43 protein-coding genes and 1 riboswitch are annotated in these 57,671 nt (G+C 47.5%); of the genes, 24 read left to right on the top strand and 19 right to left on the bottom strand.

Annotated features, from left to right (window positions below; all coding sequences use genetic code 11):
* Positions 1-210: 210 nt before the first annotated feature.
* Entirely contained in the window at positions 211-2,883 is a 2,673-nt protein-coding gene (gene acnA / locus BMZ28_RS06885) for an aconitate hydratase AcnA (RefSeq protein ID WP_074821810.1), read from the top strand.
* Between the two features lie 164 nt (positions 2,884-3,047).
* Here acnA and torS read toward each other — a convergent pair whose 3' ends face one another.
* Positions 3,048-5,789: a TMAO reductase system sensor histidine kinase/response regulator TorS gene (torS, locus tag BMZ28_RS06880; protein ID WP_074821806.1), complete on the bottom strand. Its 2,742-nt coding sequence runs from the start codon at positions 5,787-5,789 to the stop codon at positions 3,048-3,050.
* Between the two features lie 210 nt (positions 5,790-5,999).
* Here torS and torT point away from each other — a divergent pair, with 210 nt between their 5' ends.
* Positions 6,000-7,067, top strand: coding sequence for a TMAO reductase system periplasmic protein TorT (torT, locus tag BMZ28_RS06875; RefSeq protein ID WP_169052210.1), 1,068 nt, complete (start codon positions 6,000-6,002; stop codon positions 7,065-7,067).
* Here torT and torR read toward each other — a convergent pair.
* A complete protein-coding gene (gene torR / locus BMZ28_RS06870; protein WP_074821803.1) occupies positions 7,040-7,744 on the bottom strand; it encodes a two-component system response regulator TorR in 705 nt (234 codons plus the stop codon). The genes torT and torR overlap by 28 nt on opposite strands.
* 178 nt (positions 7,745-7,922) lie before the next feature.
* Between torR and torC the strand changes: the two genes are divergently transcribed.
* The 4 genes from torC to BMZ28_RS06850 all read left to right on the top strand — a co-directional run bounded on the left by torC (position 7,923) and on the right by BMZ28_RS06850 (position 13,528).
* The gene (gene torC / locus BMZ28_RS06865; RefSeq protein WP_074821801.1) at positions 7,923-9,086 is read left to right on the top strand and encodes a pentaheme c-type cytochrome TorC; all 1,164 of its coding nucleotides are present in this window, start codon (positions 7,923-7,925) and stop codon (positions 9,084-9,086) included.
* Positions 9,087-9,110: 24 nt separating this feature from the next.
* Positions 9,111-11,633, top strand: a complete 2,523-nt coding sequence (gene torA / locus BMZ28_RS06860; protein ID WP_074821798.1) for a trimethylamine-N-oxide reductase TorA — start codon at positions 9,111-9,113, stop codon at positions 11,631-11,633.
* Between the two features lie 85 nt (positions 11,634-11,718).
* Positions 11,719-12,393 carry a molecular chaperone TorD gene (gene torD, locus BMZ28_RS06855; RefSeq protein ID WP_074821792.1) on the top strand — a complete coding sequence of 225 codons (675 nt, stop codon included), beginning with the start codon at positions 11,719-11,721 and terminating at the stop codon, positions 12,391-12,393.
* Positions 12,394-12,718: 325 nt separating this feature from the next.
* Complete coding sequence (locus BMZ28_RS06850; protein WP_074821789.1) at positions 12,719-13,528, top strand: DUF4198 domain-containing protein; 810 nt, start codon at positions 12,719-12,721, stop codon at positions 13,526-13,528.
* Between the two features lie 483 nt (positions 13,529-14,011).
* Here the strand turns inward: BMZ28_RS06850 and BMZ28_RS06845 are convergent, their stop codons facing one another.
* The gene (locus BMZ28_RS06845) at positions 14,012-14,704 is read right to left on the bottom strand and encodes a helix-turn-helix transcriptional regulator (protein WP_074821785.1); all 693 of its coding nucleotides are present in this window, start codon (positions 14,702-14,704) and stop codon (positions 14,012-14,014) included.
* 528 nt (positions 14,705-15,232) lie between these two features.
* On the opposite strand from BMZ28_RS06845, the gene BMZ28_RS06840 reads away from it, so the two are divergent.
* The 6 genes from BMZ28_RS06840 (at position 15,233) to deoD (ending at position 21,708) form a co-directional block, all read left to right on the top strand.
* Positions 15,233-15,664 (top strand): DoxX family protein, encoded by a 432-nt coding sequence (locus tag BMZ28_RS06840; protein WP_074821782.1) that lies wholly within the window; start codon positions 15,233-15,235, stop codon positions 15,662-15,664.
* A 197-nt stretch (positions 15,665-15,861) separates the two neighbouring features.
* Positions 15,862-16,851 carry a secretion protein HlyD gene (gene hlyD / locus BMZ28_RS06835; RefSeq protein WP_074821779.1) on the top strand — a complete coding sequence of 330 codons (990 nt, stop codon included), beginning with the start codon at positions 15,862-15,864 and terminating at the stop codon, positions 16,849-16,851.
* 9 nt (positions 16,852-16,860) lie between these two features.
* Positions 16,861-18,615 carry an ATP-binding cassette domain-containing protein gene (locus BMZ28_RS06830; RefSeq protein WP_074821776.1) on the top strand — a complete coding sequence of 585 codons (1,755 nt, stop codon included), beginning with the start codon at positions 16,861-16,863 and terminating at the stop codon, positions 18,613-18,615.
* On the top strand, positions 18,608-19,762 hold the full coding sequence (locus BMZ28_RS06825) for an ABC transporter permease (protein WP_047781876.1): 1,155 nt from the start codon (positions 18,608-18,610) through the stop codon (positions 19,760-19,762). The genes BMZ28_RS06830 and BMZ28_RS06825 overlap by 8 nt, the downstream gene beginning before the upstream one ends.
* A 20-nt stretch (positions 19,763-19,782) precedes the next feature.
* Positions 19,783-20,889 (top strand): ABC transporter permease, encoded by a 1,107-nt coding sequence (locus tag BMZ28_RS06820; protein WP_047782757.1) that lies wholly within the window; start codon positions 19,783-19,785, stop codon positions 20,887-20,889.
* A 99-nt stretch (positions 20,890-20,988) separates the two neighbouring features.
* Positions 20,989-21,708, top strand: coding sequence for a purine-nucleoside phosphorylase (gene deoD / locus BMZ28_RS06815; RefSeq protein ID WP_047781877.1), 720 nt, complete (start codon positions 20,989-20,991; stop codon positions 21,706-21,708).
* A gap of 500 nt (positions 21,709-22,208) precedes the next feature.
* On the opposite strand, the gene pgtP is transcribed toward deoD, so the two are convergent.
* Entirely contained in the window at positions 22,209-23,597 is a 1,389-nt protein-coding gene (gene pgtP, locus BMZ28_RS06810) for a phosphoglycerate transporter PgtP (protein ID WP_074821773.1), read from the bottom strand.
* 559 nt (positions 23,598-24,156) lie between these two features.
* Here pgtP and BMZ28_RS06805 point away from each other — a divergent pair.
* The 3 genes from BMZ28_RS06805 to pgtA are packed head-to-tail and all read left to right on the top strand — an operon-like array spanning position 24,157 to position 28,605.
* The gene (locus tag BMZ28_RS06805; RefSeq protein WP_074821771.1) at positions 24,157-25,380 is read left to right on the top strand and encodes an ABC transporter substrate-binding protein; all 1,224 of its coding nucleotides are present in this window, start codon (positions 24,157-24,159) and stop codon (positions 25,378-25,380) included.
* A complete protein-coding gene (gene pgtB / locus BMZ28_RS06800) occupies positions 25,377-27,353 on the top strand; it encodes a two-component system sensor histidine kinase PgtB (RefSeq protein WP_074821768.1) in 1,977 nt (658 codons plus the stop codon). Before BMZ28_RS06805 ends, pgtB begins: the two co-directional genes overlap by 4 nt.
* Position 27,354: 1 nt before the next feature.
* Complete coding sequence (gene pgtA, locus BMZ28_RS06795; protein WP_074821765.1) at positions 27,355-28,605, top strand: two-component system response regulator PgtA; 1,251 nt, start codon at positions 27,355-27,357, stop codon at positions 28,603-28,605.
* A gap of 92 nt (positions 28,606-28,697) precedes the next feature.
* Here the strand turns inward: pgtA and ftsP are convergent, their stop codons facing one another.
* The 9 genes from ftsP to nudF form a co-directional block, all read right to left on the bottom strand.
* Entirely contained in the window at positions 28,698-30,143 is a 1,446-nt protein-coding gene (gene ftsP, locus BMZ28_RS06790) for a cell division protein FtsP (protein WP_074821760.1), read from the bottom strand.
* A gap of 194 nt (positions 30,144-30,337) precedes the next feature.
* Complete coding sequence (locus tag BMZ28_RS06785; RefSeq protein ID WP_047781883.1) at positions 30,338-31,078, bottom strand: 1-acylglycerol-3-phosphate O-acyltransferase; 741 nt, start codon at positions 31,076-31,078, stop codon at positions 30,338-30,340.
* 266 nt (positions 31,079-31,344) lie between these two features.
* On the bottom strand, positions 31,345-33,621 hold the full coding sequence (gene parC, locus BMZ28_RS06780; protein ID WP_074821757.1) for a DNA topoisomerase IV subunit A: 2,277 nt from the start codon (positions 33,619-33,621) through the stop codon (positions 31,345-31,347).
* A 71-nt stretch (positions 33,622-33,692) separates the two neighbouring features.
* A complete protein-coding gene (gene parE, locus BMZ28_RS06775; RefSeq protein ID WP_047781885.1) occupies positions 33,693-35,582 on the bottom strand; it encodes a DNA topoisomerase IV subunit B in 1,890 nt (629 codons plus the stop codon).
* Positions 35,583-35,686: 104 nt separating this feature from the next.
* Positions 35,687-36,268, bottom strand: a complete 582-nt coding sequence (gene yqiA, locus BMZ28_RS06770; RefSeq protein ID WP_047781886.1) for an esterase YqiA — start codon at positions 36,266-36,268, stop codon at positions 35,687-35,689.
* Positions 36,268-37,095: a 3',5'-cyclic-AMP phosphodiesterase gene (gene cpdA / locus BMZ28_RS06765; RefSeq protein ID WP_047781887.1), complete on the bottom strand. Its 828-nt coding sequence runs from the start codon at positions 37,093-37,095 to the stop codon at positions 36,268-36,270. The genes yqiA and cpdA overlap by 1 nt, the downstream gene beginning before the upstream one ends.
* A 50-nt stretch (positions 37,096-37,145) precedes the next feature.
* Complete coding sequence (locus BMZ28_RS06760) at positions 37,146-37,571, bottom strand: DUF1249 family protein (protein WP_047781888.1); 426 nt, start codon at positions 37,569-37,571, stop codon at positions 37,146-37,148.
* A 275-nt stretch (positions 37,572-37,846) separates the two neighbouring features.
* Complete coding sequence (locus BMZ28_RS06755; RefSeq protein WP_047781889.1) at positions 37,847-38,185, bottom strand: hypothetical protein; 339 nt, start codon at positions 38,183-38,185, stop codon at positions 37,847-37,849.
* 109 nt (positions 38,186-38,294) lie between these two features.
* Positions 38,295-38,930, bottom strand: coding sequence for an ADP-ribose diphosphatase (gene nudF / locus BMZ28_RS06750; RefSeq protein ID WP_047781890.1), 636 nt, complete (start codon positions 38,928-38,930; stop codon positions 38,295-38,297).
* Between the two features lie 236 nt (positions 38,931-39,166).
* Between nudF and tolC the strand changes: the two genes are divergently transcribed.
* From tolC to BMZ28_RS06735, 3 genes are all read left to right on the top strand, one after another.
* On the top strand, positions 39,167-40,516 hold the full coding sequence (gene tolC, locus BMZ28_RS06745; RefSeq protein WP_047781891.1) for an outer membrane channel protein TolC: 1,350 nt from the start codon (positions 39,167-39,169) through the stop codon (positions 40,514-40,516).
* A 370-nt stretch (positions 40,517-40,886) separates the two neighbouring features.
* Positions 40,887-41,564 carry a DUF1190 family protein gene (locus tag BMZ28_RS06740; RefSeq protein ID WP_047781892.1) on the top strand — a complete coding sequence of 226 codons (678 nt, stop codon included), beginning with the start codon at positions 40,887-40,889 and terminating at the stop codon, positions 41,562-41,564.
* Positions 41,565-41,576: 12 nt separating this feature from the next.
* Positions 41,577-42,737, top strand: a complete 1,161-nt coding sequence (locus tag BMZ28_RS06735) for a glutathionylspermidine synthase family protein (RefSeq protein ID WP_047781893.1) — start codon at positions 41,577-41,579, stop codon at positions 42,735-42,737.
* A 63-nt stretch (positions 42,738-42,800) separates the two neighbouring features.
* Here BMZ28_RS06735 and ygiD read toward each other — a convergent pair whose 3' ends face one another.
* Positions 42,801-43,583 (bottom strand): 4,5-DOPA-extradiol-dioxygenase, encoded by a 783-nt coding sequence (gene ygiD, locus BMZ28_RS06730; protein WP_074821754.1) that lies wholly within the window; start codon positions 43,581-43,583, stop codon positions 42,801-42,803.
* Between the two features lie 317 nt (positions 43,584-43,900).
* Between ygiD and zupT the strand changes: the two genes are divergently transcribed.
* The gene (zupT, locus tag BMZ28_RS06725) at positions 43,901-44,668 is read left to right on the top strand and encodes a zinc transporter ZupT (RefSeq protein WP_074821751.1); all 768 of its coding nucleotides are present in this window, start codon (positions 43,901-43,903) and stop codon (positions 44,666-44,668) included.
* A 275-nt stretch (positions 44,669-44,943) separates the two neighbouring features.
* Here zupT and ribB read toward each other — a convergent pair whose 3' ends face one another.
* On the bottom strand, positions 44,944-45,600 hold the full coding sequence (gene ribB / locus BMZ28_RS06720; RefSeq protein ID WP_047781896.1) for a 3,4-dihydroxy-2-butanone-4-phosphate synthase: 657 nt from the start codon (positions 45,598-45,600) through the stop codon (positions 44,944-44,946).
* Between the two features lie 110 nt (positions 45,601-45,710).
* Positions 45,711-45,877, bottom strand: a riboswitch (FMN riboswitch).
* A 188-nt stretch (positions 45,878-46,065) separates the two neighbouring features.
* Between ribB and ubiK the strand changes: the two genes are divergently transcribed.
* Positions 46,066-46,317 (top strand): ubiquinone biosynthesis accessory factor UbiK, encoded by a 252-nt coding sequence (ubiK, locus tag BMZ28_RS06715; protein ID WP_047781897.1) that lies wholly within the window; start codon positions 46,066-46,068, stop codon positions 46,315-46,317.
* A gap of 51 nt (positions 46,318-46,368) precedes the next feature.
* On the opposite strand, the gene yjeH is transcribed toward ubiK, so the two are convergent.
* Positions 46,369-47,625 (bottom strand): L-methionine/branched-chain amino acid transporter, encoded by a 1,257-nt coding sequence (gene yjeH / locus BMZ28_RS06710; RefSeq protein WP_074821748.1) that lies wholly within the window; start codon positions 47,623-47,625, stop codon positions 46,369-46,371.
* Between the two features lie 10 nt (positions 47,626-47,635).
* The gene (hldE, locus tag BMZ28_RS06705) at positions 47,636-49,063 is read right to left on the bottom strand and encodes a bifunctional D-glycero-beta-D-manno-heptose-7-phosphate kinase/D-glycero-beta-D-manno-heptose 1-phosphate adenylyltransferase HldE (RefSeq protein ID WP_074821746.1); all 1,428 of its coding nucleotides are present in this window, start codon (positions 49,061-49,063) and stop codon (positions 47,636-47,638) included.
* Between the two features lie 124 nt (positions 49,064-49,187).
* Between hldE and lpxL the strand changes: the two genes are divergently transcribed.
* Positions 49,188-50,120, top strand: a complete 933-nt coding sequence (lpxL, locus tag BMZ28_RS06700) for an LpxL/LpxP family Kdo(2)-lipid IV(A) lauroyl/palmitoleoyl acyltransferase (RefSeq protein ID WP_074821743.1) — start codon at positions 49,188-49,190, stop codon at positions 50,118-50,120.
* Positions 50,121-50,166: 46 nt separating this feature from the next.
* Here lpxL and glnE read toward each other — a convergent pair whose 3' ends face one another.
* Both glnE and BMZ28_RS06690 read right to left on the bottom strand, forming a co-directional pair.
* Positions 50,167-53,007: a bifunctional [glutamate--ammonia ligase]-adenylyl-L-tyrosine phosphorylase/[glutamate--ammonia-ligase] adenylyltransferase gene (gene glnE / locus BMZ28_RS06695; RefSeq protein ID WP_074821740.1), complete on the bottom strand. Its 2,841-nt coding sequence runs from the start codon at positions 53,005-53,007 to the stop codon at positions 50,167-50,169.
* A gap of 35 nt (positions 53,008-53,042) precedes the next feature.
* The gene (locus BMZ28_RS06690; protein ID WP_074821737.1) at positions 53,043-54,335 is read right to left on the bottom strand and encodes a CYTH domain-containing protein; all 1,293 of its coding nucleotides are present in this window, start codon (positions 54,333-54,335) and stop codon (positions 53,043-53,045) included.
* Between the two features lie 206 nt (positions 54,336-54,541).
* Here BMZ28_RS06690 and BMZ28_RS06685 point away from each other — a divergent pair, with 206 nt between their 5' ends.
* From BMZ28_RS06685 to BMZ28_RS06675, 3 genes are all read left to right on the top strand, one after another.
* The gene (locus BMZ28_RS06685) at positions 54,542-55,165 is read left to right on the top strand and encodes a TIGR04211 family SH3 domain-containing protein (protein ID WP_047781903.1); all 624 of its coding nucleotides are present in this window, start codon (positions 54,542-54,544) and stop codon (positions 55,163-55,165) included.
* A 110-nt stretch (positions 55,166-55,275) separates the two neighbouring features.
* Positions 55,276-56,508, top strand: coding sequence for a multifunctional CCA addition/repair protein (locus BMZ28_RS06680; RefSeq protein ID WP_074821734.1), 1,233 nt, complete (start codon positions 55,276-55,278; stop codon positions 56,506-56,508).
* A gap of 144 nt (positions 56,509-56,652) precedes the next feature.
* Positions 56,653-57,219: a hypothetical protein gene (locus BMZ28_RS06675; protein ID WP_074821731.1), complete on the top strand. Its 567-nt coding sequence runs from the start codon at positions 56,653-56,655 to the stop codon at positions 57,217-57,219.
* The last annotated feature ends 452 nt before the right edge of the window (positions 57,220-57,671 follow it).

The raw sequence follows: 57,671 nt of genomic DNA, 5'->3' as shown, positions 1-57,671 counted from the left end.
TCTGTGACGAATCGATATTCAGCGAAAATGATTATCCGCAACTCTTCTATTAAGCACAATTCACATCAAACCTATTCTATTAATCGCCATCAACGAATTTGTTAATCAAATGTTGTCAAATATTTGTGTTATCTTTAATACAGCAATGCAGCACTTCAAAAAAATTATTACCGGTAGATATCGGTAATATCGATAATCAATGGAGGAGCTATGTCATCTGACCTACGTCAACAAAGCCTTGAGAAGCTGACGGTCGACCGGCAGGATTACTATTATTATAGTCTGCCCAAAGCCGCGACTCGTTTAGGCGATATTCAACGCCTGCCGAAATCACTTAAAGTCCTGTTAGAAAACTTACTGCGTTTCATCGATGGTGATACGGTGCAGGAATCTGATCTGGCGGCGCTGGTGGACTGGCTGAAATCGGGCCATGCCGACCGGGAAATCGCCTACCGCCCTGCCCGCGTATTAATGCAGGACTTTACCGGCGTGCCGGCAATTGTCGATCTGGCGGCCATGCGTGAAGCCGTACAACGCCTCGGTGGCGATGCCAGCAAAGTGAATCCGCTATCGCCCGCCGATCTGGTGATTGACCACTCCGTCACCGTTGATGACTACGCTAACGCTGGCGCGTTTAGTGCCAACGTTAAGCTGGAAATGCAGCGTAACCATGAACGCTATGCCTTCCTGCGTTGGGGGCAAAAAGCCTTTAGTCGCTTTCGCGTCGTTCCTCCCGGTACCGGTATTTGTCATCAGGTTAACCTTGAGTATTTGGGGCAAACCGTATGGCAGGAAGAGCAGAACGGTAAGCTGATGGTTTATCCCGATACGCTGGTCGGTACCGACTCTCACACCACCATGATTAACGGTCTGGGTATTCTTGGCTGGGGCGTCGGCGGTATTGAAGCGGAAGCCGCCATGTTAGGACAGCCGGTATCAATGCTGATTCCTGATGTGGTTGGATTTAAAATGATCGGCCAACTACGGGAAGGGATCACCGCTACGGATCTGGTGTTAACCGTCACCCAAATGCTACGCCAACACGGCGTGGTCGGTAAGTTCGTTGAATTCTATGGCGATGGTCTGGCCCGTTTAACGCTGGCAGACCGAGCGACTATCGGCAATATGTCACCTGAATTTGGTGCCACCTGCGGCTTTTTCCCGGTGGACGAGGAAACGCTGCGCTATATGCGCCTGACCGGACGCAGTGAACAACAGATTGCGCTGGTTGAAGCCTATAGCAAAGCGCAGGGAATGTGGCGAAACCCCGGTGATGAACCGGTATTTACCAGCACCCTTTCACTGGATTTATCCACGGTAGAAGCCAGCCTTGCCGGACCTAAACGGCCGCAGGATAAGGTCCTGTTAACCAAGGTGAAACAGGCATTTGAAGCCTATACCGAGCTGGATACCACCGCCCGTACACCACGGGTTGAGGAGGTTGCCGTTACGCTTAACCAACAAACCTTCCCATTAAAACAGGGAGCGGTGGCCATTGCCGCGATTACTTCCTGTACCAATACCTCCAACCCCGGCGTGATGATGGCTGCCGGTCTACTGGCGAAAAAAGCGGTAGAGAAAGGTCTACAACGCCAGCCATGGGTGAAATCCTCACTGGCTCCGGGTTCCAAAGTGGTTACCGATTATCTAAACGGTGCGGGCTTAACCCCCTATCTGGAAAAGCTGGGATTTAATCTGGTGGGCTACGGCTGTACCACCTGTATTGGTAACTCCGGTCCATTATTAGCCCCCATTGAAGCGGCAATTAAACAAGGTGATATCACCGTCGGCGCCGTCCTATCCGGTAACCGAAACTTTGAAGGGCGTATCCATCCGCTGGTGAAAACCAACTGGCTGGCTTCACCGCCGCTGGTGGTAGCCTATGCGCTAGCCGGGAATATGAAAATCGACCTGACTCACGATCCGTTAGGTGTCGGTAAAGACGGCCAACCGGTTTATTTGAAGGATATTTGGCCTTCCAATCAGGAAATCGCTCTGGCAGTTGAGGGGGTCAACGCCAGCATGTTCCGCAAAGAGTATGCCGAAGTGTTTGATGGCGATGCCGAGTGGCAATCAATTAAGATTGAGCCATCCCAAACCTATCACTGGCAGGAGGATTCCACCTATATCCGCCATCCGCCTTTCTTTACCACCATGCAATCAGAGCCGGAGCCGGTACAGGATATTCACGGCGCGCGGATTCTGGCGCTACTCGGCGACTCCGTCACCACCGACCACATTTCACCGGCAGGTAATATCAAGGCCAACAGTCCGGCCGGACTTTATCTCAGTCAGCATGGTATTGAAGCGAAAGACTTTAACTCCTACGGCTCTCGTCGGGGTAACCACGAAGTAATGATGCGCGGTACGTTCGCCAATATCCGCATTCGCAATGAAATGGTTCCCGGTGTCGAAGGAGGATTCACCCGCTATATTCCTACTCAGGAAACCCTGCCGATTTATGATGCCGCCATGCGCTACCAGCAAGATAACGTTCCGCAGGCGGTGATTGTCGGTAAAGAATACGGCTCTGGCTCCAGCCGCGACTGGGCGGCCAAGGGGCCGATGCTGTTAGGCGTGCGGGTAGTTATTGCCGAGTCCTTTGAAAGAATTCACCGCTCTAACCTGATTGGGATGGGCATTCTGCCACTAGAATTTGCACCGGGCGTGACGCGTAAAACCTTAAAGTTAACCGGTGATGAAACCATTACCGTTACCGGATTAACCGACCTGAAGCCGGGGCAAACGGTTATCGTCACCATTACTCATCCTGACGGTCACCATGACATGATCAATACGCAGTGCCGTATTGATACCGGCAATGAATTAACCTACTACCAAAACGGCGGTATTCTGCACTATGTTATCCGTAGAATGTTGTAGTTCGATAGAAGAAAAATGTCTGTCTAATCGGGTAATTCCGTTCAATTAAGCATTTTTACTCGGTATGCAGTAACTCGAATCCCGTCATCCCGGTGCAAACCGGGATCTCGGGTTAACTGATAGATATGGAGGCTGATTATTTCTTTGATACTCCTGCGCTTCCTTTACTCAGCCAGCGCCTTTTCCAAAGCGCTTAAGCTATCCGCCACTAACCGCTCCAGATAATCAATATCGACCCATTTGCCCTGTTCAATATCCCCGAAGCATAACGATAGCGCACTCATCGCCAGTGACTGGCTGCTGCTTTTCAGTTGATGGGCTAATCGGCCTGATGCTTCAGTATCTTGGCTGGCAAGGTTGTCCTTCAATTGTTCAATCAACGGCAGATTTTGCTGTCGATAAAGCTGCAGCCATTGGGCAAGTTTATCTCGACCAAAACAGGCAATATCCTCACTGAACTGCTGTTTATCCAGCAGATTATTGTCCTCTGACTGAGGCGAGGTCATCACTGGCTGGTGATGGGATAAATAATCCGTCAAATCCCTTAAGCGTAAAGGTTTACTGATAAATCCGATAAACCCACTCTGGTGACAACGTTCGATGACTTCACTTTGAATATGGGCGCTAAATGCAGTTAAGGGTAAGTCAGGGCAACGCTGATGCAGAGCATTTGCCAGGGTAAAGCCGTCCATATCCGGCAGATCCAGATCGACCAGCGCCATATCAAACGTCAATGCAGATTGCGCCACCTTGGCCAGCGCTTCTGCGCCATTAATCGCTGGCGTTACGGAGCAACCAAGCTGGGACAGCAGTTCAGCGGTAATTTTCTGGTTCAATAAATTATCTTCGACTAATAAAACCTGCATTCCTGCATAGCTCACAACGCTCCCGGAATTCGCTGGGCTTAGCGCTAATGGCGCACTCACCTCAGTAACCGGAATACTCAGGGTAAAGCAACTCCCTTCCCCCGGTCGGCTCTCAAAGTAAAGCTGGGCTTGCATGGCTTCGGCCAGTCGTTGGCAAATCGTCAGGCCGAGACCGGTGCCACCGCGTCGGTGCGTCAATTGCGTAAAAGGCTGGAACAATGCTTTTTGACTCTCAGAAGGAATACCGATGCCAGTATCTTTAACCGAAATATTCCACCGTTCGGCATCGCCATAGCTCGACAGAGTAATCGTTCCCCTATCGGTAAATTTAATGGCATTACCCAGTAAATTACAGACGATTTGCCAGACCCGCTGCTGATCGGCCTTAACATACTCCGGTAAGCCCGCCGCCATCTCCAGACGCAAATCCAGCCCTTTCTTCTGCGCGGCACCGGACATCAACTGCCCCGCCTGTTGTATCAGTTGAGCAGGGGCAACGGGTGAAGGACAAATGGCAATATTTCCTGACTCAATCGAGGAGTAGTCCAAAATATCATTCAGGATAGATAACAGATTCTCACCGCTATCATGAATCGTATTAATGGCTGACGTATTCTCCGGCGACTGAGGTTTAAGCAGCAAAATTTGAGTGGTGCCAAGAATCGCGTTGAGCGGCGTACGGATTTCATGGCTCATCATCGCCAAAAAGGTCGATTTCGCCCGGTTAGCCACTTCCGCTTCTTTTCTGGCTAACGTATGTTGCTCCACCAGTTGGCTTAACTCTTGCGTTCGCTGATCCACCAGCGTTTCCAGATGACGCTGCTGATGGTGAAGAGAAACCGTATTGGTACGAAACTGTTCGACCAGATGACCAATGGTCTTTAATTCACTGGCGGAAATTGTCTGGGGCAATGGCGTTTGTAAATCCCCATTCAGAATACGCTTGAGCGCTTCCGTCTGAATCGTTAGCGGACGAGCCACCGAACGCCAAACGATATGCCACAAAATCAGTAGTAGCGTGATTAATGAGACAATACTCATCACGATTAATAAATTTTGGTTAGTCTCTCTGGCGGAGCTAACCTGCCGTAACGCCTGCTGATTTCGGCTACTCACCAGATGAACCAGCGCGTTTAACTGTCCGTTAAACTGCGAAAACAACAAGAGGTTATATTGATTGGAATTATCCAGCTGTTTCTTTAGCTCAAGACTGTGTCTTTTAAGTTGAAACAGCTCCTGATAAAGCGCCAAATCAGACGCCAGCAGCCGAAGATTGGAGCGACGATGAGGATCGGCCACAAACTGCAAGCGACGCTTAACAATATCAACCAACTGACGAAATCGGGGTTCAATATCCGCCAGCGTTTTCTCAGCGTTGGTATTAGCAATCTGCGAAAGTAAATAGGCCACGGTGAGCGACTGTTCATGAAGCTCGGTCATTCGGCTTTGACGATCTAAATCCACTTCCACCAACCGATCCAGCGCCTGCTCTACCCGGGTTTTATCCTGCCGCTCAAGATTGTCATACAGGGAAGCAATATTCGCACTCACCTCGGTTCTGGCATTATTCACCTGACTTTTCGTCAGCTCTGAAATTTGATTGGCCGCCGATGCAATACGTTCATTGATTTGACTAATTTGCCGTTCCCGCTCCAGTTTCTGCTGCACCAACGTCCCCTGAAGGCTTAAGTTGTCTGCCAGTTTCTGTTCTTGCCGTCCAATGTCGGTAGTATCAAAACCCAGTTGCTGTAAGCTTTCCAACAGTTGGCGAATGCGAATACTCTGAGTAGTTAGAATCTTGCCCTGCGCCTCCAGCTCCGTTTCCGAAGTGACTTCATTTAGCGCTTGGGCAGAAAACAGGATATGGGCTCCCGACTCACTCAACTGACGGGCAGCATCCATCGTCGGCAGTAAATTAATGGTGCTCTGTTGTTCAATCTGCTTAATATGACGAAAACCTGCCCAACCGATCAGCGCACTGGTTAATGACAATATTGCCATTAATACAAAGGCCAACCATAAACGATAGGTTAATGACATAGAGGATGATCTGCTTGGTGTGATATTAAGTTAATTTCCGGCAGTGTATCAGAGAATGATTTGCACATAATCCTTTAACAAGGATCTGTCACAACACTATTGATCCAAAATAACGCTGGCTGCTAAATGATATATCGATTATTTTAAAGCCAAATCAGCTTATTAATAAATAAGCTGGCTCTCTATTTATAATTTGTGGCGATCAACAGCATGATGCGTAATTTAATACGTCTTCTTGGCATTACTCTGCTTTTTACGGTTTGTTATGCCAATAGCTTCAGCAACCGTATTAACGTTTGGTCGCCGCCATTCTCCTATTCAACACCGCCGGAAGAGCAGTCTTATCGTTCGGTCACGGCTAAACAAGCCTGGCGGCTATGCGCGCTTTATCCCCACCTTAAGGATTCCTATTGGCTATCCGTCAACTATGGCATGGTGGAGCAGGCTCGCCTCTCAAACATTGAATTACAGGTGTTTGACGCTGGGGGTTATTACAGCTTAGCGACCCAACTTGAACAGATTCAACAGTGCCGCAATTGGGGAGCCGATGCCATTTTATTAGGTGCCATCTCGTTTGACAGAATCAATCCTCAGCTCACTGCATTGGCCGGTAACATTCCGGTCTTGGGATTGATCAATGAAACGATTCCACAGGGTATTTCCGCCAGAGTCGGGGTGCCGTGGCGTGAAATGGGCATCAACGTTGGGCAATTTCTTGCTCAACGATCACAACATCATCCGTTAAAGGTATTACTGTTACCCGGCCCGCAAAACCGAGGCGGCACCGATCTGGTTGAGCAGGGTTTCTATAAAGAAATTGCCGGTCACCCGATTGAGGTTGTCGATATCGCTTGGGGTGATAACGATCATGAGGCTCAGAGAAATTTGCTACAGCAAATGCTGGAACAACACCCGGATATTAATCTCATTGCTGGCAGCGCCGTGGCTATTGAGGCCGCTATTCCAGAACTACAATTGCACAAGCTGGCCGATAACGTGGATTTGGTATCATTTTATCTTTCCCATGAGGTCTACCGTGGGCTGAAACGCCATCGCGTATTAATGGCAAATAGCGATCAAATGGTACTTCAGGGCAGATTAAGCGTCGATCAGGCCATCAGGCTGCTGCAAAAAGAGCCCTTATTGCAGGATATCGGGCCAAAAATTTTAACCCTAACCCCAGAGAATCTGGCGGACTTTGATATTCACTCTTCACTGTCGCCGGGAGAATTTCGTCCTGAGTATGAAGTTCACTCTACATCAGCGACAAATAAGTAACCTTCACCATGGATAGCGGTAAACAAATCGGCATGCAGTTTATTACGTAGCCGCCGCACCAACACATCAATAGTGCGCTCATCCGGGCTATGATTACGATGTGTCATCATTGACAGCAAACGCTCGCGGTTAAGCACTTGCTGCGGGTAACGGGTAAATGCCAGCAGCAGTTCAAACTCCGAACGGGTTAACTTAACCTGTTGGTCATTATTCCATAGTTGGCGCTTAGGAATATCCAGAACATACTGTTCAAAGCGAACCACTTTATCGTTATCGGGAGTTAAACTATTGATTTCGGCCTGTTCCACCAAAGCCATGCGCCAAAGCAAGTTTTTAACCCTGACCGAAAGCTCCCGCAGTTCGATAGGCTTAGTGACATAATCATCTGCGCCCATTTCCAGGCCAACAATGCGATCGACGCTGTCGGTTCTGCCGGTCACCAAAATAATCCCAATATCAGAGCGTTCACGTAATTGTCGGGTTAACAGTAAACCATTTTCGTCAGGTAAATTAATATCCAATAAAATTAAATCAATCCGTTGCAACACCATTATCTCTTTTAGCTGCACCGCATTTTCCGCCGCCGAGACCTGATACCCTTCCTGCTTAAAATAGCTGGTTAATCTGTCACGCGTTATCGCGTCATCTTCAATTACCGCAATATGCCACTGTTTCATCGATTTGGTTGCCTCGGGAATACCCCAAAATTATTTTCATATTTTTTCATATATTATTTTTATTTTTTCATTTGTTATTTTTGTCTGTTCATTTATGGCTACAACCCTATTCATATATAACCGCTAGTATACCAAAGATAATAAAAATAACGCCTACTGAGGAAAATAAGGAATATTCATGAAGCGTCTTTGGTTAGCTCTTAAAAAGCCGAGTAAGAAATGGTCCGTTCTAAGTTTATTACTCATCGGTACCATTATCGGCATCGCCCTGATTATGGTTCCTCACGCTGGTTTAGAAATCACCGGTTCAACAAAATTCTGTATCAGCTGTCATGAAATGGAAAGCACCGTCTATAAGGAATATCAGCAAACGACCCACTTTAGCAATGCTTCTGGCGTCCGTGCTGAATGTAAAGATTGCCACATCCCGCCGGGTACTTTCTCCGCGATAGGTCGGAAAATTGAAGCCAGTAACGATCTCTATCAGAAATTTATCACTGGCTCGATTGATACACCGGAAAAATTTGAAGCGAAGCGAGCAGAGCTGGCGGCGCGGGAATGGGAGAGAATGAAAGCCAACAACTCTGCAACCTGTCGCACCTGCCACAACTATGATGCGATGGATCACGCTAAACAACATCCTGAAGCGGCCAAACAGATGAAAATCGCCGCTAAAGATAACCAAAGCTGTATCGACTGCCACAAAGGTATCGCCCACAAAATGCCCGATATGAGCAGCGGGCTGAAAAAGGACTTTGAAGCACTGATTCAAATGGCCGAAAAACAGTCTGACGGCGAAACGCTATATACCCTCAATCAGAAACCAATATTTGCCAGCAAAGGTGATAAAGAGCCTGAAGGTTCCCTGCTGCCAGCCTCCGAAATCAAAGTATTAAAGCGTGATGGTGATTGGCTGGAAGTCTCTATCACTGGCTGGACTGAAACCGAAGGCCGCCGCCGCGTACTGTCTCTGCTACCGGGTAAACGTATATTCGTCTCAACCTTGAGAGGTGAGCTACAAACCCGAGCCAAGGCAGAAGAAGAGGTTGTCGTACCGGAAACCGGCACCAAATGGAGCAAGTTAACCACCACCGCTTGGATCCAAAAAGGTGAGCTGATTAATCAAGTCGAGCCTATCTGGACCTATGCCGGAACGTTATATAACAACACATGTAACCAATGCCACGGTGCACCGGACATTAAGCACTACGACGCTAATGCCTGGATCGGCACCCTGAAAGGTATGCTTGGATTTACCAGCCTGAATACCCAGGAAGAACGTATCTTACTGAAATATTTACAGGTTAATGCATCAGATATGCCAACTGAAAAACAACAATAAACGCATACGATTCAGGAGAAAAAAATGAAGCTTAATCACGATACGATCACCTTATCCCGACGCCGTTTCCTGTCAGGACTGGGCGCCTGTACCGCGCTGGGTATGCTGAGTCCTTCCCTGCTGGTACCCAATACCGCCAGAGCCAACGCACAGGATGCGCGCCTGGTATTAACCGGCTCTCACTGGGGAGCCATCCGGGCTAAAGTCGTTGATGGTCGTTTTACCGAAGCACTACCGTTCGAGCTGGATAAGCATCCAACCAAAATGATTGCAGGTCTGGCGGATCACGTTTACGCCACTTCCCGCATTCGTTATCCCATGGTTCGCGTGGACTGGCTCCGCAAGCGTCATTTGAGCGATACTTCTCAGCGCGGCGACAATCGCTTTGTGCGCGTAAGCTGGGATGAAGCCCTTGATTTGTTTTATCAGGAGTTGGAGCGAGTCCAGAAGGAATATGGTCCATCCGCCCTGCTCACCAGCAGCGGCTGGCAATCTACCGGGATGTTACATAACCCCGGCGCGATGCTAAGCCGGGCTATCGGCCTACACGGTACTTCGGTAGGAACCGGCGGCGATTACTCCACCGGGGCGGCTCAGGTCATTCTACCGCGGGTTGTTGGCGCGATGGAGGTTTATGAACAACAAACGTCCTGGCCCTTGGTATTGCAACACAGTAAAACCATTGTCATTTGGGGATCCGATCCTTATAAAAACCTACAGGTTGCATGGTGGTGTCCGGATCACGATGAATATGCCTACTATGAAGAATTAAAACAGAAAGTCGCCAGCGGTGAGATTAAGGTGATCAGCGTCGATCCAACGGTTTCCTCAACCCACGATTATTTGGGTCGCGAGCACGTTCAGCATATTGCGCTGAACCCACAGACCGACGTTCCATTGCAGTTGGCTATTGCCCATACCCTCTACACTGAAAGCCTGCACGATAAAAAATTCCTCAGCGAATACTGCGTTGGTTTTGAGCAATTTTTACCTTATCTGCTGGGTTCAACGGATGGGCAGCCTAAAGACGCCCAATGGGCGGCAACGCTATGCGGCATTGATGCAGAAACCATTCGGGCACTGGCCCGACAAATGGCGGCCAACAGAACCCAGATTATTGCCGGGTGGTGCGTCCAACGCATGCAGCACGGTGAGCAATGGGCATGGATGGTGGTGGTTCTGGCGGCGATGCTGGGCCAAATTGGCCTTCCAGGCGGCGGATTTGGTTTCGGCTGGCATTACAACGGTGCCGGTATGCCTACCCGCAAGGGAGTGATTCTCGGTGGTTTCTCCGGTGCCAGCAGCACGGCACCAATCCACAACGGCGATTTCAAAAACTACAGCAGTACCATCCCTATCGCCCGTTTTGTTGATGCCATGCTACAGCCTGGATCGACCATCAACTGGAATGGTAAGCGCGTTGTCCTGCCAATGATAAAAATGTGCGTTTTTGCCGGTACTAACCCCTTCCATCGCCATCAGGAATATAACAAGATGCGCGAAGGCTGGAAAACGCTGGAAACCGTGATTTCGGTGGATAATCACTGGACCTCTACCTGCCGATTTGCCGATATTGTTTTGCCTGCCACCACTCAGTTTGAACGTAATGATATCGACCAGTTTGGTAACCATTCCAATCGCGGTTTGATTTCAATGAAACAGGTTGTGCCACCACAGTTTGAATCTCGCAACGACTTCGATATTTTCCGAGATCTATGTAAGCGCTTTGACCGTGAAGCCGCCTTTACTGAAGGTTTGGATGAAATGGGCTGGCTAAAGCGTATTTATCAAGATGGTGTACAGCAGGGTAAAGGCAAGTCTATCCCGATGCCTGACTTCAATACCTTTTGGAATGAAAAAGAGTATCTTGAATTTGAGGGCGGTAGCCTGTGGGTACGCCATCAGTCTTTCCGTGACGATCCCGATCTGGAACCATTGGGTACGCCGAGCGGTTTAATTGAGATCTATTCAAAGACCATTGCCGATTTTCATTATGCCAATTGCCAAGGGCACCCAATGTGGTTTGAAAAAGCGGAGCGCTCCCACGGTGGCCCGGCTTCTGAGCATTTCCCACTGCATTTACAGTCGTGCCATCCAGATTATCGCCTGCACTCACAGCTTTGTGAGTCAGAAACCTTACGTGCGCACTACACCGTAGCCGGACATGAACCGCTTTATCTTAGTCCGCAAGACGCGGCCGCAAGAGGCATTCAGGATGGTGACGTGGTCAGAGTATTTAACCAGCGCGGTCAGGTACTGGCAGGGGCGGTGATTTCCGATCGCTATAAGCCGGGCGTAATCCGCCTGCATGAAGGAGCCTGGTACGATCCGATCTGGGATGGCGAACACGCAGGACTATGCCGCTACGGTAATCCAAACGTGCTAACGCTGGATATTGGCTCATCCGATCTGGCGCAGGCCACGTCGGCTCATACCGCGCTGGTTCAGATTGAACGCTTCACTGGCGGTGCTCAAAAAACGGCAGCCTTTATGGGGCCGAAAGAAATGGTAGCTCAGTGTGAATACGTTGAAAAACCTGAGTCATAATGGATAACTTTCTTCACGGAGGTAGCTACGCTGCCTCTTATCCGTTTATGTGAACCATAACGTCTAGCAGGATGGTAAAAATAGCATGAATGCATCACAAGAGATCGGACAAATCGGTCAGCAACGTGCCGCCGTATATGCGTGGTTTAGCGGCCTATTTGCCAGCGAACTGGATAAAAACGCCCTTGATAATCTACAATCAGAGCCCGTCGAGCAATGGCTAAATGCATTGTCAGATGAGCCACTGATGCAGAATTCCGTTAGCCAATTTCAGCAAATGATACAGGCAGTGACGATTAGGCCAGACGCCATTTTGGAACTCTCCGCTGACTTTGCCAGCCTGTTTTTAATGGCTACGCCAGTAGAAACTCAGCCTTATGCCTCAATGCATATCAATAAAGATAATCCCCGCTACTACGGCCAGAGTTCCGCCGATATGCAGAATTTGCTAACAAAGCTCGGTCTACAAACCCATGAAGCATTCCACGAACCGGAAGACCATCTGGCCATCATACTTGAACTACTCAGTCATCTGGCCTATGCCACATCGGAACAGATGGATAACCAATATGAATTGTTAATGCTCCAACAACAGCAAATTAGCCAGCTATTAGTTTGGCTACCCGCGTTTAGCACGGCCTGCCAGCAGCATGATAAATTTGGTTTCTATGCTGCCTTAGCGGATCTTACACTCAATTTTATTCAGTCCGATCGGCTATGGCTGGCAGAGATAGTCCCTTCCCCACATTTACCTCAATGAATCCGTCAGTGGTCAATCTTTGCTTCCGGGACAAGAATTGACCTGCTGACGCTAAATCCCTGGATTCAACACGGCTACAGACGATTCAACATTCCCCAGCCCCCTATTCTTCCCACATCGTTCGCCTCTATTCGTTGCAATGACTCGCCATCCCTAAGTTATCCCTTAATCAAAATAATTATTAATTGTTATGTTATAACGTTTCACTTAATAATTATTATCATTTATAGTCATCGTCTGAAACAGCAGTGATTCAGGATCTCTGTTTCAAACGTCAGCCTGCTTTAACAGGTGCCTATTAACATGAAGATGAAAGGATATTCATATGATAAGAATAGAAAACATACTAAGAATGGCATTAATAGTACTGCCTTTGGCATACACCACCGCCGCTCAATCCCACAGTCTCTGGGTTAATCAACCAACCGTTGAATCGGGAAAAACGGTCGTCGTTGAAATGGGCTATGGTGATGAATTTCCTACCGCAGAACCGATCGTGGCCGATCGTTTACATATCTTCGCGCCAATGAAAATGATTGGGGCGGCGGGTGAACTGACACTTCTGCCCGGAAATGAAAACTACCAGTTTGTCAGTAAGACACCGATAACTAAAGGAAGCTATCTGGTTCTGGCAACCTATAATCCGACCTTCTGGTCAAAAAATACCAAGGGATGGAAGCAGCAGTCCAGAAACGAAATGAGCGATGCCTCATACTGTGAAGTTGCTTCAATGTTTGGTAAAACCATCATTGATGTCGATCGTGCCAACAATATGGCGTTGCTCAGTGAGCCCCAAGGGCAAAAATTGGAAATTATTCCCCTTGCCAATCCATCGCTGATAAAACCCGGTCAGCCATTTCCAATTCAAGTACTTTATGATGGAAAACCAGCGAAAAATATTGCTGTTAGCGCCACCTTTGCCGGATTTGGCGATCCGCATGAACATCACGGCCATACCCACAGTCATGCTCAGGCATTTCTAAATAAAACCGATGGGCAGGGTAAGGTAAACATTTATCCCCTAAAAGCAGGCTACTGGATAGCATCCGTAGAGTATAAATCCCCATTTGAAGATAAAACCCAATGCGATGAATACGTCACTCAATCCACGCTAACATTTACCATCACAGAGTAGTCTCTTCCTATTTTCGCGCGCTGGTTAATACAGCGCGTACATTTACCAACCGACAAAATATGCGTGCATTCAACAAACTCTAAAAAATAAAACCCATCGATAAAAGTATCGAGTTTATCCCAATCGAAACGGTCATAAAGCAGAGAAGCATTCTGAAATGAATTCGATTAACCTGACTAATTAACTACTCATTAGACACAGGGAGAAATGATAACCACACTACCACTTAAGTACAGGTGTACATTCAGCTAAAATACTTAATACTCCTGACAAATCAATCAATTAATGAAAGTAACGATAATTCCTTGTTTTTACTACACTCCAGCATTTTTGATTAACACACGAGAAATAAATCCATTTAAATCAATTAGATAAGCTCACGCCTCATCTAAAAACTTATTTCGCAAAAAAAAATTACATGGGAAAACCCACTGTTTCGATTATTTTCTGCGAATCGCGATATTGACTTCAAATAAATCAACACTAATTCAACAAATTTAACTCAATCGCCTTTTTAATTGCGTGTTTAGCATTTGAAACATTTAATTTATTTACGATATTTTTCATATGAAATTTAATCGTTCTCTCACGGATACCCAGAATAATGGCTGACTCTATATATGTTTTTCCGATGCTGACCCACTGCAATATTTCCAGCTCTCTGGAAGATAATATAGAGTCTTTATTCTCAATAAGTTGGAGTAGATTAATTGTTTTATTTACGCGATCGTGAACATTAATTAATAATAATTGAAGATCGGCCAGATGCTTTTGAATTTTTTCATAAAAACAACTGTCACCGTCAATATTGCACAAACTCAGCAATGACAGATAATTATTGGCATCATGAACAACAAAAGTGTAGCCATCAAACACACTATAGCGTGAAGCAAAACTGCTCATCTCCGTGCTACCAGTGGATCGGCATGGTTCAGTCAGTTCATTCCATGCAAATGGAGTAATGGTTTGTTTCGCATACAAAACTACCGGATCATAGTGATAAAGCTCTGATTCCATGTAACATGAAATCCACTCATCTGGATAATTAGATAAAATAGCCGGTGTGGTATGGGCATATTTTGGAGATAAAAAATAACAATAATGGCTTATCCCATATGTTTGTAACTGTTTCTCAAGAAACAGTTTAATACTTTTATCATTTTTAAAAGGTCCCATATCTACCTCGATACTATTACCCAATATACTAAAAATAGTTTTAACTCTCCTATAGCATAATCCGATATCGTAAGTAGAGATACTGTCATAATTACCAATATTTCAGCTTAAAAAAATAAATATAAATCCAAAAAACTTAAAAATTACGATGTTCTAAAATAGTAAAAACAAAATTTAGGAATAACTCTGATGCCATTCTAATGTGTTCCTCCTCTGAAATATGGCTCCCTTCACAGCACAAACGGAATATTCACAATATATTTAATGATTATCTCGATCTAAAAAACCAACAAACCAACTTAATGTGATCTTTTATATTGATTACTACCTCTAATGAGGCAGCCGCTTATTTTACTTGAGGAAATAAAGAAAAGTGCGATTAGATAACAAAAAAACTTCACCTATACTTCAAGCTATCAGGGAGGGAAATTTGTCTCAGACTCGCTGATTACGCTCGAGATAGCCTCATATAAGACAAGTTAGTCCACTCAAATAGTTATCTATACCGTTAATATAGGATTCCCTATTATGCTTAAAACACTAAACCAATTTTTTACTCGTCTAACCGATCATCAAGATGGTGGCAAACTGCTGCTAAGAGTCTCTTTCTCTATTCTTATCCTGTTTCACGGTGTCGCCAAAGTACAGCACGGAGTTGGTTGGATTGGCGATCTTCTGGTCAGCAAAGGCCTTCCTTATTTTATTGCCTATGGTGCTTATATTGGTGAAATCGCTGCGCCAATTTTAATCATTCTCGGTATTTTCACTCGCCCCGCAGCTTTAGTGGTCGCCATTAATCTGCTGGTTGCCACATTGCTGGTAGGGATGGGGAAATTCTTCACATTAACTAACGTGGGTGCCTGGGGATTGGAATCTGAAGCGTTTTTCTTTCTGGGGGCCGTTATTACTATGATGCTGGGAAGCGGTAGATATTCCATGGTTGGGCCAGACTACCGATAAGTTCCCGCCATTCCGGTAGACCTTAGAGAGCACCACCCGCGGTGCTCTCTATAAACATTATTTTTCTCTATTCCAACCAAAACACCTCAAATTCAGCCTTCAACTAAATAAAATACATATTCATCATCTCCTTATGCTAACGTTAATGACTATACGGCACGGTTAATATTGTCAAATAGAGACGGAAGCTTGGCCTTATGCATAAGAAAAAAATAATTTTTATCATTGTGTTAGCCATTATCTGCATCGTGAGTGCACTGTATGGCTGGAATAGCTATCGCAATAATCGAGATCAAACGCTGTCTCTTTATGGCAATGTTGATATCAGAACGGTCAATCTGAACTTTCGCGTTGGTGGCCGTTTAGCTTCCCTAAACGTCGATGAAGGCGATCGGGTTAAACCGGGTCAAGTCCTTGGTCGATTAGATGATGCACCCTATATCAATGCCCTACAGCAGGCTAAAGCCAATGTCGCGTCATTGCAGGCTCGTCTTTCTCTGGTTCAGGAAGGCTATCGTGCCGAAGAGATCGCACAGGTAAAAGCAGCCGTTGACCAAAGTCAATCCGCTTATAATTATGCCGAAAGCTTTTATCAGCGTCAGCTAGGACTATGGAAAACTCGGTCTATTTCCGCCAATATGTTGGATGATGCCCGCAGCGCCAGAAATCAAGCTCAAGCGACATTGCAATCAGCCAAAGATAAATTGACCCAGTTTAAAACCGGTAATCGACCACAGGAAATTGCTGAAGCCAAAGCCAACCTTTCTCAAGCCGAAGCCGTTCTGGCACAGGCTGAATTAAATCTGTCAGATACCACATTGCTCTCCCCTTCCGAAGGCACCATTCTTACCCGAGCCATTGAACCGGGCAGTATGTTAAGTGCCAGTAACACGGTATTCAGCCTATCATTGACGAATCCAGTTTGGGTACGCGCCTATGTCAATGAAGTCAATTTAGCCAAGGCAGTTCCGGGGACTAAGCTGGAAATCTATACCGATGCCCGCCCTAATAAGCCCTATCACGGCACTATTGGTTTTGTCTCGCCCAATGCAGAATTTACGCCCAAAAGCGTTGAAACACCGGAACTACGCACCGATTTAGTTTATCGCCTGCGCATTATTATTGCCGATCCCGATGATAATCTGCGTCAGGGGATGCCCGTCACCATAACCTTTCCCGCTCATTAAGGAATCGTTATGACGGATACATCCTCAACACCTCATCACTGTATTGTGCTCGACAAGGTTGAGAAAAGTTTCCGTGGATTAACCAAACCCGCCGTTGCCAGCCTGACCACGCAGATAGACAGCGGTGGCGTTATGGGCTTAGTCGGGCCGGACGGAGCCGGGAAAACCACGCTAATGCGTATGCTAGCCGGTTTATTGAAGCCGGATGCGGGCACCATTCGCGTGATTGGGCTGGATCCCCTTCAAGATGATGGTCAACTTCACGCCATATTAGGCTATATGCCGCAAAAATTTGGTTTGTATGAAGATCTGTCAGTCCTTGAGAACCTGAATCTGTATGCTGATTTACGCAGCGTTATCGGTGAAGAACGTACAACCATCTTCGAAAAACTGCTCAATTTTACCGATCTTGCCCGTTTTACCGATCGTTTAGCCGGAAAACTATCCGGCGGTATGAAACAGAAACTGGGCCTGGCCTGTACACTAATCGGCCAACCGAAAGTTCTGCTGCTGGATGAACCCGGCGTCGGCGTTGATCCTATATCCCGCCGCGAACTGTGGAAAATGGTGCATGAGCTGGCGGATGAGGGCATGCTAATTCTTTGGAGCACTTCCTATCTGGATGAAGCAGAACAGTGCCGTCATGTGATGTTGATGAATGAAGGTGAACTCATCTTCAGTGGCCCACCACAAACGCTAACCCAGCGCATGGTCGGCCGTAGTGTACTGATGGCTGCGACTCAGGGCACGAACCGCAAGATGCTACAAAAAGCGCTGACTCTGCCACAGGTTAGCGATGGCGTGATTCAGGGAAAAGCCGTGCGCTTGATCCTAAAACAGGGAGAAGATCATCAGCAACTCCCTGCATTACTCCATCAGCCGGGGGCAAAAGTCGAAGAAGCGGAACCGCGTTTTGAAGATGCATTTATTGACCTGTTAGGGGGGAATCCCGCCAGTGAATCCGCCCTGGGGCAGATTATGCCGTCGGTAGAAGGGAGCCCGCAGGATGTGGTGATTGAAGCAATATCTCTGACCAAAAAATTTGGTCCGTTTGCAGCAACGGATAATGTTAGCTTTCAGGTCAAACGCGGTGAGATTTTCGGTCTACTCGGCCCCAACGGCGCAGGTAAATCAACCACCTTTAAGATGATGTGCGGCCTGTTGGTACCCAGCGGCGGAAAAGCGCTGGTGCTAAATCTGGACTTAAAAACCAGTTCCGGCAAAGCCCGCCAGCATCTGGGCTATATGGCGCAAAAATTCTCTCTGTATGGCAACCTGACCGTTGCACAGAATCTGAAGTTTTTTTCGGGAGCCTATGGTTTGTACGGGCAACGGCAAAAAAACAAGATCGCCGATATGACCAAAGCCTTTAATTTCACCCCAATTCTTAATCAGGAACCCAATTCCCTGCCGTTAGGATTTAAACAGCGGCTGGCACTCGCCTGTGCCCTGATGCATGAACCGGACATTCTGTTTCTGGATGAACCGACCTCTGGCGTTGACCCCATCACCCGCCGAGAATTTTGGCTGCACATTAACGGTATGGTAGAAAAAGGCGTCACGGTAATGGTCACTACTCACTTTATGGATGAAGCTGAGTATTGCGATCGTATTGGCTTGGTTTATCGGGGGAAAATTATCGCCTCAGGTTCACCCGACGATCTGAAGCAGCAAGTTGCCAGCGCGGAAAATCCAAACCCAACCATGGAACAAGCGTTTATCGATCTGGTACTGGGCTACGATCAAGGAGGACAGAATGAGTAACGCCTCCGCTAAAAAGCCCCATACCTTTTTCTCGCTACGGCGGTTAATCGCCCTATGCCGTAAAGAGACCTACCAAATCCTGCGCGACCCCAGCAGTGGGCTTATTGCCTTTGTCATTCCGCTGATGCTGCTCTTTATCTTTGGCTACGGTATTAATCTGGATTCCAGCAAATTGAAAGTGGGTATTCTGATGGAGCAACAAACGCCGGAAGCCCGCCATCTGGTTGATGCCTTTATCGGCTCAGCCTATATCGCCCCAACCATCAGTACCGATCGTCGGGAATTGATACATAAGCTTCAAGCCGGTGAAATCCGCAGCATGATTGTCATTCCATCTGACTTTGCTCAACAGCAATATCGTCCGGAAAATACCGCACCGATCCAGGTTATTACCGACGGCAGTGAACCGAATACCGCGAACTTTGCTCAAGGGTATGCCCAAGGTATCTGGCAAATATGGCAGCAAAATGTGGCCATCGATCATGGTCAAACACCACAAGGACTGATTGATGTCCAACTGCGCTATTGGTTTAACCCTTCGGCCATCAGCCGCAACTTTATTATTCCCGGCGCGATAACTATCATCATGACGGTTATCGGCGCGATCCTCACCTCACTGGTGATTGCCAGAGAGTGGGAACGCGGTACCATGGAAGCCCTGCTCTCCACTCAGGTAACCCGTGGAGAGTTACTCCTGTCAAAACTGATTCCCTACTATTTTTTGGGCATGATCGCCATGGCGCTGTGCGTGATCGTCGCGGTATTTGTGATGAATGTTCCTTACCGGGGCTCGCTGCTGATCCTATTTGCCATTAGCAGCCTGTTTTTAGCCAGCACTCTGGGAATGGGGCTCTTGATTTCGACTCTGACGCGCAATCAGTTTAATGCGGCGATGGTGGCATTAAACGCTGCCTTTCTGCCCGCGGTCATGCTATCCGGATTTATCTTTGAAATTGACAGTATGCCGCAGGTGGTCAGGGCTGTGACCTATATTATTCCCGCTCGCTACTTTGTGAATACCCTACAAACTCTGTTTCTGGCGGGAAATATCGGACCAATCCTGTTGATGAATACTCTGTTTTTAATTGCCTCGGCGATTTTCTTTATCGGACTGACGGCATTAAAAACCCGACGGAGGCTGGATTAATGGCCGGACACACCGTCACCATGCTGCATCGACTGTTATCCCTCATCATCAAGGAGCTACAGTCGCTGCTGCGCGATCCACAAACCCGAGTTATTCTGGTGCTTCCGGTATTGATGCAGGTTATTTTGTTCCCCTTTGCCGCCACGCTGGAAGTGACCAATGCTACCATTGCCGTTTATAGCGAAGATAACGGTAAAGCGTCGGTAGAACTGACCCAGCGTATCGCCAAAGCCAGCGCGTTTAGTCAAGTGCTGTTATTACACAGTTCACAGGAGATTGAGCCAACCATCAATCAACAAAAGGCGCTGTTGCTGGTTCGTTTTCCTGCCGATTTCTCACGCAACCTGGCCGCAGGGCAAACTACCCCGTTGCAGATTATTCTCGACGGACGCCGCTCCAATAGCGCTCAAATTGCCGCTAACTATATTCAGCAAATCATTAAACAATATCAGTTGGAACTCAGCGCCAATATACCAAAGCAAAACAACAGTGAACTGGTGATTCGCAACTGGTATAACCCCAATCTGGACTATAAGTGGTTTGTGGTGCCGTCGCTTATCGCCATGATTGTCACTATTGGCGTATTAATCGTGACGTCTCTATCTGTTGCCCGGGAACGGGAACAGGGAACGCTGGAGCAGCTTTTAGTCTCTCCGTTGACCACCTGGCAAATCTTTATCGGTAAAGCCGTTCCTGCGATGATTGTGGCGATATTTCAGGCTTCCATCGTACTACTGGTGGGGATCTTCTGTTATGAGATTCCGTTTGCCGGTTCTCTGCTGCTGTTTTACAGCACTATGCTTATTTACACCCTATCGTTGGTTGGCTTTGGGCTGTTGATTTCTTCCCTGTGCGCCACCCAGCAACAGGCGTTTATTGGGGTATTCGTCTTTATGATGCCGGCCATTTTGCTATCGGGTTATGTCTCACCGGTGGAAAATATGCCGGTCTGGCTACAGGATCTGACTTGGATTAACCCCATCCGCCATTTTACCGATATCACGAAACAGATTTATCTGAAAGATGCCGATTTCTCGATTATCTGGGGCAGCCTGTGGCCGCTGTTGGTCATTACCGTTACCACCGGTAGTCTGGCGTACTGGATGTTCCGACGCAAAATATCTTAATAATTACAGGAATTAGCCCACAATTCTGGGTTAACTCGGTTGCTGATGTCCCTTTGATAATGGCAATCTGAAACGTATCTTTTAATCAGGGAGAATTCTATGGCGACACCTCATATTAATGCCGAACGCGGTGACTTTTCCGATGTGGTTCTAATGCCCGGCGATCCACTACGCGCCAAACATATTGCCGAAACCCAGCTAGAACGGGCTAAACTGGTGACGGATACCCGCAATATGCTGGGTTTTACCGGTTATTACCGCGGCCGCCGAATCTCCGTGATGGGACACGGAATGGGCATTCCCTCCTGTTCAATCTATGCGAAAGAACTGATTACCGAGTATGACGTTAAACATCTGATCCGCGTCGGTTCATGCGGTGCGATCAATCGTCATCTGAAACTGCGCGATATCGTGATTGGTATGGGTGCTTCAACGGATTCCGGCGTAAATCGCCAACGTTTTAAAGGCCATGATTTTGCCGCACTGGCCGACTATGGTTTGTTACGCCATGCCGTTGATGCCGCACAGCAACAAAAAATTGATGTTCAGATAGGCAATATTTTTTCTGCTGACCTGTTTTATTCTCCGAACCCGGATATGTTCGATATTATGGAGAAGTTCAACATTCTGGCCGTCGAAATGGAAGCCGCTGGTTTGTACGGCGTCGCCGCTGAATTTGGTGCTAAAGCGCTGTGTATTTGCACCGTGTCAGACCATCTACGCCAGCCGGGCAACCTGAGTGCCGAACAACGGCAGACTTCATTTAATCAGATGGTTGAGATTGCGCTGGAGTCCGTGTTGTTGGGGGATAAGGCATAAAATAATAGTCTTAGAATAAGCGGGCATTCATTTAAGTATTTTTATTCTGTATACAATGACTGATAAATTTCACCATCCCGTCTTTATTCCCGTCATCCCAGCAAACGCTGGAACGCGTAGCCGTAGGAGAAGCAAACATTCACTATGTGAATGTTTGCTTAAGGGAGAGATCCTAGCTTTCGCTCTGTCTGAAGGATCCCCACAAATTTTTTATTTGGAGATTCAAAGGATTAAAGTAGGTATTTTGTGAGCGATTTGTTCCACTTATTAGTGACTCAGTCAGAATATGATCGCATTCCCCCCTTCGTCATTCCGGTGAAAACCGGAATCTAATGTTTTCGCTTAACGACAACGCTTGGCTTAAGAACGAGGTCCCCGCTTTCGCAGGGATGACGGCACCGATCAATTGTAAATATCACCGGAATGACGACTTAGATAGAACGTAAACGGCCTCACGATAGAGACCGTTTAACAAATGACAGATTATTACCTATTCAGCATTAAGCCGTCGCTGGCACTGCGTCATTCACTTCATCTTCTGCCGCTTTTGCCCTTTCACGCTCTAATTCCAGCGCTCCACGGTGAGTTAATATGCAGAAAATAATACAGCAGATCACGCCACCCAATAGCATGTAGAAGCCACCGTCCCAACCTACACGGTCAACCATCACACCAAACAGGCTGGTGCCTAATGAAGCCCCCAGAATATAACTAAGGAATCCACGCAGCCCCACAGCTGAACCCACAGCAAAGCTCGGTACGATTTCCATGGTCTGTACTGACGCTAGGAATTGCGGCACATAAATCAGACAACCCACGCAAGCGGCAAATACGGTCACCAACAGCAGAGAATTACTTTGCCAGTAACCCACCAAGCAGAAGAAGATCAGCGTCATACTGACAATCGCTAATGGCATGCGGCGTCCACGGAACAGCTTGTCACTTAACCAACCGGCCAACAAGGTTGACGGAATAGCCGCCCATTCAAAGAACAGGAACGCGACGCTCATTTCGGTTTTACTGAAATGCTTCACGGTTAACAGATAAATCGGTAACCAACTGATGATGCCAAAACGCACCATATAGACGAACACATCCACAAAAGAAACGTACCAGGCATTCTTATTTTTCAGTACATAGGTACAGAAAATCTGGAAGGCGGACATATTTTCTGGTGCCTTATCCCCTTTGATTTTCACTACCGGTGAATCGTCTTTTACAATCTCATTTAACGGCGGTAAACCTTCACTCACCGGTGAACCTTTACCGACGGTCAGAACCACCATCGCCAGAATCACAGCAATACCAGCAGGAACAATATAGCTGGCAATTTTCCAGTGCTCGGTACCCACCAGCGCAAAAGCAATCCCGATAATAGGCGCAACAATACCGCCACCCACGTTATGGGAAATATTCCAGATCGCTCCCGTTATGCCACGCTCTCTACGTGGGAACCAGTTAGCAATGGTGATAAACGATGGCCCGACACCCATTCCCTGAAAGAAACCGTTTAAAATAACTAACACGGCAAACATCCAGAAGGCAAAGCTGAAGCCCAATCCGACGTTAACCAGCGCACACAGAATCAAACCCACCGCCATATAGACTTTTGGATTGGCCTTATCCGCCAGACTACTCATGATGCCTTTACTGATCCCGTAAGCAATCAGCATGCAGCTACTAAGCAGACCAATCTGCGTCGCGGTCAGGTTGAGTTCTTGTTTTAAATAAGGGGTTGAAAGGGCAAAGTTATTACGCACAATGTAATAGGAAAGGTATCCAATAAATACGCTGAACAGCGCTTGAATACGATAGCGACTATAAGTACTTTGTATTTGGTCTTCCGGCACTTTATGTGTCGCGACCTTAGGTTTCAGTATAGATAGCATAGCATTACCTTAAACTGTTATTTTAAATTTATTGTTATCCGGAATATAAATAAGCCGTTCTAACCGACGGTTATTTCTATAAAAAAATCTTGGTTCTAATAATTAAATATGTACGCCGGAATTATTCATCCATTAAATAATAGAGTTATCTGACAAACCTAACTAACGAAGCTCGCTGTGGTCTCATCATGATTTATGCTGCATCCTGAGCGGTAAGCGGGATCGTTCCCCAGAGGTATATCAGTGGAATAATAATGACCTGAGATATTTTTATATTCAACAGAATGAAATGCGTCAAAAATAACCCAAAATATAAAAATCATGAGTCAATTTGTGACCATTAATATTTTTAGCTCGCCACCAAGATGAATTTTAGGATAAAATGTGTTAAATAAAACCGAATAAATAATAGCATCCGTTGAATTTATTTTATTATTATTTGAGCTTACTCACATATTTAAATGACACTTTTTCATAAATACGTTAGTTATTATTTTTTATTCGCCTATAACGACCCTGCATAACTGAAGTGGGTCATTCGTCATTACAGGAAACCTTCATGCTCCGCTGGCATTTACTTATTCTGTTGCTAACATCAGCCCTTGCGCACAGCAGTGAGCTGGTTATCGCCACCACGCTGTCGCCGGAGGCAACGGAACACATTATTGGCCAGTGGCAAACACAGCCTCAAGCGGTGAGTATCCGTACCCTTAACCGCACCAGCTCCTCTCTTGAACGTTTGCTTAATAATCCTCTGGGAGAAAAGATCGATCTGGTGCTGAGTTCATCGCCCATGTTAATGCAACGTTTACAAGATGGCGGCAAGCTATCCCTGTTTGAAAATAAAATTGAAGACAGCCGTCGATTGGTACCCGAATCAATCCGTAGCACCACCGTTGCGGTGGCTATTTCAGGCTATGGCATTCTGGTCAACCGTACCCGTTTACAGGAAAAAGGGTTACCCACACCGAAGACCTGGGAAGATCTGGGCGATGCGCGCTATCAGGGTATGATTCTCATGAGTAGCCCGTCCCGATCCGACACCACTCACCTGATGATTGAAAGCCTGCTGGAACAACGTGGCTGGCAACAGGGCTGGGCTTCACTCTTACAAGTCAGCGGAAATCTGGCGACCATTTCATCCCGCAGTTTTGGTGTAGCCAATAAAATCAACACAGGTTTAGGCGCCGCCGGTCCGGTGATCGATAACTATGCGAATGTATTACTCAATAGCCCAAATCTGAGTTTTAACTATTTTCCCACCTCGCGTGCTGCCCCGATGTTTATCGCAATAACTCATACCAGCACCAACCAGTCTGAGGCGGGACGTTTTATTACTTTTCTGCTTAGCCCATCTGGCCAGCAGGCTATGAGCGATTCAGACTCGGGTAAATATCCAGTCTACCCTTTACCGCCGAATCACCCGATGGCTCATCAGCAATCTTTACTGCTGGAACATCCGCCGCTGAATTATCCTTTAACTATTCAGCGCCAGAAGCTGGTTCAGCTACTGTTTGATTCCGCGATAACGTTCCGCCTGACCCAGCTACAAGATGCCTGGAAAGCGCTAAATCAGGCTGAACTGAATTTAAAGCGACCGCTGCCCGAGATTAGAGCCCTGTTAACTCAGGTTCCGGTCAGCGCCGAGCAGGCTGCCGATCCGCAGTATCTCAGCCAGTTGGAACAGCAACCTGACTTCCGTGAGTCCCAACTTATGGCATGGCAGCAATTCTTCCTCCAGCAGCAGCGATTAGCCATTAAACAGCTGGAAGCCTTGAAATGAGCGGTTTACTACATCGTCTGACCATCAGTGCCAGCCTACGTCTGGCTTTTGTCTTCAGCGCCATTCTGACGCTGTTTGTCAGCATCGTTAGCCTCTACTCATGGAATGTACAAAATACCCAAGTACGCTATGCGCTGGACGACTATTTCCCCAAAATTCAGGCCTCATTTCAGTTTGAGGAAAACCTGACTTCACTGGTGAATGAGTTTAACGAACTACAACAAAGCACCAATACCAGCAGTCGATTGCAGTTGCGGGAACAAATAAAGCTGCGTTTACAAAAAATTCAAACCATTAGCCCCCATCTGGATCAAGAGCGGCAAAGTACTCTACATCAGCAGGTTAATGCCAGTTATCAGCTGCTGAATAATCTGGACAGTACCTTGTACAACAGCTATCTGGAGAAAGAGAAGCTAAATGAAATTTCTTCGCGCATTAACTGGCTCCACGATGATTTCAGCAATGAACTCAGTTCCCTTTCTCAGGATCTGAGCTGGCAACAGTCGTCACTGTTGGAACAATTGAGCCAAACCAGTAGCGCCGAAAAAAGTCAGGCTTTGCAGCAATCTCTGCGTAATGTGCAAAATGAACTTCAGTTGGTATTCGCCCTGTCCCACACTGAAGTACAAATTGTGGAAGCCCTGAGGGAAATGCTAAAAGCCGACTACAGAGACGAAAGCAATCTGGTCAGCCATATCAACTATCTTAATTATCTCAAACAACTCACCGATGATGGCGCTCTGGCGCTGGAAAAGCATACCAGTACCGTTACCCTGCGCCAGACGGTGTATTCGTTGTTGGAGTTGGGTATCTCGAAAAATTACTTACCGGGTGCGCTGGCGGATAATCAACACGCCCAGCAAATGCTGCAAAAAACCGTTGGCGAGAAAGAAATCCTGCTCACCCAACTACGCTCACAGTTAGAAAAACAGTTAGGCAATAGCCATCTACAGCTGCAAACCTTCAACCATAAGTTAGAAAATATCATGCAGATCAGCGGCATGCTGATCGTCGCCGCGATGCTTACCGCCCTGCTGTTTGTGGTTTTACTCAATTACCTGTTTATTCGCCCAAGGATGACCAATCGCTTTAAGGCGTTAAACGACGCCGTTGCCCGTTTAAGCAACGGAGAATTAGATGCGGAAATCCCCCTCTCCGGCAATGATGAACTGGGGCGGATTGCCAATCTGTTGCGTCAAACCATTGTGCAGATCAATCAACAAAAGCATCAGTTGGAGCAGGAAATTGGTGAGCGTATCGTGATTGAAAATAATTTAAGAACCGCACAGGACGAGCTGATTCAAACCGCCAAACTGGCAGTGGTAGGTCAGACCATGACCACCTTGGCTCATGAAGTAAATCAGCCGCTGAATGCGCTGTCGATGTATTTACATAGCATCGGCCGGGCGCTGGAACAGCGCAATACTCAAGCGGTAACGAACTATTTGCTGACGATGCGCTCATTGATTGAGCGTATGGATAATATTATCAAACGGCTACGTTATTTTGCCCGCCGTCGCGATGGTGACCAATCATTGGGTGAGCTGGATTTACGTCAGGTTATTGAATCCTCCTGGGAACTGCTGGCCTTACGCCATCGTCCACTACAGGCGAAAATGACTTATCCCGAGCATATCCATCCTATTTTTGGTGATGATGTGCGGATTCAACAGGTGCTGGTCAATATACTGACCAATGCGCTGGAAGCCGTTTCTGGCCTGCCTCCTCAAATTACGATTGAGCAACAGGAAGATGATAAATCAGTCACGCTGTATGTTTATGACAACGGCAAAGGTTGGTCACTGGATCTGGCGGATAAATTGCTAACGCCGTTCACCACCGATAAATCAGTGGGATTGGGCATTGGCCTGTCGATTAGTCGTTCAATTATGCATCAATGTCAGGGCGAGCTGTTTATCGCCTCAAGCTTAGACCACCATGCTCTTGTCATTCTTCAATTCAGGAAACCGTAATATGTTAAGCGACCAACAGTCTATTCTGCTTATTGATGATGACCATGATGTATTAGAAGCCTATAGCGCCCTGCTGCAACAGGAAGGCTATCAGGTTTACACCTGTAGCGATCCACAGCAGGTTTCTGGCCTGCTGCCCGAAGATTGGCCCGGTATTGTTCTGACCGATGTCTATATGCCGGAAATTTCCGGTATTACCCTACTTGAACAGTTGCACAATACCGATAGCCAACTGCCTATTTTACTGATCACTGGCCATGGCGATGTACCGATGGCGGTTGAAGCGGTCAAAAAAGGCGCCTACGACTTTCTGCAAAAGCCGGTTAATCCTCAGCAGTTACTCACGTTAATCGAGAAGGCCTTAACTGAACGACGCTTGCTAATCGAACAGCGAAAATGGCGACGAGAGCAGTTAGGTGAGCATCTGATTGGTCATAGCGGTTGGATTCGCCAGTTGCGTCAACAGTTAGAAACGCTGGCGGAAACCACGCTCCCTATTTGTCTGTACGGTGAGCTGGGTACCGGGCGCACGCTGGCCGCTAAATATCTTCATCGTATCAGCCCACAACGGGAGAATCCCTTAGTGGTTGAGGAGTTGACCGCGGATACCGAACAGCCTCTTGACCTGTGGGCTAAGCAGGCCAACGGTGGAACTTTGCTGTTAAAAAATATCGAATGTCTGACGTTGGTCAATCAACGTTTATTGATTCAACTACAGGATCAGCAGCAGGAACGAAAATTCCGCCTAATCGTCACCAGCCAATGTCCTCCCGCAGAGCTGGCCGCTAAGCAGCAATTGATTCCTGAGCTGTATTACCTGTTCTCATTGACGCAAATTGAGTGTATTCCCCTGAACAAACGCCCCGGCGATATTGAAGTGTTATTCAGGCACTATCTGGCCTATGCCTGTAAGCGCCTGAATCGCCAACAGCCTCAGTTAAGTGAGGCATTAGTTAAAAAATTCACCACGCGCCCGTGGCCCGGTAATGTGCGAGAACTGGCTAATGCCGCCGAGCTGGTTGCCGTTGGCGTGCTACCAATGGCCGGCCCCGTCAATACCTTAGCCACCGATGCCGACCCCACCCCGCTGGATGAACGCATCGAAAATTATGAGCGTAAGATCATCATCGAAGCCCTGAATATCCATCAGGGAAGAATTAACGATGTGGCGGAGTATTTTCAAATTCCGAGGAAAAAGCTGTATTTGAGAATGAAGAAGTATGGGATTGATAAGATGGATTATCGTTATTAAGGTATCGTTCAGAAGCCTATAAAGGCCGCTAATAGGACATCACACAGAATTACTATCGTCTTGGGGCGTTCGGGTAAACGCCCCTCATTCACCTAAAGTCTTTCTTCCACCAACAACTGCCCAATATTTCCCCGATCTGCCATTTCAAGATTCTGGCTATAGTACATAAACGGGAAATGCGGCGATGAAGATTGATTGAACTTCACCAGCAGTTCAACTTTACCATCGACCCAAACGGTATCTTTCCAGCCATTTTCTTCCTGAGGCGGTGTCGCGCCGTTTACCGCGCTGACAAAGAACGAGGCGCCCTGAAGATGGAACGGTTGAGGTTTGGCCGCATTAATCGTCCAACGCTCCCATGTCCCTTGTAGCGCTTGAGTATCGATGCGTAGCGGATCCCAAATCGCGCCATTAATCCCCGGTACATCATCACCTAAGACAAACTCGCGGGAACGGGCAATACTGCCATCCAATACATCAACCGGCTTCAGACTAGCCGGCAGCTTATCCGTAGCCAGCGCCATCAGCCCGGTTGGTTTAATGGTTAATACCAAAGAAGAATTAAGAATGCTTGATGGTTCAAAGAAGCTACGTATCCGATCCACCACACCGGCAGACAGCCCAGCGGAAATTGAAACCTCTTCGCCTTTCGACATATCGATCAGGACCTCACGACGCTCCCCCGGAGCCAGATTTAGCAGAGGTAAACTAATCGGTGCCGGTAACAGACCACCATCGTTGGCAATCAAATGGAAAGGCCGATTGTCACTCAAGCTCAGCGTATAGCGACGTGAATTAGATGCGTTAAGTAAACGCAGGCGTACCCATCCCCGACCGACTTCAACATAAGGTCCGATGGCACCATTGGTCAGCAAAGTATCTCCCAGAAAGCCGGACTCATTATTACCGGCATATTCCGGCTGACCAAAAGCATCAAAGTGTTTATCCTGCAAAATCACCGGGAAATCGTTAATACCATACTGGTTAGGAATGTTCAGTCCACGGGTTATTGCATCATCAATAATCCACATACCCGCCAAACCGTTATAAATATGCGGGGCAATCTTATTAGGGGTAATCGCATGATACCAGCAGGTCGCCGCTTGCTGACGGATAGGAATAATCGGTGACCAATCTACGCCGGGTGACATCATGCGAGCACCGTTGCCCACTAACATCCCAGGTACCTGTAATCCGCTAACGGTAATAGCAACGGCTTCACTCAGGCGATTGCTGTAGACCATTTTAACATCGTCACCATCGCGCACTCTCACCGTTGGCCCTAAATATCGGCCGTTAAATCCCCAGGCCGCCACTCGGGCCCCGGCGATAAACTCCCAGTGCGTTCGCTGCATAGAAAGATAAAGAGGCTGACCACGACGAGTTTCCAACAACGGAGGAACCGGTAACGCAACCTGCGGTGTCGCTGCCATAACAGGTACACTTGGCAGCATACTTGCCCCTAAAGCCACGCTGGTCGCCTGCAATAAGCGACGGCGACTAATTGACGTCGTTTTTTTATTCAATCTATCAACCATTAATACAGCCTTTATTTAGCACAACTCAAGGGAGCTATCCCAATCTGTTTCAGGTTATCCATACTCAGGCCCATTACACCAAAAATAAAATGGCCAGATTATCGATATACAATAGAAAACGCAGGGACATTATTGTCTCTGCGTAAAATCATCAAATAGTCACCGTCGTGAACCAGCAATACCTAAAGCATTGGTTAACGCTGCCGGTCGTTCGCCTCACGTTGGGCCACTTCCTGATTCAACTGCGCCAGCTTTTCTACCATCACATCATGGCAATGCTGAGCGAGTTCACGCACCTGATCCTTATTATATTGGCTGGTATCAATAGGCGACATCATTTCAACGATCACATGCCCATTATTCCAACGGTTCAGGTTAATTTTATTACTGGTATTGGATACACAAATCGGCACAATCTGCACGCCGGCGGCTATCGCCGCGTGAAATGCACCGGTCTTAAACGGTAATAAACCACGACCGCGGCTGCGGGTACCTTCAGGGAACATCCACACCGAAAGATCGCGCTTTTTCATCTGTTCAACAATTTGATAAATCGTGCCGCGTGATTTGGTTTTGTTATTGCGATCGATCAGGATGTTACCCGTCAGCCAGTAGAAAGGGCCGAAGAATGGAATCCATAACAAACTTTTTTTACCCACGGTGACCGTTTTAGGCTGCACCGCAGCGGCAGCAGTGACCATATCGTAGTTATTTTGATGGTTAGCGATATAAATACAGTTACCGTCGGCTTTAACCGGAGGATTAACCCGGGTTTCAACGCTTAAACCAAATATCGGCGCCAGACGGCCAAATAACCGCCCAAAAGTATAAGAATGACGAGGATTACGCGGGCTAAAAAGGCAATATACTGAACCAAGTAGACAGACTAAAATACAAAACGGAATAACGATCAAAGCACGCAAAATTACTAGCATATAAATCCCTCTCATTTATAAGCGGTAAGTATACCCACTTATAAAGAAAACGCACTGATTCCAATATCAAGTTGATGAAAGAAAAACACACTTTATCTCAATGAATCATCGCAGAAAAGCAGCAAAATTATCGGTTATATAATAACCATCACGATTCGCATTCCACGCTAACCCACGCTTGATATAAAAACAGGTGCATATAAAACAAATAGGCTGCTCCAATAAAGAAACAGCCTATAATTCAATCAATTATTTTCAGCGACATATCAGCTTTCTACAGCAGGATCTTCACCCGGCTGTGGCGGTGTTTCCACCTCAATGCTGTCAATACGCTGCAAACCACGAGGCAGCAGTGTACCTTTACGACCGCGTTCCGCACGGAATTTCTGCAAATCTTCCGGTCTCAGTTGAAGTTTACGCTTACCAACATGCAGGGTAACCGATGACTTCGCCGTCAGGATAAACAGATAGGCGATCCGATCTTCACCGGCAGCGGCCTGTGCCGAAGGAATGGAGATAATCTTATTCCCCTTACCTTTGGATAACTGTGGTAAATCCCCAACCGGGAACAGCAGCATTCGGCCTGCAGCGGTAATAGACAGCAGCAAGTCATCTTCACTGTTCACATCCAGCGGAGGCAGCGCTCGAGCATTATCCGGTAAGGTAATCATCGCCTTACCATTGCGGTTACGCGCCACTAAATCTTCAAAGGTACAGATAAAGCCATAACCGGCGTCAGAAGCCATCAACAGTTTCTGATCGTCAGCAGCCATTAAGACCTGATCGATCGTTGCTCCCGGTGGCAGAGTCAGTTTGCCGGTTAACGGTTCCCCCTGCCCACGGGCAGACGGCAGCGACAGAGGATCCAACGCATAGCTACGGCCGGTGGAATCAATAAACACCACCGGCTGATTACTCTTACCGCGAGCAGCGGCTTTAAAGCTGTCCCCTGCGCGGTAGCTTAATCCCGACGGTTCGATATCATGGCCTTTGGCGCTTCTTACCCAGCCCATATCAGACAACACGATAGTCACTGGCTCAGACGGTACAAAATCATGTTCGCTCATCGCTTTGGCTTCAGTGCGAGCCACCAGCGGTGAACGACGATTGTCGCCATAAGTTTCGGCATCCGCCAGAATTTCTTTCTTGATCAGCGTGCTCATTTTACGATCGGAAGAGAGCAGCCCTTGTAAATGCGCCCGCTCTTTTTCCAATTCTTCTTGCTCACCGCGGATTTTCATCTCTTCCAGTTTGGCAAGGTGGCGTAATTTCAGCTCCAGAATAGCTTCGGCCTGAGTATCACTAATGCTAAAACGCTGCATCAATACCGGCTTAGGTTCATCTTCCGCACGAATGATCTCAATCACTTCATCGATATTGAGGAAGGCAACCAGTAAGCCATCCAAAATATGCAGGCGTTTTAATACCCGTTCTAAACGGTGATTCAGGCGGCGAGTCACGGTATCGCGACGATACACCAGCCATTCGCTGAGGATCTCAACCAGATTCTTCACCGACGGACGGCCATCCAGCCCCAGCATATTCAGGTTAATACGGTAGCTTTTTTCCAGATCGGTGGTGGCAAACAGATGATTCATCACCTGTTCCATATCAACGCGGTTAGAGCGCGGCACCAACACCAAACGCGTCGGATTCTCATGGTCGGACTCATCGCGCAAATCGTCAATCATCGGCAGCTTTTTGGCGCGCATTTGATTGGCGATCTGTTCCATCACTTTAGCGCCGGAAGTTTGGTGAGGAAGCGCGGTAATCACGATTTCGCTCTCTTCTTTCTTCCACACCGCACGCATGCGCACGGAGCCTTTACCGCTCTGGTAAATTTTACGGATCTCTTCCTGCGGCGTAATGATCTCGGCTTCCGTTGGATAGTCTGGCCCCTGAATCAGGGTCATCACGTCATCCAGCGTTGCCTTTGGATTATCCAGTAACATCACCGTGGCATTCGCCACTTCCCGGACGTTATGCGGGGGAATATCCGTCGCCATCCCCACCGCAATACCGGTGGTGCCGTTTAACAGAATATTCGGCAAGCGCGCCGGCAGCATCTTCGGTTCTTGCAGCGTGCCGTCAAAGTTTGGCGTATAGTCCACTGTACCCTGACCTAATTCGCTAAGCAGTAACTCAGCATATTTTGACAGGCGAGATTCGGTATAACGCATGGCGGCAAACGATTTAGGATCGTCAGGTGCCCCCCAGTTTCCTTGACCGTCTACCAGCGGATAGCGGTAAGAGAATGGCTGAGCCATTAACACCATGGCTTCATAACAGGCACTGTCACCGTGTGGATGGTATTTACCCAATACGTCACCGACGGTACGCGCCGATTTCTTAAACTTAGCCGTGGCATTCAGCCCCAGCTCAGACATAGCATAAACAATGCGGCGCTGTACCGGTTTCAGACCATCCCCAATAAACGGCAGGGCACGGTCCATAATGACGTACATCGAATAGTTGAGGTACGCATTTTCAGTAAACTGGTGGAGCGGTTGTTGCTCCACGCCGTCGTGAGTTATATCACTCATAAAATTACTCTTTCCTTTCCCGCTTTAACTCAGCGTAATCACCGGGTTGAAACCGGGCTCAGATATCGATATTAAACATCAAGTTCCACCATATCGCCCTTTTCCTGTAACCAGTTACGGCGATCTTCCGAACGTTTCTTCGCTAACAGCATATCCATCAGCGCCATGGTAGTTTCGCTGTCTTCCAGCGTTAGCTGTACCAGACGGCGGGTATTAGGGTCCATAGTCGTTTCGCGCAGTTGCAGAGGGTTCATTTCACCCAATCCTTTAAAGCGCTGCACGTTTGGTTTGCCCTTTTTGCGCTTTAACTGTTCGAGGATACCGGCCTTCTCTTCTTCATCCAGCGCGTAATACACCTCTTTACCCAAGTCGATGCGGTACAGCGGCGGCATGGCAACGTACACGTGACCTTCTTCCACCATCTTACGGAAGTGGCGCACAAACAGGGCACAAATCAGTGTCGCGATGTGTAAACCATCGGAGTCCGCATCCGCCAGAATACAGACTTTGCCGTAACGCAATTGGCTGAGATCGTCGCTATCAGGGTCAATACCGATCGCCACGGAGATATCGTGAATCTCTTGCGAGGCCAGTACTTCATCGGAAGACACTTCCCAGGTATTTAGAATTTTACCTTTCAGCGGCATAATGGCCTGAAACTCACGGCTACGTGCCTGTTTAGCTGAACCGCCTGCCGAGTCCCCTTCCACTAAAAACAGTTCTGTCACGCTTAAATCTTGTGAAGAACAGTCTGCCAGCTTACCCGGTAAAGCCGGGCCGCTAACCAGTTTTTTACGTACCACTTTCTTGGCAGCACGCATACGCTGTTGAGCGCTGGAAATGGCTAATTCAGCCAGCTGTTCCGCTGCCTGTACGTTCTGGTTTAGCCACAGGCTAAAGGCGTCTTTAATAATTCCGGAGACAAAAGCCGAACTTTGACGGGAAGAGAGCCGTTCTTTGGTCTGCCCGGCGAACTGTGGATCCTGCATCTTAAGTGACAGCACGTAGGCGCAACGATCCCAAATATCTTCCGCACTGAGTTTGACACCGCGCGGCAGTAGATTACGGAACTCACAAAATTCACGCATCGCGTCCAGTAACCCTTGGCGCAATCCATTAACGTGCGTTCCTCCCTGCATGGTAGGAATCAGGTTAACGTAGCTTTCGCTTAGCACTTCACCGCCTTCAGGCAGCCATAGCAGCGCCCAGTCAACGGCTTCAACTTCACCGGAGAAAGCGCCAACAAACGGTTTTTCCGGTAACGTAACCAGACCATTTACCGCTTCCATCAGATAATCGGTCAAGCCGTCCTGATAGCACCAGCGCTGTTCAGTACCGTTGACTTTGTCAGTAAAGACAATTTCCACGCCAGGACAAAGTACCGCTTTCGCTTTCAGTACGTGGACCAAACGGGAAACAGAAAATCTTGGGCTGTCAAAGAAGCTACCATCCGGCCAGAAATGCACACTGGTACCAGTATTACGGCGACCGCAGGTACCAATAACCGTTAAGTCTTGTACTTTTTCGCCGTTTTCAAAAATGATGCTGTACACCTGCGCATCGCGCCGCACCGTCACTTCCACGCGGGTAGACAGGGCGTTAACCACTGAAATACCGACCCCGTGCAGACCACCGGAGAATTGATAGTTCTTGTTAGAGAACTTACCGCCAGCATGTAGACGACACATAATCAGCTCGATTGCCGTGACCCCTTCTTCAGGGTGAATATCTACCGGCATACCGCGACCATCATCGATCACTTCCAGCGACTGATCTTCGTATAAAATCACTTCGACTTTACGTGCGTGACCGGCTAACGCCTCATCAACGCTGTTATCAATCACTTCCTGACCAAGATGGTTAGGGCGAGAGGTATCAGTATACATGCCGGGACGGCGACGTACTGGTTCAAGGCCGCTGAGAACCTCAATGGAATCAGCATTATAACTAGATTGGCTCATTGTTTAGCTTCTGGATAATAGTTTTAGGGCATAAAAACGATCATTGCTTATTATCGGTGTAAACCGGCTTACCTTCCATAGCTGGCAGGCTGAAGCCGGTATTATTAAGCCGCAGCAAGCCCTAAAAAATCAATAATCGGGGAAAAATAGTGATCAAAGCTGACAAAACTGTGATTTCCACCTGACTCTACCGTTTGTCTACAGGAAGTGTAGTAAGTGACCGCCTGACGGTAATCAAGCACTTCATCCCCTGTCTGCTGTAATAACCATAGCAAATCCGGAGATTCTAGTGGATCAATTTGCATAACTTTGAGATCGTAAATATGGCGTGACTCTATCACATATTGCTGTCCGGTGTAGGGATTCTCATATTCCCCAATATAATCCTGCAACCATTCATACGGCTTAACCGCAGGATTAACCAGAACCGCCGGCAACATAAAACATTGGGATAACCAAGTAGCATAATAGCCTCCCAATGAGGAGCCAACAATGCCGAGCGGCTCTCCAACCCGGTCTAACACGATCTGCTCTAACAACTCAGCCGCCTCCGATGGATACGGCGGAATTTGAGGAATTAGCATCTCAATATGCGGATGGTGCTCCGCCAGCCAGCGCTGAAAACTGACGGCCTTGGCCGACTGCGGCGAACTATTAAATCCATGTATATACAGCAGGGTTGCCATCAATAACCATCCGAGTTCATATCAGGACGGAATGCATCGCTGTTAAGGCGGCACACCGTAGTGTCAATCGAACCATCAGAATATAGATCAAGATAACGCCAGCCCGGCGCAAGTTCATCAATAGTAAAGTTAGTACAGTGGGGCTTAAATTGCACGCAGGTTGATGGAGAAGCCAGAACCCGTCGACCATTCCAGTCAAGATCGAGATCCTGATGAATATGCCCACATAGCAGCGTTTTTGCCTGCGGATGTTTATCCAACACTTCTGCCAACATATGGGCATTACGCAAACTATGTTGATCCAACCAAGTACAGCCGGAGGCCAGCGGATGATGGTGCAACAGGATTAACGCATGGCGATCGGCATAGCGAGATAATGAATGATCCAGCCAATTCAGTTGGTATTCGCTCAACTCACCGTGAGGGACGCCTAAGACCTGGCTATCCAACAGAATCAGATACCAGTCATCGCCCAGCAACACCTGTTTTGAAGGCAGAATCTCTGCTGCGGCCATGGCATCGACCATCGCCGGTTGGAAATCATGATTACCCGGTAGCCATACGCAAGGAGCAGGTAGGTGGGCAATGCCGGCGGCAAAACGCTGATAGGCAGCGAGGGAACGATCTTGAGCCAGATCTCCTGTCGCAACGATTAATTGATAATCATGCCCTTGTTCAGCAATCGCCTCTAATACGGCCTGATAGCTTTGCAGAGTGTTAACGCCTAACAGCGTTTCATCCATACCAGCGAATAAGTGGGTATCAGTAATTTGTAAAACTCGCACTCTGGTCCCACGTGCCAGAGGGAGTTGAAAAAGGCTTTCCAAGAGGTTTCCTTCAAAAAGCTTAAGTTAGTAAGCTCCTGCTTTCTAAGTGTTTAACAAACCGGGACTGACATTGTCCCTTTCATCAGACAAAAACGTAACCAATCCGCCAAAAACTGATTGATTTGATGTTTCTCATCCCGCTGGTGCAATTTCTTATTAGGATAATCATAACTTGCTTTAAATCTAAAGATCTGTTGACTAGAACACACTTCTGCAACTAACGCATCATGGTACAGCCGAACGTTCAGTTGTGGCATGCTCCAATAGCTCACTTTAGGGTGCGCCTGTTTAATCGAAACCAGTGAGGTATAACGGGTCGATTCCAGCGTTTCAATATGATAAGTCGTGCCTGCTACCTCTAGTCCCACCCGACTTCCTAACGTATCACTACGAGGAATTAATCGGCGCAACTGAGCGTAATTAACTTCGGTTAAACGCATCATTGCCGGAAAGTCAGGAACATACCGCTTTTTCATATTACCCTTTTAAATATCATGAAACTGACCTTATTACACTAAGGTATACCAGACATGTCAGGCCATAAACTATGACAAATCTATACTGCCGTCTCAAATCAATGGCGTATTATGAAGGAAAAACCGTGGGCAAATAAAGAATCAATTGATAGAAAATCGTAAATAAACGACGAATTTACCTGATGCAACCCAACGATATATCCATACATATTGCATGGTTTAATGTCAAAGCGCCGACTTAATTAATCTCAACCGCAAGACATAAACGGCAGGTGTTAAATATGCCCATAATTAATTTCGCAGTAAAAGCCTTTCATATCACTACCGCCAGATATCAGCTTATAGCTCACCAAATGCTCATTGGCCTTTCTGGAATAAAAGGTAAAGTAGGAGTACTGCATCAGTGAAACTAAAGACATAAAGTGAATTTTAATAGTATGAATGTCAGGCTGTTTCAGCATCACGCTAATATAATATTTGTTATCTATCAGCTCATAACTAAACTCCACAACATTTTCATCATTATGATAAAAGTCATGTAATTGAGAATCTATCCATGGATCGGTGATTAGCTCGATGCTGCTGATGATATTTTCAACAATTTTATTCGCCACACGAGAGCCCCTTTAGTGATTATTCTTTTTATATTAGCAGTATCCGCATGATTTAACAGGCGACTATGGAGAGCAGCCAATAACCACCCTCTTGAGTACTGAATAATCACTACGATTTTTGCCACTCTTGTCGTAGGGAAATGTAATGCAGCTGTAGCCATTGCAGCGCAATCACTGAAGCGGCGTTATCAATGGTTCCATCTTCTACCCAGCGATAGGCTTGCTCTCGAGTCACCACATGAACCCGAATATCCTCATGCTCTTCAGCTAAGCCATGAATGCCAAAAGCGGTGGATGAATCCACTTCCCCCACCATAATCGACATTCTTTCACTGCTTCCTCCCGGACTGGACAGATAGCTCAACACTGGCTTACAGCGCCCAATATGGATTCCCGCCTCTTCCACTGCCTCGCGCCGAACCACTTGTTCAATATCTTCATCAGGCTCAATCATGCCGGCAATCAATTCAAGCAACCACGGAGTATCGCTGGTTTCCAGTGCCGCAATACGAATCTGTTCTATCAGTACCACTTTGTCACGTATCGCATCATAAGCCAGTAGAACCCCGGCATGACCGCGCTCAAAGATTTCCCTCATCACTTCGCCGCTCATACTACCGTCAAACTTTCGATGGCGAAAACGGTACTCGGTGAGAGAGAAAAAACCACGATAAAGCGGCTTCTGCGAGATAATTTCTATGTCTTGCTGACCCAGTTCAACGGGTGAAAGAGTGGATAGCGTCATTATTTCTTTCTCTTTAAGTCGATAAATGGTTTGATAGTGCCTATCTTGATTGGGTAGATACGTTGACTTCAACCAATAAATGCCCAAAACGCGTAAAAATTCTGTAAATAATAGTATGATGGCACATAAAGCTACCTTTATTATCAGAGATACTCTGGTAGAATTTGTCACTATATTTATTTCTGACAGTAACAATCAGTCAAAACAACATTATTGCTGTACAACAAGGATCGCCCATGAAGAAACTGCTTCCTTTGATTATTGGTCTTAGCTTGGGTGGCTTAAGTTCATTAAGCTACGCTGACAGCTTGGTACAAGTATACCAACAGGCTAAAAGCAATAACCCTGACTTACGTAAGGTTCAGTCTGACCGTGATGCAGCCTATGAAAAAATTAGTGAGTCGCGCGGAGCTCTGCTTCCTCAGTTGGGCTTAAACGCCGGTTATAATATCAATCGCGGCTATCGTGACAACAGCGGCAACCAAAGTGATGTCGGTAATGGTAGTTTGCAACTAAGCCAAACCATTTTTGATATGTCATTATGGCGTCAGTTGAACATTACTGAGAAGCAGGCTGGCGTACAGGATGTATCTTATCAAGCTCAGCAGCAAAAGCTGATTCTGGATACTGCAACCGCTTATTTCAACGTTTTGCGTAGTCTGGATACCCTATCGACAACTGAAGCACAGAAAGATGCCCTTTATCGTCAGTTGGATCAGGCTCGTCAACGTTTTAATGTCGGTCTGGTAGCCATTACTGACGTGCAGAACGCCCAAGCACAGTATGACCAAACACTGGCCAACGAAGTGACCGCCCGCAACAATCTGGAAAACGCGCTGGAAGTGCTGCGTCAAATTTCCGGTATGTTCTATCCAGAGCTGAGTTCACTGGATACCGCTCGTTTCAGCACTAAACGTCCTAATGACGTTAATAGCCTGCTAAAAGAAGCTGAGAGCCGTAACCTTAATCTGTTGACCGCCCGACTTTCTCAAGATCTGTCCCGCGATCAAATCAAGCTACAGCAAACCGGTCATATGCCGACGGTTGCACTGACTGCCTCTACCGGTTTATCCAATACTGACTACCGCGGTACAAGTACTATGGGACCGGATACTACAACCGGTGGTAGCACCACGGCAGGCGTCACGTTAAGTTTCCCATTGTTTAGCGGTGGTCAAACTAACTCCCGCGTTAAGCAGGCACAGTATAACTATGTCGGCGCTAGCGAAGCACTGGAAGCGGCTCATCGCTCAGTAGTGCAAATCGTACGCTCTTCCTACAATAACGTGTCGGCTTCTATCAGTTCAGTGAAAGCTTACCAACAAAGCGTCGTTTCTGCGCAAAGCTCTCTGGAAGCGACTCAGGCTGGTTATGATGTTGGTACTCGTACCATTGTTGACGTCTTGAACGCCACAACCACCCTGTACAATGCCAAGCAGCAACTCTCTAATGCACGTTATGATTACCTGATTAATCAGTTAAACATTCAATATGCTTTAGGTACGCTGAATGAAAACGATCTGACCAAATTGAACGGCTCTTTAGGTAAACCCGTTACTACCATTCCGGTGATTAAAACCAATTAATCCCTTGAGCTGAAAAAACCGATTGGTTTGGTCCATATAGCCCCTGAACTTCAAACGTTCAGGGGCTTATTTTTAAGCGCTAGCATCAGGCTACCAGGAACAAAACCGAGAGTCAGCGCACACTTTGCCCTACCTCAGAAATCAATTCCGTTGAAACTGCGTCTCTTTACTTTAATTTGTTTCTAATTTCGCCTATTCTAACGGTAGTTTATTAAAAGGGAATTTCCCTGCCTTGTCCTGCCTGAAACGGACAATCACCCGTGCATGTACAGCCAATTTTTTATTACCAACATGCACACATGTTCTTTTTTCCAAAACGCAGGACGATGCAGCGTAGGTATCTTGAATTTAACTCTGGGACTGATAAATAATGAAGCGCACTAAACAAATAAACCGTGACTCTTTCCGCAAATCATTTCGTACCTATCGCCTGGCGCCTGTGGCGTTGGCGGTAAGTGCCGTATTTATGCTGTCAGGCTGCGAACAAGCGGACGAAAGCGTATCTCTTTTCGCCAATGCGGACGAATGTAAACAAAGTAATCCGGCGATGGGTGACCAGTGTACTATTGCTTATAATCAGGCTCTGGAAGAAGCGGTTAAAACTGCGCCTAAATATGCCACCAAAGAAGATTGCGTCGCTGAATTTGGCGAGTCTCAATGTACTCAAGCACCAGCGCCAGCACAAGCAGGCATGTCTGCTGAACCTCAGCAAAGCGGTAGCATGTGGATGCCTTTAATGGCCGGTTACATGATGGGTCGCATGATGGGTGGCGGTTACGGTCAATCTCCTCTGTTTACCTCTAAGTCTGCCAGCAGCCCGGCTAACGGTAAATTCGTTGATTCTACCGGCCGTAATTACGGTAATGCCACCACAGGCAGAACCATGAAAGTAGACAAGAGCGCCCTTGCACCTAAACCAGCCACCACCAAAACCATTACCCGCGGCGGCTTTGGTGAGTCGGTAGCCAAGCAAAATGCCATGTCACGCAGCAGCAGCTCAACGAATAACTCATCAACATCGAGCAAAGGCCGTTCATTTGGCGGTTAAGGTTAACTTTTAATGATTCGTCAAACCATTGCTGAGCGCCCGAACTGGCGCGAAGTGGCTACAGAATATGGTTTTAACTTCCACACCATGTACGGTGAACCGTACTGGTGTGAAGATGCCTATTACCAATTTACCTTAGCCCAGATTGAAGAGCTGGAAAACACCACCGCCGAGCTACATCAAATGTGCTTACAGGTGGTGGAGAGAGTCGTTAATAGCGAAGAGCTGTTAACCAAGTTTCAGATTCCCCGCCATTGCTGGGAGTTCGTACGCAATTCATGGACCACTCAACAACCGTCACTCTATTCTCGCCTCGATTTAGCCTACGATGGCAAGAGTCCGGCCAAGCTGCTGGAAAATAATGCTGATACGCCAACCTCTCTGTATGAAACCGCATTTTTCCAGTGGATGTGGCTGGAAGATCAGGTTAACGCCGGTAAATTGCGTCACGATGCCGACCAGTTCAACAGCCTGCAGGATAAGCTGATTGAGCGTTTCAGCGAGCTAAAAGCCCTGCACGGTTTTAACCTGCTGCATTTCGCCTGCTGTGAAGATACCGAAGAAGACCGTGGCACTGTCCAGTATCTGCAAGATTGCGCTAACGAAGCCGGTCTGGCCAATGAGTTTCTGTATATTGAAGAAATTGGTCTGGGAGAAAGAGGCCAGTTTACCGATCCTCAGGATCAAGTGATCAGCAATCTGTTTAAGCTGTATCCTTGGGAGTTTATGTTCCGTGAAGTGTTCTCCACCAAGCTGGCAGATGCCGGTGTACGCTGGTTAGAACCTGCATGGAAAAGCATTATTTCCAACAAGGCACTATTACCTCTGCTGTGGGAAATGTTCCCTAATCATCCCAACCTGCTGCCGGCTTATTTTTCCGGTGAAGCACATCCTGAGCTGTCTCATTATGTCACTAAACCGCTGTTCTCGCGGGAAGGTGCCAATATTCAGATTATCGAAAACGGCAAAGAAGTGTGTAAGGTTGACGGCCCTTATGGCGAAGAAGGTATGATTATTCAGCAGTTCCATCACTTACCGCGCTTCAATGATAGCTATACGCTAATTGGCAGCTGGCTGGTAAATGATGAACCTTGCGGCATCGGCCTGCGTGAAGATCGGAGCTTAATTACTCAGGATCTTTCCCGTTATTATCCGCATATTATTTTAGATTAATTCTAACGAATAAAAACGCCCTGAAATATCAGGGCGTTTTTTTATCTGTAATTCTGTTATCCATCACCCTATCTGCACCGACAACATACTTAATGACGCCATTTCAATGCCATCTACCGGAATGGTGATAGACTCACTCGGTTGCTTAGCGCCTAAAATATACAGCAGAGGTAAATAGTGCTCAGGCGTTGGACAAGACAAGGCGGCATCAGAATGCTGCATAAAATTAACCAGCGGATGATCATCACTATCATCGTTTAGGTTATCCCGTACAAAGGCATCGAAACGCAGTGCCCAGTCATAAGGTTGCGGATCCCCCTGCCATTTAACCATACGCAGGTTATGCACCACATTGCCGCTGCCCACGATCATCACGCCTTCACGGCGTAATTCAGCCAATTTTTTACCCAACTGATAGTGATATTCCGCCGACTGCGTGCCGTCAATGCTGAGTTGTACCACTGGGATGTCAGCATCAGGGTACATCTTAATCAGCACGCCCCAGGTACCGTGATCTAATCCCCATTCAGTGCTATCAGACATTACGGCTACTGGCGCTAATAGCTGCTGAACCCGCTCAGCTAACGCTGGCGAACCCGGTGCCGGATATTGCGTGTCAAACAGCGCTTGAGGAAAACCGCCAAAGTCATGAATAGTTTTTGGCTGGCTCATTGCCGTTACTGCGGTACCTCGGGTATACCAGTGTGCTGAAATCGCGAGAATAGCTTTTGGTTTAGGCAATGTCGCGCCAAGCTGACGCCATGTTTGAGTGTAGACATTTTCCTCCAACACGTTCATTGGGCTACCATGTCCCAGAAACAGGGCTGGCATTAAACTATTGTTCATGATAATTCCTCTGCTTTCTGCTCATGTTATTCGATACATCAAGCTGTTACCTGTCTCCTTACAACATCAGGATAAGACAATAATTAACATTGATGGATTATTCTGGTAGATAAATCTAACCAAACAGTGAAATATATGTTAATCCTTATTCAGCAATTTAACAGAAGATAACCATGATAGAGATCGTCAAAAAAACTGAATAATCGGTAATTTGTCTTGCCTATCAAATAAATTGTTGCGATATATTCGTTATTTTTACAGAGTTTGTTATTATCGGCAAATGATAATAATTATCATATAGAGGTGATAGAAGTTTTATGTCGGTTCCACTTATTCTTACTATACTTGCTGGCGGCTCGACATTTATCGGCGCATTCTTGGGCATCATTGGCCAAAAGCCCTCCAATCGCGTTCTGGCCTTCGCCCTCGGCTTCGCTGCCGGAATTATGCTGCTGATATCCCTGATGGAAATGCTTCCCGCCTCGCTGAATACGCCGGGAATGTCCCCAGTACTGGGCTACAGCATGTTTATTGCCGGGCTGCTGGGCTATTTTCTGCTGGATCGTCTGCTGCCACATCAGCATGCCCACGATCTGATGCCAGGACAGAAAGCACCAAGAAACCTGAAGCGAACGGCTATTTTGTTGACGCTGGGTATCAGCCTACATAACTTCCCTGAGGGCATTGCTACTTTTGTTACCGCCAGTACCAACTGGGAACTCGGTCTGGGTATCGCCCTTGCCGTAGCCATACATAATATTCCAGAAGGATTAGCGGTTGCTGGTCCTGTGTATGCAGCCACCGGTTCCAAACGTGCTGCTCTGTTGTGGGCTGGTTTATCCGGAATGGCAGAAATTGCCGGAGGCCTGTTTGCTTTCCTACTGCTGGGTCCGAACGTTTCCCCAGTAATAATGGCCTCAATTATGTCCGCCGTTGCAGGAATTATGGTTGCCTTATCCGTTGACGAGCTTATGCCATTAGCCAAAGAGATTGATCCACATAATAACCCTAGCTACGGTATTCTTTGCGGTATGTCGGTGATGGGACTCAGCTTGATGCTATTGCAGATTTGGACAGTGGGCTAGTTAACCGATAAAAAAGAAGCCGCATTAGCGGCTTCTCTGATTGCTGATAAAACGTAAACGGAAGGAGAGGATTCTGTTGGGGTCGTAGCAGCTTTAGCTGCCGAAGCGCCCCTAAGAATCGTAGGCCTGACGCCCACAGAACTCAAAAACATCCCTCTCGTCCGTGAAACAATGTAAATATTCCTACGTTCTGTTTACGGACGAAATATTCACTGCAGTCAAATTAAATGACTTTATCGGAAGCCGCATTAGCGGCTTCTTTTTATTCCCAACTATCAGCTAGCTTGCTTAGCGTTCTTCAGCTCGATATAAGCAACCAGATCTTCAATGGTCACTACCGGCATATTGTGTTGCTTAGCAAATTTAATAACCTGAGGAGCATTGGCCATGCTGCCGTCATCGTTAGTTAATTCACACAACACGCCAGCAGATTTAAAACCAGCCAAAGTGACTAAATCAATGGTAGCTTCAGTGTGGCCACGGCGGGTTAATACTCCACCATCACGCGCGCACAGCGGGAAAATATGCCCTGGGCTATGCAGACTGGCTTCTGTAGCTCCATCAGCAACGGCAGCACGAATAGTGGTAATACGGTCAGATGCTGAAACACCCGTCGTCACACCTTCAGCCGCTTCAATACTAATGGTAAATGCCGTTTGGTAGCGGCTAGAGTTAGCCGGAACCATCATTGGCAGCGCTAGCTGCTCACGCATTTGTTCATTGATACAAAGACAAACAATACCGCTACCGTGACGAATGGTCAGCGCCATTTGCTCAACGGTCATGGTTTCAGCGGCAAAAATCATGTCGCCTTCATTTTCGCGGTTTTCATCATCAAGTACCATCACACCACGGCCATTGCGTAAAGCGTCCAGCGCCAGTTCAATGCGAGCAATCGGGGTACCAAATTCGGAAAGTAATGTCTGATTCATGGTAAAATAACCTCTTTATTTTTTAAATGGATTACCAGAATCAGGGCAGCTTTTGGAAGCAGGCGTAAACGCCTGAATAACGTAAGGCGAGCGAATGCCCGACCCGTTATCGTTACTCTCTCCCATCCGGACTATAACCGTCGGCCCCGGAATTACACCGGATCTGCTGACCTTGAACCTAGCGTTGGCTAAGTTAAGCGCTCGCGGGCTTTCACTTGGCTGTTACACCTGATGATTTACCGCCGGTGGGGACTTTCACCCCGCCCTGAGAATAAGCCTGAATACTATAGCGCTTATTAAAATGAGGGGCAATCTTTGGCCGCTAATCTTTATTGGATAATGTGCACCAACGCAGACACAAGGTAATCAAATGTTTATACTCTACTCAACAGACGATAAACTAAAGCCTGTCTCCCATTTTTACGGGACTAAATACAGATGCCATCAACCATCAAAGGTAGACGAATGATCGATCCGAAGAAAATTGAGCAGATAGCTAAACAGATTCACGAATCCATGCCTAAAGGCATTCGTGAATTGGGCGATGAAGTCGAGAAGAAAATCCGTCAAGGGCTGCAAAACCAACTGGCTAAACTCGATGTAGTTAGCCGTGAAGAGTTTGATATTCAGACCCAGGTTCTGCTGAGAACCCGTGAGAAATTGACTGCACTGGAAAAACGTTTGACTGAACTGGAAGCAAAAAACAATCAGGAATAGTCAGCACCACAACGTCAATTGAATCGACGGAGCAAATACCTGCTCCGTTAATTATTCTGCCTTAACCGATTGTTCTCTTCCTTTAGGCAAAATCAGCCATAAGACCATAAACATCCCTATCGCATACAGCGTTTTCCAACCGATCATAATCAGCAATAAAATACATAATCCACTACCGATAAAGGCCATAACTTTCGAACGCCCCTTGAGCAGTCGACAGCCGGACAACATACACAGCAGGTAGATAAAAACAAAAATACCGTTAGCATAAACAATTAAAGCATCGAGGGGCAAAGTCAGATAATAGGCCGCCAGAGAAGCAATCAGGCTGCACAATAATACCAACGTCAGCGCATTCAGTGGAGAACGAGAGCGGGAAAGTTGCGCGACCCAAGCTTTCGGTCGATGTTCATAGTTTTGTGACCAAACCAAGCGGGCAAAGCTTTGAGTATAGATATTCAAACTGGCAAAACAGGCTAAATAGCCAATAATGCAGGCGACCCACAAAGCATGGGAGCCAAACAGTTGAACCACAATCGATGGCAGAGATGCCGCAGCAGCCATGTCACCACCGTAGGCATGAAATGCTAACACCGCAACGGTACAGCCCCAATAAACGCCTCCGGCCACTAACATACCAATGAGCAATGCCCGGGGAAAATCACGTTCAGGATTGCGAAACTCTGCCGCCAAATGAGCGAAAGCCTCCAGCCCTACAAAACACCAGAACATCACCGCCAGTGCATTGAACATCGAGTTTGCCGATAAGGTTTGTACCGCTGGCCAGTCAATGGTTGCAGGCGTAATCCCCCCTTTCCACCAAATAGCCACCACCATTGCCACAATCAGAATAGCAATCAACACCTGAATATTGGCGCTCGACCCGGCGCTGCGCATGCCCAAAAACCAGATCGTCAGTAATGTAGCTAGCTGCACCAGCTGTAATCCAAGCTGATCCAAGCCAAACGCCGCCTGCCAGAAACCAGAAGCTATCTGTAATGCTGCCGGTAAACCGACCGGGATCACCGATAAAAATAGCCATCCGGTGACCTTGGCCATATGAGGGCCAAATGCCAGACTCACAAAATGCGCGGCACCGCCAGCATTAGGGAAATGGCGCCCCAATGCAGCGAAAGCAATAGCGATCGGGAACACTAAAAGAATCAGCAGCGGCCAAGCCCACAGGCTACCAGAGTCCGCTATCTGTGCCGCCAGTGCTGGAACGGCAAAAACCCCGGTACCCAACAATGACGTCGACAGTAACCCGATTCCTTGAACTAAGCCGATATCCTGTTTTAAGCCGCTCATTTATTGCTGATTAACCACGCTCTCTAATCGTTTTAATGATATTGCTGGTTGAGCAGCCATCTTCAAAATTCAATACCCGCACATCGCCTCCGGCAGCCCAAACCTCTTTACTTCCGGCAATATCTTCCGGCTTATAGTCACCGCCTTTCACCAGCAGATCCGGCAGAATATCAGCAATCAGACGCTGCGGCGTATCTTCATCAAATGAGACAACCCAATCAACGGACTCCAACGCCGACAGCACAATCATACGCTGAGCCAGCGGATTAACCGGGCGGGTCTCCCCTTTCAGTCGACGGGTTGAGGCATCGCTGTTAACCGCGACAATCAAACGATCCCCTAGCTTACGGGCATTGGCTAAGTAAGAAACATGACCGGCATGCAGAATGTCAAAACATCCGTTGGTCATCACGACTTTTTCACCGCGCTGGCGGGCATGAGCAACCGCCTGCTTAAGCTGTTGTTCGTCCATTACGCCAAAACCGGTATCGGCTCTGCCGCGAATCGCGTTCTCCAACTCAATAGGCGAAACCGTCGATGTCCCCAGTTTACCGACCACCACACCGGCAGCAGCGTTTGCCATAAAGCAGGACTCTTCTAACGATAGCCCCGCCGCCAGACTCACTGCTAATACGCCAATTACCGTATCACCTGCACCGGTAACGTCATACACTTCCTGAGCCTGAGTTGGCATATGGAATGGCTCTTTACCCGGCTGCAATAACGTCATACCGTTTTCAGAGCGAGTGATCAACAGCGCGCTAAACTCGAACCGTTCAATCAGCGCCATACCGCGCTCTACCAGTTGTTCTTCACTTGTACAGTGACCAACGACCGCCTCAAATTCAGACAGATTCGGCGTCAGTAATGTCGCTCCACGGTAACGCTCAAAGTCAGCGCCTTTCGGATCGATCAGTACCGGAACACCCGCTTCACGCCCAAGCTGAATCAGTGACTGAACCGATGTCAACGCGCCCTTGGCATAGTCAGACAGCACTAAAGCCCCTAGTTGAGGCAGTGCGCGCTGTACGCGATCTAAAATAGGCTGAGCATCAACGTTGTCAAAACCTTCTTCAAAGTCGAGGCGTAGTAGCTGCTGGTTGCGAGAAAGCACGCGCAACTTGGTGATGGTTGGATGGGATTCCAGCGTCACAAAGTCACATTTCACGTTAACTTCGTTGAGTTTGGCATCCAATACCCGCGCCGCTTCATCCTGACCGGTTAAACCAACCAATTGGGAAATACCGCACAGGGATGCAATATTCATTGCCACGTTAGCCGCACCACCCGGACGATCTTCTACCACATTAACCTTAACCACCGGCACCGGTGCCTCAGGTGAGATCCGGCTGGCGGGCCCGTGCCAGTAACGGTCGAGCATAACATCGCCAACCACCATTACATTGGCACGGCTAAAATCAGGTAACATGACTTTCATCCCAAACTCCATAAACAAAGACCGCATATATTGTTTGCCAGTTTATCATAATCACGTCATAAAATAGGAATGCGTTAAAAATACCGCTAAACTAATTGGCAATAATTTTCTGATTCGAATCGTTATGTCAAAAAATCATATACGTCCGGAATTTACCCGCGACCTTTTACACCCACGTTATTGGTTGCTGTGGCTTGGCATAGGTGTCTTATACTTGCTGGTACTCTTACCCTATCCCTGGATTAATAGTATGGGCCGAGGCTTAGGCCGTTTTGCTATGCGTTTTATGAAACGCAGGAAAAAAATTTCCAAGAGCAATATTCAACTGTGCTTTCCTGATATGACCGAGGAAGAGCATACCGCCTGGATGCTTAAGAACTTTGAAGCTACGGGTCTGGCGGTCTTTGAAACCGGCATGGCTTGGTTTTGGCCTGACTGGCGGATTGAAAAGTGGTGTACCATTAAAGGTATCAATAACTTAGATGTCGGAAAAACAGAACAGCGCGGCGTTTTAGTTATTGGTATTCACTTTCTGACGTTAGAACTCGGGGCACGTATTATCGGCATACATCGACCCGGCGTTGGCGTTTACCGCCCTCACGACAACAAATTAATGGACTGGCTGCAAACTTGGGGCAGACTGCGCTCTAATAAATATATGCTGGATCGTCGTGATATTAAGGGCATGATTCGTTCCCTCAAGAAAGGCGAGCTTATCTGGTATGCACCGGATCATGACTATGGTCCACGCAATAGCGTTTTTGCGCCATTCTTTGCGGTAGAAAAAGCGGCAACGACGATTGGTACCACGATTCTGGTGCGCGCCGCAGACCCGCTATTAGTGCCATTTATTCCCATGAGAAATGAAGACAATAGCGGCTATAGCCTGATAGTACAGCCACCGCTGGAAGGATTTCCTAAAAAAGATGAAGTGGCCGCCGCGGCGTTTATGAATAAGGCTATTGAACAGCAAATTTTGATCGCACCAGAGCAATACATGTGGCTACATCGCCGCTTTAAAACTCGTCCTGAAGGTGAACCTTCACTCTATCAATAACTTTTGCTCCTCAGTGAAAAATAACGCGATCACTGAGGAGTAGGCTTTACTCTGCCAACCATCTCTGCCAGCTTTGGTTTACCTGCTGACGCTCCGCGGCAAAATGCGCTATCGATACCTTACCCGGCTTATCTTGCAGAGCCAGACGATGAATTTCATCGCGCATAGAAACATACGCATGGGTCAGCGCTGCCGCTTCTCGCTCATCCATAATCTGATAATTAGCCATCAGTTCAAATATCCGCACATTATCCGACCAGCGGGTGAGCTGAGGCTGCTGGTGAGCGTAACGCAACACTAAATATTGGGCGATAAACTCAATATCCGTGATACCCCCTTCATCGGTTTTCAAGTCAAATAAATCAGGATCTTTGTCCGCTAAATGACTGCGCATCTTTTCACGCATTTCACGCACATCCAGCTTGAGCTGGGGCTCATCACGCTCAAGGCTCAGAATGTCATGGCGAGCCCGATCGAACGCTTTATGCAAAATGGGATCGCTGTAAACGATGCGGGTCCGTACCAACGCTTGATGTTCCCAAGTCCATGCTTCATTACGCTGGTAGTCTTCAAATGCATTGATAGTACTCACTAACAAGCCAGACTCTCCAGATGGACGCAGCCGGGCATCCACTTCATACAGCACGCCAGAGGCCATACGTGCACTAAACAGATGCATAATCCGCTGTGCCAGGCGCAGGTAGAACTGGCGGCCATCAATACTGCGCTGACCATCGGTACTGATATGCTCAGGACAATCCACCAAAAAGACCAAATCCAGATCGGAACTATAACCCAGCTCTATTCCCCCCAGCTTACCATAGGCAACCACGGCAAAACCGCGACCTTCTCTATCGTATAAGTGAGTTGGCTGACCATAACGAGCCGTCATTTGGAACCAGGCTTGCTGGACGACTGCATCGATAATCGCTTCCGCCAGATAAGTTAAGTGATCGCTCACTTTCATTACCGGCAATGCTCCGGCAATATCCGCCGCGGCAATTCGCAGTAAATGAGTCTGCTTAAACTGTCGGAGCGCTTCCAGACGTTGCTCTTCGTCCTCTTCCGGCACCCGCAGTAAAAACTGCCGCAGTTCGTCGCGATAAGCGCTTAGCGGTACTGCCTGATACAGTGAATTCACATCGAGTAATTCGTCCAACAGAATTGGATAGCGAGCCAGCTTACTGGCGACCATGGGGGAAGCCGCACACAGACGAATAAGATGGGTCATCGCTAGCGGATACTCTACCAACAATTCCAGATAGGTGGTGCGAGTAACAATGCTAAGAATTAAATGCGTCAGCCTCGGTAATACACTGTCAGCATCGTCTCGTTTACCCACCTCAGACAGGAGTCTAGGCATTAGCTTATCAAGCACATCCCTGCCTCGCTGACCAATCGAGCGCTTATCCACATCATGACGAAATGCCTGCAAATGCTCGCTAAACTGTAAGCAAGATGCCTGATTTAACTGGGGCATTAACAGTGATAGTTCATCTGGATCAAAATCATCTAACCAGAGTGGGCTATACCGTAAACAGTCAGGATCGTCCTCTATATCAGGGCTATCATCGCCGATCAGGTCAGCAAAGATGGCTCTGACCGCAGACATATATTCACTCAACTGCGTTAATAGCGTCGGCCAGTCGGGGCATCCCATACCGGCAGCAAGTCGAGCCTGATCCAATGGATTATCAGGTAAGGTCTGAGTTTGCTGATCGGCAATTGCCTGCAATAGGTTTTCTAACCGACGCAAATAAAGATAAGCGCCGGCCAGCGTCTCCGTCTCTTCCCGGGTTAGCAGCTCCAAATCAGCAATCACCTGCAAAGTCGGCAGCAGAGAATTACCCTGTAGTTTCGGCTCACGACCACCGCGAATAAGCTGGAAAACTTGAGTAATAAACTCAATCTCGCGGATCCCCCCCGCACCTAACTTAATGTTATCCGCCAGACCACGACGGCGGACTTCTCGGGCAATCATGCCTTTCATATTACGCAACGACTGGATCACGCTAAAATCGATATAACGGCGAAATACAAAAGGCCGCAGCATCCGTTTAAGCTCCTCGCTATAGCCATCGTGACCATCGCCCATGATGCGTGCTTTAACCATGGCATAGCGTTCCCAGTCGCGTCCTTGTTCCTGATAGTAGTCTTCCAGCGCATTAAAGCTAAACACCAGCGGCCCGCTATCACCGAAAGGTCGTAAACGCATATCTACCCGGTAAACAAAGCCTTCTGGGGTGATCTGATCCAGCGCTTTAATCAGGCGTTGGCCAAGACGAGTAAAGAACTGGGCATTATCCAGTTGACGGCGTCCTCCCTGAGTTTCACCATTTTCCGGATAGGCAAAAATCAAATCGATATCGGAAGAAAAATTCAGTTCCCCGCCGCCCAGCTTTCCCATACCCAGAATAAATAGCGGTTGTGCAACACCCTCTGCATTTATCGGCGTACCCCATTCCTGACAGCAGAGGCGATATAGCCAATCTCTGGCGGCGATAATCAGGGTTTCCGCCAATATGCTCAGTTGACTAAGGGTCTGCTGGGTATCACATAGGTTAAGGCTTTGTGCCCAGGAAATACGCATCATCATACGGCGACGAAACAGGCGTAAAACCCGCAACAACTCGGCTTCATCTATCACTTCCGCCAGCGCAGCGTTCAACCAAGTTTCATAATGTTGGGCGTCATCGGCTGAAGGTTCCATCAGATGGAACTCCGGCCACCACTCAGGATGTTGAAGTAAGCCATCACTAACAAAGTCGCTCAAAGCCAGTGCCATACCGTCTTGCGGGCTAAACTGAACAGAACCTGCCAAACGCTGCTCCAATTCAGACTGTCGTTTAATCCGCTGAGCATCCAGTAATGGGGAAAGTGATAACATAGGGCATCCTTTACACAACCAATAGAAAAAACGGGTTATACGTGCTGAGAGCTATTCAGCCAGAAAAGCGGTTGTTCCATCGCACTGCGACGCAGTAAATCGCGATCCCCCTCGGCATTAAACAATTTCTGCCAGACATCAATATAAGGCAGCGACTGCTCTGGGTCATAGGCGCCAGACAACAGATAAAAATTGATGATTTGCCGTTCAAGACGCGGCTGTTGATCGTTATAGCCATCGTTAGTTAACGGCTTATTGAAAGCCTCTTTCAACTCAGAGCGGCAGCGGGACATCATCACATCGGCAAAACGTTTGAAGGAACCAGAGAGCTTCTGTTTACCTTTCTCATCGATAAACAACCGCCAGCCTTTGTTCATCAACCACGCCATCACCGCTAGCTTTAACTGCAAATAGCCGGGCTGCTCACATATCGAAGCAACGTCCTGTTTACTTTCAAGCTGCTGCTCTAACGTTACCAAACGTTCACGTAGCGAAGTTGTCGCTTTTCGCGGAATCATCCCGCCAAAAACCACCAGAATTTGACGAATGGTGGTCAAAGCATGCCTGACGCCATATTGAGCCTGCGTTTCACCGTCAAACCAATTGGCTTCATTACGCTGCCAATACGACAGCGCCCATTCCAGTGCTGCTTCCAGCCCCTGTTCAGTATTGGCTTTATCCGATACCGTCAATATTACCATTTCAGCCTCAGGTAGCTCAGCAGAACCCGCTAGCAGTCGGTATCCACGCGCGGCCTTACTCTGGCTACCAAGACGTAATCCCTCAACGGTAGTCAGTTGCTGCGCCAGCGCTAGCATATCCGCGGCATTGCCCTGTTTAAGCTCCATTTCCAGTTCACCGATCGGTTCGCTTAATTCACCGGCTTGAATGATGCCCTGATCGAGGGCGATCTCTATCTGGCTTTGCTGGAAATTTATCAACCACGTTTCTCGTTTAAAGTCGGTAGTAAACAGTGGATTCAACGTCTCTTGCAGCTCTGCTACATTCATATCATCAGGCCAAACATCTTTCGGCAATAATGAGATATCTAATTTATCGTCCGGTAAGTCAATATTATATTCCTGACGATGGGCGATACCGCCGACCACGCTTCCAGCTGACTTCAACGTCATTTCATAAGTCTGATTGCATCCCCTGACGCGTAACCCAAAGCGATGGGAACGCAGCACCCCCAGTTCTGAGTCGTAGTAAGTATTCGAGAGCTGTAATACTTCATGAGCTTCACACTTCCAGCCTGTTATTTTTTCCGGTAATGCGGCAAGAGCCGCAGGACTGGCAATGAACTTTAATTCTATTTCAACGGTCATAATAGTTTCCGCGGTCAGAGTCATTCGAGGAATAAACGATAATTATCGTGGTATTAGTGTAGTAATTTACGCTATCGGTGAGGTAAAAAACCACCTGATTTATGTCCTTTATTCAGACGTAACAAGGTTTTTACATTGCACCAGCTCCCTGAACGCTCTACTATCCGTACATACGTCATTTTTCTGAGAAGATAAAAATACCGACAATGCTTACATTAAGATCAATTACTATCGCCTTATTGGCATCCCTTAGTATTGCCGCATTTACCGCAACCGCGGCTGAAACCAGATATATCTCCGATAATCTGATTACCTATTTACGCGGTGGTCCATCGGACAACCACCGTATTACCGGCGCAATTAATGCCGGTGAAAAAGTCGAACTGCTTGCTGTGAATAGCGGAACCAAGTATGGACAAATTCGTGACGCGAAAGGTCGTACCGCTTGGATCCCATTAGAACAACTGAGCACCGACCCTAGCCTGAGCGAGAAAGTTCCTGCACTGGAGCTACAGGTTAAAGAGTTAACCGATAAGTTAACCAATATTGATAACAGTTGGAATCAGCGCACCGCCGATATGCAGCAAAAGGTCGCTAGCAGCGATGGCATTATCAATGGGCTAAAAGATGAAAATCAAAAGCTAAAAGATGAGCTGGTTGAAGCGAAGAAAAAAGTGAGCGATATCAGCCTGCAATTGGATGACAAACAGCGCACCATTATTCAACAATGGTTTATGTACGGCGGCGGTGTTGCCGGCATTGGTTTGCTGTTAGGTCTGATTCTGCCTTATCTGATCCCACGTCGTAAAAAAGATCGCTGGATGAACTAATCTGATTTTTATCGTTTAAGTTAACCCGATACCAACGCCGGCACTCTTTGTCCGGCGTTTTACGTCAAACAGCCTGACATATTATTGAACCAAGATTTTCCGGAGAGACAGTGAAGACCTATCTTGTTGGCGGAGCCGTCCGCGATCGCTTATTAGGATTACCGGTACATGAATATGACTGGGTCGTCGTGGGTGCAACGCCAGAACAAATGCTGGCCATGGGCTATCAACAGGTAGGGAAAGACTTCCCGGTATTTCTGCATCCCACCACCCATGATGAGCATGCGCTGGCGCGCACTGAACGTAAATCAGGCCCCGGATATACCGGCTTTACTTGCTATGCCGCTCCGGACGTTACGCTAGAACAAGATTTACTGCGCCGCGACTTAACTATTAACGCCATTGCATCAGACCCCGATGGGAATTTAATCGATCCTTATCACGGCCAGCAGGATCTTGAACAACGCATTTTGCGTCATGTCTCCCCAGCCTTTCGTGAAGATCCATTGCGGGTACTTAGGATTGCGCGTTTTGCTGCGCGCTATGCCCATCTGGGCTTCACCATCGCACCAGAAACCCAACGCTTAATGATAGAGATGGTGAACGGTGGCGAAATTTCCAGCCTGACGCCGGAAAGAGTCTGGAAAGAGACGGAAAAGGCGCTGGCGACCCAATGCCCACAGGTATACTTTCAAGTCCTGAGAGATTGCGGCGCACTGGCGGTCCTGTTTCCGGAAATTGATAATCTGTTTGGTGTACCTGCTCCGGAGAAATGGCACCCTGAGATTGATACCGGCATTCACGTTTTAATGGTACTGGAAGTGGCAGCACAGCTCAGCGATGATATTGACGTACGTTTCTCAGCGCTGTTGCATGATGTCGGTAAGGGTTTGACCCCACAAGAGATGTGGCCTCACCATCACGGTCATGGATTAGCGGGCGTCAGGCTGGTAGAAAATATCTGCCAACGTTACAAAATCCCGAATACCACCCGAGAACTGGCTCGTCTGATGTCGGAATTTCACGATCAAATCCATACGGTATATAAATTACGCCCCTCAACCATGCTTAATCTGTTTAATGCTATTGATGTTTGGCGTAAACCCCAGCGGCTGGAACAAATGATACTGGTTAGCGAAGCAGATTATCGCGGTCGTGCCGGCTGGCAGAATAAACCCTATCCTCAAGCCGATTACCTGAAGCAGGCTTACGCCGTTGCCAATGGCGTATCGGTGAAAGAAATTATTGATGCCGGGTTTAGCGGTGCCGATATTAAAACCCAACTAAATCAACGTCGGCTCGCGGCGTTAGATGCCTGGAAAAAAACTCAGCCCGAAAATTGAAAACCCAGCAGTTCATCTATACTACATATTGATAGAGATTAAATGGATTACATCTCGTCCTGATTGCGCATCATTTGCATTTCTTCAGGCCGATGCCGCAGACAGAATTAATTTATTTAAACTTATCAATATGAGTAATGAACGATGAAAATAAAAATTCTTCTACCTACTCTCATCGGTATGACTTACGCCGCCGCCGCTTTAGCCGTTTCCCCGGGTAACTATGATACACGTTTTAACATCAGCGCTCAGGTGCCCGGCAGCGCAATGATTACCACCCCGGAAGGAACGCCCATCACACAATTGGATATCCATCTGATACCGTCCGGTAGCCCTTATGCTGCTCCAGCAACGTTGTCTGCTGATACCGTTAGCATCAGGCCACTACGGTTATGGAGTAACAGCAGCGCCGATGACAAAGTTAGGCTTACGTTGGACGATGGCAATTCCGCCACCGGTCGGCCTTTTACCCTCAATAGTAGTTCTGGCGCTCAACTGAATAAAATGGAATATAAAATTTCCACTATCGACCATACCGGTAAGAAGGCGTTTCTTTACTCTGGTGCCCAGCACGACTATCTACTGACTCGTCATGTTGGTTATGCAGAACAAGAAATCGCGTTCGTCTTTGAATCGCAACGAGTGCATAACGCTTATAAACCGGGGGATTATAGCGGTGTGGTTTATGCCAATGTTGCAGTTATGCCGTAGTGATTCTTTTCACATGATAAAAGCTTCCCATATTTATTTGGGAAGCTTTGCTTGATGATAAACCTTCTTAAATCAGCAAACGTGAATGTTCCGGCTGTAAAAACAGTGAGCGAATATGGTTATTGTGCTCAGCCGGAAGACCATCTGTATTCAGCTATGAAGAGCGTTGTGCCTAGCCGGATTAGGGGCGCTCCGGTAGCTAAAGCTACTACGACCCCAACACCCGTCTTTCCCAACGATTGAGTTCTGCTAACAAAACTTTTTAAATCAGCAAAAGTGACAATGTCGGCTGTAAAAATAGTGAGCGAATATGGCTATTGTGCTCAGCCGGAAGACCATCTGTATTCAGCTATAGAGAGCGTTGGGCCTAGCCGGGTTAGGGGCGCTCCGGTAGCTAAAGCTACTACGACCCCAACACCCGTCTCTCCCAACGATTGAGTTCTGCTAACAAA

The organism is Pragia fontium DSM 5563 = ATCC 49100, assembly GCF_900112475.1.
Classification (GTDB): Bacteria; Pseudomonadota; Gammaproteobacteria; order Enterobacterales; family Enterobacteriaceae; genus Pragia; species Pragia fontium.
This window is presented reverse-complemented; position numbering and strand designations above follow the sequence as displayed.

Coding starts and splice junctions, on each gene's coding strand:
- acnA (WP_074821810.1), top strand. CDS start 211: ATGTCATCTGACCTACGTCAACAAAGCCTTGAGAAGCTGACGGTCGAC.
- torS (WP_074821806.1), bottom strand. CDS start 5,789: ATGTCATTAACCTATCGTTTATGGTTGGCCTTTGTATTAATGGCAATA.
- torT (WP_169052210.1), top strand. CDS start 6,000: ATGATGCGTAATTTAATACGTCTTCTTGGCATTACTCTGCTTTTTACG.
- torR (WP_074821803.1), bottom strand. CDS start 7,744: ATGAAACAGTGGCATATTGCGGTAATTGAAGATGACGCGATAACGCGT.
- torC (WP_074821801.1), top strand. CDS start 7,923: ATGAAGCGTCTTTGGTTAGCTCTTAAAAAGCCGAGTAAGAAATGGTCC.
- torA (WP_074821798.1), top strand. CDS start 9,111: ATGAAGCTTAATCACGATACGATCACCTTATCCCGACGCCGTTTCCTG.
- torD (WP_074821792.1), top strand. CDS start 11,719: ATGAATGCATCACAAGAGATCGGACAAATCGGTCAGCAACGTGCCGCC.
- BMZ28_RS06850 (WP_074821789.1), top strand. CDS start 12,719: ATGATAAGAATAGAAAACATACTAAGAATGGCATTAATAGTACTGCCT.
- BMZ28_RS06845 (WP_074821785.1), bottom strand. CDS start 14,704: ATGGGACCTTTTAAAAATGATAAAAGTATTAAACTGTTTCTTGAGAAA.
- BMZ28_RS06840 (WP_074821782.1), top strand. CDS start 15,233: ATGCTTAAAACACTAAACCAATTTTTTACTCGTCTAACCGATCATCAA.
- hlyD (WP_074821779.1), top strand. CDS start 15,862: ATGCATAAGAAAAAAATAATTTTTATCATTGTGTTAGCCATTATCTGC.
- BMZ28_RS06830 (WP_074821776.1), top strand. CDS start 16,861: ATGACGGATACATCCTCAACACCTCATCACTGTATTGTGCTCGACAAG.
- BMZ28_RS06825 (WP_047781876.1), top strand. CDS start 18,608: ATGAGTAACGCCTCCGCTAAAAAGCCCCATACCTTTTTCTCGCTACGG.
- BMZ28_RS06820 (WP_047782757.1), top strand. CDS start 19,783: ATGCTGCATCGACTGTTATCCCTCATCATCAAGGAGCTACAGTCGCTG.
- deoD (WP_047781877.1), top strand. CDS start 20,989: ATGGCGACACCTCATATTAATGCCGAACGCGGTGACTTTTCCGATGTG.
- pgtP (WP_074821773.1), bottom strand. CDS start 23,597: ATGCTATCTATACTGAAACCTAAGGTCGCGACACATAAAGTGCCGGAA.
- BMZ28_RS06805 (WP_074821771.1), top strand. CDS start 24,157: ATGCTCCGCTGGCATTTACTTATTCTGTTGCTAACATCAGCCCTTGCG.
- pgtB (WP_074821768.1), top strand. CDS start 25,377: ATGAGCGGTTTACTACATCGTCTGACCATCAGTGCCAGCCTACGTCTG.
- pgtA (WP_074821765.1), top strand. CDS start 27,355: ATGTTAAGCGACCAACAGTCTATTCTGCTTATTGATGATGACCATGAT.
- ftsP (WP_074821760.1), bottom strand. CDS start 30,143: ATGGTTGATAGATTGAATAAAAAAACGACGTCAATTAGTCGCCGTCGC.
- BMZ28_RS06785 (WP_047781883.1), bottom strand. CDS start 31,078: ATGCTAGTAATTTTGCGTGCTTTGATCGTTATTCCGTTTTGTATTTTA.
- parC (WP_074821757.1), bottom strand. CDS start 33,621: ATGAGTGATATAACTCACGACGGCGTGGAGCAACAACCGCTCCACCAG.
- parE (WP_047781885.1), bottom strand. CDS start 35,582: ATGAGCCAATCTAGTTATAATGCTGATTCCATTGAGGTTCTCAGCGGC.
- yqiA (WP_047781886.1), bottom strand. CDS start 36,268: ATGGCAACCCTGCTGTATATACATGGATTTAATAGTTCGCCGCAGTCG.
- BMZ28_RS06760 (WP_047781888.1), bottom strand. CDS start 37,571: ATGAAAAAGCGGTATGTTCCTGACTTTCCGGCAATGATGCGTTTAACC.
- nudF (WP_047781890.1), bottom strand. CDS start 38,930: ATGACGCTATCCACTCTTTCACCCGTTGAACTGGGTCAGCAAGACATA.
- tolC (WP_047781891.1), top strand. CDS start 39,167: ATGAAGAAACTGCTTCCTTTGATTATTGGTCTTAGCTTGGGTGGCTTA.
- BMZ28_RS06740 (WP_047781892.1), top strand. CDS start 40,887: ATGAAGCGCACTAAACAAATAAACCGTGACTCTTTCCGCAAATCATTT.
- BMZ28_RS06735 (WP_047781893.1), top strand. CDS start 41,577: ATGATTCGTCAAACCATTGCTGAGCGCCCGAACTGGCGCGAAGTGGCT.
- ygiD (WP_074821754.1), bottom strand. CDS start 43,583: ATGAACAATAGTTTAATGCCAGCCCTGTTTCTGGGACATGGTAGCCCA.
- zupT (WP_074821751.1), top strand. CDS start 43,901: ATGTCGGTTCCACTTATTCTTACTATACTTGCTGGCGGCTCGACATTT.
- ribB (WP_047781896.1), bottom strand. CDS start 45,600: ATGAATCAGACATTACTTTCCGAATTTGGTACCCCGATTGCTCGCATT.
- ubiK (WP_047781897.1), top strand. CDS start 46,066: ATGATCGATCCGAAGAAAATTGAGCAGATAGCTAAACAGATTCACGAA.
- yjeH (WP_074821748.1), bottom strand. CDS start 47,625: ATGAGCGGCTTAAAACAGGATATCGGCTTAGTTCAAGGAATCGGGTTA.
- hldE (WP_074821746.1), bottom strand. CDS start 49,063: ATGAAAGTCATGTTACCTGATTTTAGCCGTGCCAATGTAATGGTGGTT.
- lpxL (WP_074821743.1), top strand. CDS start 49,188: ATGTCAAAAAATCATATACGTCCGGAATTTACCCGCGACCTTTTACAC.
- glnE (WP_074821740.1), bottom strand. CDS start 53,007: ATGTTATCACTTTCCCCATTACTGGATGCTCAGCGGATTAAACGACAG.
- BMZ28_RS06690 (WP_074821737.1), bottom strand. CDS start 54,335: ATGACCGTTGAAATAGAATTAAAGTTCATTGCCAGTCCTGCGGCTCTT.
- BMZ28_RS06685 (WP_047781903.1), top strand. CDS start 54,542: ATGCTTACATTAAGATCAATTACTATCGCCTTATTGGCATCCCTTAGT.
- BMZ28_RS06675 (WP_074821731.1), top strand. CDS start 56,653: ATGAAAATAAAAATTCTTCTACCTACTCTCATCGGTATGACTTACGCC.